This is a genomic window from Sphingomonas sp. R86521 (assembly GCF_042466235.1).
Taxonomy (GTDB): domain Bacteria; phylum Pseudomonadota; class Alphaproteobacteria; order Sphingomonadales; family Sphingomonadaceae; genus Sphingomonas.
The window spans coordinates 1,050,686-1,108,356 of sequence record NZ_JAXHBY010000001.1 but is presented as its reverse complement, the minus strand read 5'-3'; the positions used below and the strand labels follow the sequence as shown (position 1 = coordinate 1,108,356).

Here is a 57,671-nt window from a genome sequence, read left to right as displayed (position 1 = left end):
TGCTGCACGGCCTGACGGACTAGGCCGGATCAGCGAAGCCGCAGCGAACCGGCATCAGCACGGGAAGCGCTTGGCCAGCACCTGCGCATACCCATCCTTGAGCGGACGTTTCTGGACCGAGGCGGGCAGCGCGGCGAGACCGTCGAGCATGTCCATGATCCCGATCTTCTCGCCGTCGGGCACGCAGGCGATCGGCTTCTTGCCCGCGGCTGCACGGGCAGCACCTTCCGACCTGAGCTGGGTCGTCGCCTGCTTGGCTTCGGCCTTGAGGACCGGAAGATCGGGCGACATCAACGCCATCGGACCCTGGTCGCGCAAGGCGTTGGCGCGCGACAGAAACGTCTGCACGGTCATCGCCGCATCGGCAGGAACCGCAACGCCGACCAGAACCAGACTAGCAACAACCGTACGCACAAACGACATGGGCCGACCCTTCCACTGGAAAGGCCGACCCATGAACCGGTCGAGCTTACGCCGCGATGAACCGATCGGGGAACCGATCAGGCGCCCAACGGACTAGGCGTTCCGAACGGGCCGGTAGGGCGCCGCGTCTTGGGGATCGACGTGCCGGCCTTGGGCACCGACGCGATCTTCGCGCCCGGTGCGGGACGATCCATGTCCTCGCCGGCGATCAGCTTCTTGATCTCGTCACCGGTCAACGTCTCGAATTCGAGCAACGCACCGGCGACGGTGTGAAGCTGGTCGATATGCTCACTGAGCACATGCTTGGCACGATCGAGACCGCCTTCGACGATGCGCTTGATCTCGTCGTCGATCAGCTGCGCGGTCGCATTGGACATCCGCGCGGGACGGCTGGATGAATAACCCAGGAACGACTCGCCCTCCGGCTCGCCATATTCGAGCGGACCGACCTTGTCCGACATGCCCCAGCGCGTGACCATGTCGCGCGCCAGACCGGTGGCGTACTGGATGTCGCCCGACGCGCCCGACGAGACCTTGTCATAGCCGAAGATCAGTTCCTCGGCGATGCGCCCGCCCATCGAGACGGCAAGGTTCGCGTACATCTTATCACGGTGATAGCTGTACGAATCGCGCTCCGGCAGCCGCATGACCATGCCCAGCGCACGACCGCGCGGAATGATCGTCGCCTTGTGGATCGGGTCCGACGCCTGCTCGTGCATCGCGACGACGGCATGGCCGGCCTCGTGATACGCGGTCATCCGCTTCTCGTCGTCGGTCATGACCATGCTGCGACGCTCGGCGCCCATCATGACCTTGTCCTTGGCCTCTTCGAACTCGGCCATCGCGACGAGGCGTTTGCCCTTCCGTGCACCGGTCAGCGCCGCCTCGTTGACGAGGTTGGCAAGATCGGCACCCGAGAAGCCCGGCGTGCCGCGGGCGATGACGCGGGCATCGACGTCCGGCGCCAGGGGCACCTTCTTCATGTGCACTTCGAGGATCTTGATGCGACCCTCGATATCCGGGCGAGGCACCACGACCTGGCGATCGAAGCGGCCCGGACGCAGCAGCGCGGGATCGAGCACGTCGGGACGGTTGGTCGCGGCGATAATGATGATGCCTTCGTTCGCTTCGAAGCCGTCCATCTCGACCAGCAGCTGGTTCAGCGTCTGCTCGCGCTCGTCGTTACCGTTGCCGAGACCTGCGCCGCGATGACGACCGACCGCATCGATCTCGTCGATGAAGACGATGCACGGCGCGGACTTCTTGGCCTGCTCGAACATATCGCGGACGCGGCTGGCGCCGACGCCGACGAACATCTCGACGAAGTCCGAACCCGAAATCGTGAAGAACGGTACGCCGGCCTCGCCTGCGATGGCGCGGGCGAGCAGCGTCTTGCCGGTACCAGGCGAGCCCACGAGCAGCGCGCCCTTCGGGATCTTGCCGCCCAGCCGTGCGAACTTGGTCGGGTCCTTGAGGAACTCGACGATCTCCTCCAGTTCCTCTCGCGCCTCGTCGATGCCGGCGACGTCCTGGAAGGTGACCTTACCCTCCTTCTGCGTCAGCATCTTGGCGCGGCTCTTGCCGAACCCCATCGCGCCCGACCCCGAATTCTTCTGCATCTGCTTGAGCACGAAGTACGCGATGCCCAGGAACAGCACGAACGGCAGCGACTGATAGAGCAAAAGCATCAGCACCGACGGGCCCTCTTCGGGCTTGGCGCTGATCGAGACGCCCTTGTCGCGCAGCTTCGGCACCAGCGTCGAATCGGGGATCGGATAGGCGCGGAACTTCTCGCCGCTGGACAGCGTGCCAGAGATCATATCGCGGCTGATGTTGACGTCCTTGACGGTGCCCTCGTCGACCTTGTCGAGGAACGCCGAGTAGGCGATCGTGTTGCCGCCGGTCGTCGTCGCCCGGCTGTCGAACATCGTCACGAACACCGCCAGTGCCAGCAGGATGCCGACCCAGATCAACAGGCTCTTCATCCACGGGTTGCTGCCGCCGCCGTTACCGCCGCCATTGCCGCCGTTGTCGGGGCCCTGGGGCTTGTCGCCGCGATTGTCGTTGTCGCTCATGGGTGCCGGATACCTTTCACGACACAAGATAAGCGCCCGCAGGTTAATGGCAATGGAACAAGCGCCCGAACGGGGGTGCTATCCGTCACGGCGTGGCGGTGCCACGCGGAAACGCCATCCGCCACCGCGCGGCGACACCAGTACCCCCGCCTGGGTTGATCGCTTTCCCGTCATCAGCGCGTCGAGCAGGCGCTCGATATTGGCCGAGTCGCTCCAGTCGGGCTGGGTCACCGCAGCATCCGTGCGAACGGATCCAATGGCGCGACGCGCAAGCCGACGAAGCAGTTCGCGCGGCAGTCCGGCGGTCGCCAGCCGAACCTCGCCGTCGGTGCGTACGGCGCGTTCCGTCCATAGCCATTCGACGATCGCGCGGACGTCCGCATCGGTCTCCGCCAGCGTCGCCGCCGAGCGGGCCAGATGCGGCGGGTCGAGCCATTCATTTTCACCCAGCAGCCGGCGAAAGCGGGTGCGGTCGTGGCGTTCGTCGTGGTTCGACGGATCGTCGACGAACGGCACTTCCGCGCGCCGAACGATCGCGCGCAGTTCGGCGCGCCGCCAGTCGAGCAATGGCCGCAGTATTGTAATTCCGGAAATCTCGGTCCGCGCGCGGATGCCAGCGAGCCCGGCAAGGCCCGATCCCCGCGCGGCCCGCATCAGGAAGGTCTCGGCCTGGTCGTCGACGTGATGCGCGGTGAGGATCGCGCGTGCTCCGCGCTCACGGGCATGATCGGCGAGCAGGGCATAGCGGCTGGTGCGCGCCTGCGCCTGGATGCTGGCGCCGGTGATCGGATTTGCCGGTGCCAGTATTGCATGCGGAATGCCGATGCTGGCGCAATGCGCCGAAACCATCGCCGCCTCGCTCGCGGCCTCGGCGCGCAGGCGATGATCGACGGTCGCCGCCATGACCTGTCCGCCAAACGCGTCCGCTGCCAGGGTGAGCATGGCCATGCTGTCCGGGCCGCCGGACACCGCGACCAGGAATGGCCGATCGATGTCGTGCGCGATCCGATCGAGGTCGGCGCGGAACCGTGGGGCTTCGTCGATCATCAGGAACTTGGAACCGTAAATTGGCACGTACGCAACCGGGCGACCTTACCGGCCACCGCGTTCAGTTGCTGATATCCTCTCCATGCCCGCCTGCCGTCAACTCACGAGCATTTCGCGGTCGACCTCCCCTTTGCGACGTCGGCCTTCATCGCCGCCGACATCTTCGCGCCGTACACGTCTGTCAGCTCGTCATAGACCTTGCAGGCATCGGCTGCCTTGTTGAGCTTGGTCAGCGCGGCGCCGAGGTTCAACAGGCTGTCCGGCGCGCGTTCGCCGTCGGGCATCTTCTTGTAGTTGTCGTAGAACGCCATCGAGGCGAGGCTCGGCTTGCCGTCGTCGAGGTAAGCCCGACCGAGCAGGTTCTGCGCATAGCTTGCGCGCTTGCTCTTGGGATAGTCGGCGACGACCTTCTTCAACTGCACTTCCGCCTCGGGGTAGAGTTTCGCGGACCACAGGCGGTAGCCGTAGAGATAGGCATCCTCGGGGGCGTCGCCGGTCGACGGCTTCTCGACCGCATCGACCAGCCGCGCACGGTCGGGACCGGAGGGCTTCGACGCCGTCTCGGGCTTGGTGGTCGGACGGGACGCGCCGGTGGTGGGCGCGGGAGCGGACAGGCCGGGATCGGTATCGCCGGTCGCGCGCGGGGTCGCCCCGCCCTCGACCGACTTCATCCGCGCGTCGTTGCTGCGCTTATAGGCGTCGAACGCATCCTGGAGCTGGCGCGTCTTGTAGGTGTTCTGCTCGATCTGCCCGGTCAGGCCCGCCATCTGCTGCTCCAGCGAGGCGACACGGCTCGACAGGTCGGCGATCGCGCTGGTCGCGGGCGATCCGGGTCCGGGCCCCGTGGTCGCCTGCGGACCGCTGAGCTCGGGTTGGAGCAACTGCCCCGCGCCGCCCGGAAACACCTTGCGCTGCACCGCGCGCATTTCGCTTTCGAGCTTGCCGACGCGGCCCTCGACCCCCGACTGCGCCATCGCGCCGCCGGGCAACATCATGGCGCAAACGCCGATCAGAACAGATTTACGCATGGCCGACACCCCCCGGTGCAGTGGTTAATGGGGACCGTATAGCTGCAACAGCCATCCTGTCGCCAGCCTTAAGGGGCGGGCGACGTATTGGTGGCCGATTGCAGGTTGGCGCGCTGGGTTTCGGTGAGCGCGCGGCGGGGCCGATTGCGCTGGGTACGGCGTTCGCTGGACGCCGGGGTCGACCGCGTGGCGTCCGCCTGCGGTTCGGGCGTACCGGCCAGCCGCGCGGCGATCGCCGCGGGTCCGACCTTGACGTCCTTGATCGCGCGTTCGCCAGTGCCGAGCGGCGGGACGCTCGATCCGTTCAGCGTCACCGTCAGCTTGTCGGGGCGGCCGACGTTGATCATCGGCTGGTTCGCGCCGGCGGGCACGTCGAACTTCTCGCCGGGCTTCATTGTCCCGAGGTAGAGCGTCTTGTTGTCGGCATCATAGACCCGCATCCAGACCTCGTCGGTCGCGGCCAGCGTCACCTGCCCGCCGGTCGGCGCGGGCTTGGGAACGGCGACCGATACCGCGGGCGCCGGCACGGTGGCGACGGTCGCCGGACCGCTCGCACCGCCGGTGTCGCGGGCGCGGAACCAGTCGGTGCCGTACCACAGCCCGACCAGGATCAGCACCGCGAGCGCCAGCCCGAGCGCGACCACCGTCACCGCACGCGAGGGCACGCGCGCGGGATCGGTCATCGCATAGGGTTCGTATTCGGGGGTGCGCCGACCGAGCTTGGCGACGTCGGTGCGGACCATCTGCGCGATCCGGACTTCGTCGGCGCCGATCGCGCGCGCATACGCCCTGCCGAAACCGACCGCGTAGGTCGGCGATGGCAGCCCGGCATAATCCGATGCGTCGATCGCCTCCAGATGCCGCAGCGGCACCCGCGTCCGCGCCGCCACATCGGCAAGCGTTAGGCCCTGAGCCTCGCGTGCGATACGAAGGACGTCGCCGGCACGTTCGGGTTGCGCCGGTGCCGCAGGGTGCCCGGTGTCGACCTCGTCCATTCTCGTCTCCGCATGCGGCCGTCCGGGTTGGCCTGGCTTGGGCTCCCATGTCACAGAGGCCCCAAGCGCTGTCAACGCGGTCCCTGCGGATCGGGCGACGTGCTCAGGTCAATTCGACGCCGTTTTGCAACGCCCAGTCGGTCAGCGCACCGCGCATGTCGCGCGGCGGGTCGGCGAGCAAGGCTGTCACGAACGCCGTAACGGCGGCGCGATCGAGACTGCGGACCATCGCCTTGATCGGACCGACCGCCGCCGGGGTGATCGACAGCCGTTCGATTCCGAGCCCGATCAGCGCCATCGCCTCCAGCGGACGCCCACCCATCTCGCCGCAGACCGCCAGATCGACCCCCGCCGCCCGCGTCGGACCGACCAGCCGCGCGATGAAGCGCAGGATCGACGGACTTAGCCAGTCATAGCGCTCAGCAAGCTTCGGATTGGCGCGATCGGCAGCGAACAGGAACTGGGTGAGGTCGTTGGTGCCGATCGACAGGAACTGGATACGCGGCAACAGGATGTCCAGCTGTTCGGCAAGCGCCGGCACCTCGAGCATCGCGCCATAGCGAATCGCGATCGGCAACTGCCGGCCGCGCTTGGTCAGCCAGGCGCGCTGATCCTCGAACAACGCCCGCGCCTCGTCGAATTCCCAGGGTTCGCTGACCATCGGGAACATCACGTTGAGCGTCCGCCCCGACGCCGCCTCCAGCAGCGCGCGGGCCTGCACCTTCATCAGGCCGTCGCGTTCGAGCCCGAGCCGCAGCGCGCGCCACCCCATCGCGGGGTTCTCTTCCTCGGCGTCGGTCTTGTGCAGATAGGGCAGCGCCTTGTCGCCGCCGATGTCGACGGTGCGGAAGATCACCGGCCGATCACCCGCGACGTCGAGCACTTCGCGGTACAGCCGCTGCTGGCGTTCGCGCTGCGGCAGCGTCGCGGAGACCAGGAACTGGAACTCGGTGCGGAACAACCCGATGCCGTCGGCGCCGGTGACGTCGAGCGCGGCGACGTCGTCGCGCAAGCCGGCGTTGACCATCAGCGTCAGGCGGTGGCCGTCCTTGGTCACCGGCGGCACGTCGCGCAACGCCGCGAACGCCGCCTTGCGCTTTTGCCGGAGCGCGAGGCGCGCCTCGAACGATTCCTCGATGCCGCTGTTGGGGCGCGCGAACACGGTGCCGTCGGTGACGTCGAGCAGCAACAGGTCGCCCTCTGCGATCAGCCGCCGGACATCGCGGACACGGCCGAGCACCGGCACGCCCATCGCCCGTGCGACGATCGTGACATGCGCGGTCAGCGAGCCCTCCTCCAGCACCACGCCCTTTAGGCGGCGGCGGTCGTATTCGAGCAGTTCGGCGGGCCCGAGATTGCGCGCGATGAGGATGGTATCCTGGCGCAGGCCGACCTGAGCCGCGGTACCCATCTGCCCGGAAACGATGCGGATCAGCCGGTTCGACAGATCCTCCAGGTCGTGCATGCGATCGGCGAGCAGCGGATCGTCGATCTGCCGCATCCGCTGGCGCGTGCGTTGCTGGACGCGCTCGATCGCGGCTTCGGCGGTCAGTCCGGAATCGATCGCCTCGTTGATGCGCCGCGACCAGCCCTCGTCATAGGCGAACATCTTGTAGGTCGCGAGCACCTCTTCATGCTCGCCGCCGCCGCCGAATTCCGCCTCGCGGGTCATGCGGTCGATGCCTTCGCGCATCTTGTCGAACGCGGCATAGACGCGGTGGCGCTCGGCGTCGGTATCTTCGGCGACGGTATGCTCGATATGGATCCGCGGCTGGTGGAACACCGCATAGCCCGCGCCCATGCCGTCGACCAGTTTCTGGCCCGGGATGCGCATTGCCGCGGTCGATTGCGGTCGATCGACGCCGCCGCCGGTGGTGTCGATCAGCCCGGCATTGGCGATCAGCTCGGACAGCACCATCGCAACGGTCTGGAGTGCCTCGATTTCGACATCGGCGTATTTGCGGCGATCGGTATGCTGCACCGCAAGGACGCCAACCGCGCGTTCGCTGCGGATGATCGGGACGCCGGCAAAACTGTGGAAGCGATCCTCGCCGGTCTCGGGCTTGTACGCGAAGTCGGGATGGCTGGCAGCCTCATCGAGGTTCAGCACCTCGACACGCTCGGCGATCGTGCCGACCAGCCCCTCACCCATCGCGAGCTTGGTGACATGCACCGCGCCCTGATCGAGCCCGCGCGTCGCGTACAGCTCGAGCACGCCTTCGCGGAGCAGGTAGATCGAGCAGACTTCGCTATCGATCGTCTCGCCGATGATCGCGACGACCGAGTTCAATTTCATCTGCGCAGTCGTCCGCGCCGCCATCACGTCGTGGAGGCGGGTCAGGATCTCGCGGGCGGAGGCGGCGGCCGAAACGGGCATGGACTTTGGCTAGCAGGTCGAGGGCTTGGGTGCCACGCAACAAAAGCTAGGTCGGTCGGAAGCCGATGCGCTTGCGCGATCGGTCATGCGTCGAACAACCCATCCTGTGCGCCGGCGGGGGGATTAAGGCCGAGATGCTTCCAGCCGCCGGCGTTGAGACAGCGGCCGCGCGCGGTGCGGGCGACGAGGCCGAGCTGGATCAGATAGGGCTCGATCACTTCCTCGATCGTGTCGCGCGGTTCGCTGAGACCGGCGGCGAGGGTTTCGACGCCGACCGGTCCGCCGCGGTAGATGTCGGCGATCATCATCAGGTAACGCCGGTCCATCGCGTCGAGCCCGAGCGAATCGACTTCGAGCCGGGTCAGTGCGGAATCGGCTGCATTGCGGTCGACGATCGCGTGCCCTGCGACATCGGCGAAATCGCGCACCCGTCGCAGCAACCGACCGGCGATCCGCGGCGTACCGCGTGCGCGCCTGGCGATCTCGACCGCGCCGTCTGGAGCAATCGCGAGTCCGAGCAGCCCGGCCGCGCGTGTGACGACGCGGGTCAATTCCTCGACCGTATAGAATTGCAGTCGCACGGGGATACCGAAGCGATCGCGCAATGGCGTCGTCAGCAGCCCCTGCCGGGTGGTCGCGCCGACCAGCGTGAAGCGCGGCAGGTCGATGCGGACGCTGCGCGCGCTGGGGCCCTCGCCGATCATCAGGTCGAGCGCGCGGTCCTCCATCGCGGGGTACAGCACCTCCTCGACCGCGGGCTGCAGGCGGTGGATCTCGTCGATGAACAGCACGTCGCCGTCCTCGAGGTTGGTCAGCAGCGCGGCGAGATCGCCCTGCTTGGCGATCACCGGCCCGGAGGTGGCGCGGAACCCCACCCCCATCTCGCGCGCGACGATCTGCGCGAGCGTGGTCTTGCCGAGACCCGGCGGACCGAAGAACAGCACGTGATCGAGCGCATCGCCGCGGTTCTTCGCCGCCTGGATGAACACCCGCAGATTCTCGCGCGCGGCCTTTTGCCCAACGAAATCGTCGAGCGTCTTGGGACGCAATGCGGCGTCGACATCCTCGGGACGGCGGGCTGCATCGATAATGCGATCGTCGCTCACTTCGAGGCCTTGCGCAGCGCGAGGCGGACCAGCGCGTCTAGGCTGGCGGTCTCGCCCAGTTCCTCTTCGGCCGCGGCCACCGCGCTAGCCGCCTCGGCAGGGCGGAAGCCGAGGTTGAGCAGCGCCGACACCGCATCGGCCGACGCGCCGACCGGTGCCGCCATCGCCACGCCGCCCGGCCCGAGCGGAATGCCGCCGGTCTTGTCCTTCAGCTCCATGACGATCCGCTGCGCCAGTTTCGGCCCGACACCGTTGGCCCGCGCGACCATCGCCTTGTCGCCGCTGGCGATCGCCCGCGACAGGTCGTTCGGCTCGAGCGCCGACAGGATCGCCAGCGCGACGCGCGCGCCGACCCCCTGCACGCCGGTGAGCAAGCGGAACCAGTCGCGCTCCGACCCGCTGGAAAAGCCCATCAGCCGGATCGAATCCTCCGATACCAGCATCTCGGTGAAGACGGTCGCCGCCTCGCCGACCGGCCCCAGCGCCGCCAGCGTCCGCGCCGACGCGCCGACCAGATAGCCGACGCCGCCGACATCGATCACCGCGTGGTCGATGCCGGTGGAATCCAAACGTCCTTTGAGATGCGCGATCATGACGGCGGGGTAGAACAAAGGGAGACTGCAGTCACCCCCTCGGCAGCGTGCGCGCAGAACCTTATTGTCGGGTCCGCTTTACCCGCGCGACGCGGATCACCATATCCGCGCCTCATCACCGACATGCGGCTCGCGCCACAGACGCGCGACCGGTTTTTCAGAGGATATGCCATGACCGCCGACCCGATCATCATCGCCAGCTATGCCCGCACGCCGATGGGCGGGTTCCAGGGGGCGTTGTCCGGCGTCACGGCGGTGGAACTCGGATCGACCGCGGTGCGCGCGGCGGTCGAGCGCGCGGGTGTCGACCCCGCCGCGATCGACCGTATCTACATGGGCTGCGTGCTGCCCGCCGGGCTCGGACAGGCGCCCGCGCGTCAGGCTGCACTCGGTGCCGGGCTGCCGATCTCGGTCGAGGCGACGACGATCAACAAGATGTGCGGATCGGGCATGCAGGCGACGATCATGGCCGCCGAGGCGTTGATGGCGGGTACCGTCGACGTGGTGGTCGCAGGCGGGATGGAGAGCATGACCAACGCGCCGTTCCTGCTCGCCAAGCACCGCGCCGGTGCGCGCATCGGGCACGACGTCGTATCGGATTCGATGATGATGGACGGGCTGGAAGACGCCTATGACAAGGGCAAGCCGATGGGTGCCTTTGCCGAGGATACCGCGGGCGAATACCAGTTCACGCGTGAGGCGCAGGACGCCTTCGCGCTCGAAAGCCTGGCGCGCGCCAGTGCGGCGGTCACCGGCGGCGGTTTCTCGGACGAGGTCGTCCCTGTCACGGTCAAGACCCGCGGCGGCGACGTCATCGTCAGCGAGGACGAGCAGCCCGGCAAGGCCAAGCCGGCGAAGATCCCGGGGTTGAAGCCGGCCTTTGCCAAGGACGGCACGATCACCGCCGCAACCTCCGCATCGATCTCGGATGGCGCGGCCGCATTGGTGCTGACGCGGGCGAGCGTTGCCGAGCGTCTTGGCCTGACGCAGGAAGCGGTGATCGTCGCGACCGCCGCTCACGCGCATGAGCCCGCGAAGTTCACGACCGCGCCGGTCTCCGCGATCCGGAAGGTGCTGGACCGCGCCGGCTGGAGCATCGACGAGGTCGACCTGTTCGAGGTCAACGAGGCGTTTGCCACCGTCGCGATGATCGCGATGCACGAACTCGGCATCCCCCGCGACAAGCTGAACGTAAACGGCGGCGCGACCGCGCTGGGCCATCCGATCGGCGCGAGCGGCGCGCGTATCATCGCGACGATCGTCGCTGCGCTGAAGCTGCGTGGATTGAAGAAGGGTGTCGCAGCGCTCTGCATCGGCGGCGGCGAGGCAACCGCGATCGCGGTCGAGCGGGTGTGACGGGCGGGGAAGCCCCCGATCTTGACAATTCGCGGATGATGCTGCAGGTGCGTCCTCATCGAGGCGTCATGCAGCGTGATTCGGACCTAACCCGTCCAAGCTCCGCCTCGGTCGATTTCAACGGGCTTCCCTTTTCACGCGGGGTGTCAATCACCACCGTCACTCGTGCGTCCTGCGTGGATTCACGAGCCCGGCATCTATTGAGAGACTCTACATGTCATTCGCAAACCTCGGCCTTGCCGAGCCCCTCGTCCGTGCGCTCGAAGCCAAGGGCTATACCGAGCCGACGCCGATCCAGGCACAGTCGATCCCGATCCTGCTCGAAGGCGGCGACCTGCTCGGCATCGCGCAGACCGGCACCGGCAAGACCGCGGCGTTCGTGCTGCCGTCGATCCAGCGCCTGACTGAGAACCAGAAGCGCGTCCTGCCGACGCATTGCCGCATGCTGGTGCTCGCACCGACGCGCGAACTCGCCAGCCAGATCGCCGACAGCGCCCGCGCCTACGGCCAGTTCAGCAAGATGTCGGTGACGACCGTGTTCGGCGGCACCAGCATCAACAAGAACCGCCAGGACCTGAGCCGCGGCGTCGACATCCTGGTCGCGACACCGGGCCGTTTGATCGACCTGATCGAGCAGGGCTTCTGCAACCTGTCGATGATCGAGATCCTGGTGCTCGACGAAGCCGATCAGATGATGGATCTCGGCTTCATCCACGCGCTGAAAAAGATCGTCCGGATGCTGCCGAAGAAGCGCCAGACGCTGTTCTTCTCGGCGACGATGCCGACCGCGATCCGCGAGCTCGCGTCGCAGTTCCTGCTCGACCCGAAGACGGTGTCGGTGAAGCCGGCCGCGACCACCGCCGAGCGCGTCGACCAGTATGTCACCTTCTGCAACCAGTCGGAGAAGCAGGCGCTGCTGACGATCACGCTGGCCGATCCTGCGATCGACCGTGCGCTCGTCTTCACGCGCACCAAGCATGGCGCCGACCGCGTCGTGAAGCTGCTCGCCGGCAACGGCATCGCCAGCAACGCGATCCACGGCAACAAGAGCCAGGGCCAGCGCGAGCGGGCACTGGGCGAGTTCAAGCAGGGCAAGGTCAAGGTTCTGATCGCGACCGACATCGCGGCACGCGGTATCGACGTCTCGGGCGTCAGTCACGTCATCAACTTCGAGCTGCCGAACGTCGCCGAGCAGTATGTTCACCGCATCGGCCGTACCGCACGCGCCGGCGCCAGCGGCATCGCGGTCGCGTTCTGCGCCGATGACGAGAAGACGTACCTGCGCGACATCGAGCGGATCACCCGCCAGAAGGTGACGGTCCAGCCGCTGCCGGAGGACTTCGTCAACCTGTCGAACCAGATCAAGGCGACGCGCGTCAAGACGATGGGTGCCGATCCCGAAGTCCGGATCGAGCGCCAGCGCCAGCCGGCACGGCCGCGCGCGACGCATTCGCCAAGCCCGACGGGCAGCACCGGCCGCAACTACGCCGGCGCGAGCCGTGGCGGTCAGGGCGGCGGCGGTGGCCAGGGCGGCGGCGGTCGTGGTGGTCGTCCGAGCGGTGGCCAGGGCGGTGGACGCCCCAGCGGTGGTCAGAGCGGCGGCGGTCGTGGTGGCCAGGGCGGCGGCCGCGGTACCGGGTCCAGCTCGCCGCGGTAATCGACTTCGGTCTCCTCGCGGTTTAGGCTGAGCCGAAGCCGCGAGGAGATTGCCCATGGACGTATCCACCACACCGGTCGCCGAGCGCATCGCGCGCGTGCTGGCCGGCCAGCGCATCAGCGCGAATGCGGGCGGCGACGAGGAATCGGCGGCAGCGCATATCGACAGCGCCTGGCCCGAATACCTGCCCGATGCGATCGCCGTCCTGAAGACGCTGCGCGAACCCGACCGGGCGATGGCAGCGGCGGGTGATCCGGCGGTATGGGAGGCGATGATCCTGGCCGGGATCAAGGGCGCCAAGCCGAGAACCGTGATTCTATGACGCCCCCTCCCGGATGGGAGGGGGTGGTCGGCTACAGCACGTAGCGGCTGAGGTCGGTGTTCCGCGCGATTTCCTTCAGCTGGCTATCGACATAGGCGCCGTCGATCGTGACGCTCGATCCGCCGCGGTCCTCGGCATGGAAGCTGACGTCTGCGAGCAGCTTCTCCATCACCGTCTGCAACCGCCGCGCGCCGATATTCTCGATCTCGGCATTCACCTCGGCGGCGATCCGCGCGATCGCGGCGATGCCGTCTTCGGTGAAGACGATTTCGACGCCCTCGGTGGCGATCAGCGCCTTGTACTGCAGCGGCAGCGACGCCTTGGTATCGCTGAGGATCGCGACGAAATCGGCTTCGGTCAGCCCCTTCAGCTCGACGCGGATCGGCAACCGGCCCTGCAGCTCGGGCAACAGGTCCGACGGCTTGGCGACGTGGAACGCGCCGCTCGCGATGAACAGGATATGGTCGGTCTTCATCGGCCCGTATTTTGTCGCGACCGTGGTGCCCTCGATCAGCGGGAGCAGGTCGCGCTGGACGCCTTCGCGGCTGATCGAACCACCGCCGCGGCCGTCCGACACCGCGATCTTGTCGATCTCGTCGAGGAAGACGATGCCGTTGGCCTCGGCATCCGCCAGCGCGACGCGGCTGACCTCGTCCTGGTCGAGGCGCTTGTCGGCCTCCTCCTCAACCAGCTTGTCCCACGCTGCGGTCACGGTCAGCTTCCGCCGCTTCAGCTGCTGGCCGCCACCGAACGACTTCATCATCTCGCCGAGGTTGATCATCTGTGGCGCGCCACCGGGGATCTCGAACGGCGTGGTCGGCGCCTGTTCGACCTCGATCTCGATCTCGGCGGTGTTCAGGTGACCGTCGAGGAAGCGCTGCTTGAAGCTCTCGCGCGTCGCCAGGCTGGAGTCCTTGCCGACCAGCGCGTCGAGCAGGCGGCCCATCGCGGCTTCCTCGGCCTTGTCCTTCACCGCGATGCGGCGGCGTTCCTTTTCCAGCCGGATCGCTTCCTCGACGAGGTCGCGGGCGATCTGTTCGACGTCGCGGCCGACATAGCCGACCTCGGTGAACTTGGTCGCCTCGACCTTCACGAACGGTGCGTCGGCCAGCTTCGCCAGGCGGCGGCTGATCTCGGTTTTGCCGCAGCCGGTGGGCCCGATCATCAGGATGTTTTTTGGCGTGACCTCGTCGCGGAGATCCTCGTCGAGCTGCTGGCGACGCCAGCGGTTGCGCATCGCGACCGCGACCGCGCGCTTGGCGGCGGACTGGCCGATGATGTGTGCGTCGAGCGCTGCGACGATGGCCTTCGGGGTGAGCTGGTCGTTCATTTTTCTACTCTGTCCCCCTCCCGCAAGCGGGAGGGGCTAGGGGTGGGCTCGCGCTGTCTTCGGGTGGCAGCGCCGGAGGTGAGCGCGAGCCCACCCCCTGCCCCCTCCCGCTTGCGGGAGGGGAAAGAAGAGTTAGTCGGTCGCGATCGTCTCGATCGTCAGGCGGTCGTTGGTGTACACGCAGAGCTCGGCGGCGATCGCCATTGCCTTGCGGCAGATCGTCTCGGCGTCCTGTTCGTAATCGACCAGCGCGCGGGCGGCGGCGAGCGCGTAGTTGCCGCCCGAGCCGATCGCCGCGACGCCGGCCTCGGGCTCGAGCACGTCGCCGTTGCCGGTCAGGATCAGCGTGACGTCCTTGTCCGCGACGATCATCATCGCTTCCAGGTTGCGCAGGAACTTGTCGGTGCGCCAGTCCTTCGCCAGCTCGACAGCGGCGCGGAGCAGCTGGCCCTGGTGCGCTTCGAGCTTCCGCTCCAGCCGCTCGAACAGCGTGAAGGCGTCGGCGGTGGCGCCGGCGAACCCGCCGATCACGCTGCCGTCGCCCAGCCTCCGCACTTTGCGTGCATTGGGTTTCATCACCGTCTGGCCCATCGAGACCTGACCGTCGCCGATCACCACGACCTTGCCGTTGCGCCTGACCGACAGGATCGTCGTGCCGTGCCAGACCGGCGTTTTGTTTTCGCTCATGGGGCGGATGTAGGGTGTGGGCCGGTTCGTACAACATCCCGTCATCCCGGGCTCGTCCCGGGATCCAGAGCCACGAACGACGACGCCTGTAACCCTGGATCCCGGGACGAGCCCGGGATGACGGCGGTAAGTTACTCCGTCCCGCGCATCTTTCCCCAGCACCGGGCCGCGGTGTAGCCGAGATAGCCGGTGCCGAAGAGCGCGTAGAGCGGTTCGGGGATGCCGTTCAGATAGGCGCTCATCCCGCGGATCATCGCCGCCGCGGTCGCCGGGCTGATCGCCGCGACCACGCCCATCGGGATCGACCAGAGCAACAGCACATACATCACGTAGAGAAAGGCGGGCCGCGCGCGGGCGGGCCAGGGGTCGGGTAGGGGATCGGACATCGTCGGCCTTTCCAGACGGGGTGATCGGGATGGGTGGAGCAGGGCTGGAAGGTCACAAAGGTCACGCCCACGCCCTATGAAATACGGTCGGGCCTCGCTAACCGATGCGGTTCGCCAGCCAGCCGTAGAGGAACGCCTCGTTCGCGGGACGACGTTCGGCGAGCGCGACATAGCGTTCGCCCTGCAGCGCCTCGATCGCCTTGAGCAACACGGCTTCGGCGCCGGGGCCGCGGCGCGCGAGGAAGGCGTCGAGTGCGGCGAGCAGGCGCGGGCCGACGACGCCGTCGAGCACGATGTCGGGATAGTCGGCGGCGCCGCGGTTGAGCGCGTTGAGCGCGCGCTGGAGAAAGCCGGTCGCGACTGCGGGGCCCATGTTGATTCCGGTATCGAACAGCTCTTCGGCGATTTTCGGCGCGCGCGACGCGACGGTGTCGAAAGCGGGTTTGAGCCAGTAGAGCCGCCGGTAGAGGCTTGCCGCGGTCGCCCGCGACAGCATCTGCATCGCGCCGGTATAGCCGTTGGCGCGCGCGACCGCTTCGGTGATGCCCCATCTCGTGGCCCCGCCACGATCCACGGGATGATCGACGAAGCCGCCTTCGCGGTCGATCACAGCATCGATTAGGGGGTCGATCAAGTCGCTGTGCATCGTCACGCTCCCGCCGGTGTTGGAACGAAACGTGAACCATATCGGTTCGCTGTAGGACAGGGGATTCGCGCATGGTTGCGCGTGACCCGCCGCGCCTCCGGTTGCGCCGGGACCAGCGCGCGGCTAGCGCGCGCCGATGCGCTTCCTTCTCGCTTCGCTTATGGCGCTCGCGCCGTCCACTACCCTCGCCCAGCCCCGGCCGGAGCCAATACCCGGCCCGAAACCCGGTATCGTCCGGGTCAAGATCGTGACCTCCGACGGACCGTTGATGCTGGCGATCGACACCCGGCGCGCGCCCAAGACCGCGGCGAACTTCCTCGGCTATGTCGACGACGGCCGATTCGACGGCACCAGCTTCTACCGCGCGTCGCGGAGCAAGGCGGATCCGAAAAAGGGGTTTATCCAGGGCGGCATCCAGACCGACGCGCGGCGCATCCTGCCGCCCTTCCCGCTTGAGACCACGGCGATGACCGGGATCCGCCACCTCGACGCGACGGTGTCGATGGCGCGCGCGCAGAACCCCGATTCGGCGGGCGGCAACTTCGTCATCACGATCGGCCCCGCGCCCCAGATGGACGCGCGCCCGGGCTACCCCGGCTACGCCGCGTTCGGACACCTGGTCGCCGGCCGCGATACCGTGAAACGCATCCTCGCCGAACCGAGCGGCGGCGGCATGGACGCCTTCAAGGGGCAGATGATCATCCACAAGGTGAAACTGATCAGCGCGCGGCGGCTGGACGGCGTGCCGAAGCCGACTGGCGGCCCGAAGGTTTGGTTGCTGACGGGGAATTGAGCCGCTTCGGCGAATTATCGGATGTACTCTAGCTGACCGTCACGCACGCTGCTACTGCCGTCCGAGTATCCGGCGACGGAGAGTGTGACAAAAGCATAGCGCCGCCGCTACGGCACCAAGTCTGCTTTCTACCCCGGTAAGGCATCGCCACGGGGAGAGTACGCATTTGGCACAGTCGGCAGATTTGCGCTCAATTCATGCGTCAGCTGTCGCAGAGCTACCTTGCTGGTCGAGAAACGCACGCATTGCGGCCACTGCCGAGGCGGACAAGACTACGTCGTCTCCGTCATTGCGGGTCTCGACCTGCCCGTCTTGTACAAGGTGATTTAGCCACCGCCGTCCGGTAGCTACGGGCAACCGCGTTCTTTCAAGCAAGTCTTTTTCCGCAACGACCTCGTTCCCTGCGAGACTTACAAACAAAATCAACAATATATTCCAGGCGTGCTCGTCAAATAGCTCGCTAGGAAAATGCCGATTTCGCTGCACCCTCATGTTCAGAAGGTACTTCGCGGCATCACTGCGTTTTTGATCTCCAATCATTGTCGATCACCATCCTTAAAATTTAACTCATGTTATGCGACACGGCGAGAACCTATGTTTACATTAACGTGGTGGACGCTTTAAACTTTTAAGTGCTCCTAGAGAAATGTCAAAAACTGATAATCTAAACGGAGATTCCCTCCGCGCCGCAGTGAGCCGGGCCTTGAACATAGCGGACGAGGTCGGCGAAACGTTAATCGGCGCAAAGCTGTCAGATATTCTTGAGCTTATCGATAGGCTGATGCCCTAGGCTGCCTTCGAACACAGCCCAGCCCTATGAAAGAAGGCTCAAGCGGTATCAACAGTCGCGAAGGAGAACATCGACTGCATCGCCTTCCCTAAGGCTAGCGGTCCGCTGACCACGGCTGTAGACATGCGACGCCTCAACGCTTCGCTAGCTTGGGGCACGAAGCGTTGCAGGCCCCGCCAAGCTACGGTCGTCCGCGCTGCCGACATACAAAAACGGGCAACTCTCGCGACGCGTGCAACGCCCATGATCTATTGATCAAGGCAACAGGATTCAAATTTGCGCGCCCCACACACCCAGTTGAGCGCCAGGACCTTTCGGAATGTCATTCTAGCCGTTTCAGTGGGCTTTCTCCAAGCATGAAGCTCACCATGATTCCCCTCACACGCTCCGAAATAATATTTGGTACCTTGCCTGGTGCTTGCTGAAGATCACGATTGCCTACAGGTAAAATACCAAAGCGATGTCCGTCGCTGCCGGCCGCTTCGTCTCGGGGGCCGGGACGCTGGTCAACATCGGCTTGGCGACGCTGGGATGGATTTGGTGGCGGCTAGGTGAAGCCCCGGGCGCACGGCTTGCCGGCTGGATCCTGGTCGTCATCAACGGGCTCACATCGTTCGGCTATCTGATCTTCTCCGCGGCGTTCGGCATCGGCGGTTGGAACGGGGCCAGTGTTATGGCCGGCGTGGTGGCTGCATCGCTGGCGCGCGGTGTGCTCGCTCTTGTTGATATCGGCGGATATTACGCGATCGTCCGGGCGTCGGCGAGAATGGTGTCGGGTCCGCTGATAATCGCCCGATTTATGAAGCCGTCGATGGCGTTACAGACGCTGGTGAACAAGAAGAACTGTTTCCTTCGCAGCGCGGCGCTCGTTGCCGTTGTAGTATTCGGCATAATCCTGGGACCCGGTTTGCGCCTTCAACGCTCGTTAGCCAGCGACGTTAACGACCGGCCAGCGTCGCCGTGAGCCAGGGCGTAATCAGAAGACGTCGCCGAGGACCATCCGATATCCGCGACCCCCGGCGATCTGCACGTCGAGCACGCCACCCCATTGCGCCGCGGTGGATTGCGTCAGATCAAGCAACGTCACCGAAATGCCCGGGACGAGATGCGCGTTGCCGCCTTGTTTGGTCCGATTGCTGCCTGCGGTGATCGTCAGCGTGTACGTGGCATCGACCGACCGTCGGGCCGATCCTATCAGCCGGACGCGGACGGAATCGCGCGTTCGCTCGATCAGCGCCTGTATCGGTTGCGCATCGGCCGGGACTTCGGCGGCGATCAGGGCGACCGGGATCGGCGGCATCATGGCGTGGGCGCCGCGGGTGGCGTCGGCTTGGCCGCAGGCTGTGGCGCGGCCACCAGCCCAGCCGCGGCGGCGACCTCGGCAACCGTGCGTGCGCCGAGGTCGGGCGTGTTTGCGCGTGCTGCCGATCCGTTCGCCAACAGCGTGGCATAGGCACGTGCTACATCGACTGTGGTGTCGGGCTTGTGCCCAGTCGCCTCGATTAGCACCGGCTGATCGACCGCAACGGCCTGGGGTGGCACTTGCGCGACCTGCGTGGTGTCACTCGCCACGCCGTGCGCGTGTCCGGGCGGCGGACTGCGCGTCGGCTGAATCTGTTCGACGGTCTGGCCGATCAGGGCGCCGGCGACGAGAAGGGCCAAGGTCGGGATCATCGGTTGACCTGACTGACGATGGCCCGGGCGCCGCCATCCTGCGTCATCTTGATTGCCAGATTGGTGCCGGTCTGACTGATCGCCGCCACATTGTCGTTGTGCGTCTGCGTCAGCGCGATCGCATTGCCGCTGCCATATTGGGCGAGCGTTGCGCTGTTGCCGATGCCGCTCTGCGCGAGCGCGACCGCGTTCGCGGCACCGGCGACCCCGCCGGACTGCGCCAGCCAAAGATTGTTGCCCGTGCCCGCGATCGCGACGGTGGCGACCGCGACGCCGTGCTGCGTCACCACCGCGTCGTTGATAAGCCCGCGCATGTCCAGGTCGATCCGCGCGCTGCTGCCGGTGCCAACGACGTGTTGCGTGAGCTGGACCGTCTGGTTGGTGCCCTGCTGCGCGATCCGCGCGACCGCGGCACCGCTCTGCGCCACCGCCACGCTGTTCGCCGCGCCGACCTGGTCGACAAAGGCGTCGCTGTTGACACCGACATTGCCACCCTGCGCGCGGGCGCCGTTCGCGACCACCAGCAGGGGTACGATGATAAGAAGAATGGGCAGACGCGTCATCGTCGATCTTCCGAAAAAGGGTCCGGGCGGCCTGGTGCCGCCCGGATGAAGGCGTGACTTACTGATGCACCACCGCGATCAGTCCGGCCCCGTTCTGCGTGATAGCCGAAGTGTTGCCGTTGGTGGTCTGCGAGACGACGGCATAGTTGTACGTGTTACCGGTCTGGTTGATCGTCGACGCGTTGGCATTTCCCGACTGCGTCACAGTGGCATATTGCAGCTGGCCCGACTGCGTGATGTCCGAGCTGTTGCCCGTTCCCGACTGGGTGGCGTAGGCGAGCTGATACGCGCCGCTCTGGGTAAAGCCGGCGGTGTTGCTGGTGCCAGACTGGTTCAACTCGGCATATTGGTGGTTGCCCGACTGGAAGGCCGACGCGCCACCGCCATGACCGATCTGATCGACCTGCGCGATATTCACCGTGCCGGTCTGGTTCACGTTCGAATTGTTGTCGAAGTTCGACTGGTTGACGTTGGCGGTGTTGAACGAGCCACCCTGCGTGATCGTCGACTGCGAGCCCAGCGTTCCCCCCTGATTGACCTTGGCAACGTTGTCGTTGCCGGTCTGCGTGATGAACGACGACGCGTTGTGCATACCCTCGGCCTGCGTGACGGTGGCGCTGAGGTTGGTGCCGTTCTGGTCGATCGCGCTGTCGTTGCGATAACCAAGCTGCGTCACGGTTGCGGTGTTGGCCGCGCCATATTGCTTGACCGCCGACCCGTTGTACCAGCTGGTGTCGTTCGACTGGGCGCGGCCCTGCGTCACGGTCGCGACCTGCTTGGTGCCGCCCTGTTCGATCGTAGAGACCTGACCATCGTCGCGCTGCACCAGCGTCGCCTTCTGCAGCGAACCGCTCTGCGTGATCTTGCTCGAATTAACGCGGTCGATCGTCTCCGCGATCTGGTCGACCGTGGCGAGGTTGGCGCTGCCGGACTGGGTGATGACGCTCGCATTGGCGGTGAGCTTGCTGTTGACGCGGCCGCCGTCGTCCGACTGGGTCACGACGGCGTTCTGGATGCTCCCCGACTGGGTGATCTCTGACGTGCCGCCGAGCTTCGCGCCGGTCTGCAAGACCTGTGCAGTGTTGTTGAGGTCCTTCTGGGTGATCGTGCTCTTCGAATTATCGGCAAAGGCCGGTGACGTCATGAGTGCGGCCAGGCTGACGGTGAGTAGAAGTTTGCGCATTCTTTCCTCCTGTGGCGGGCGTCGTCGTCGATCCGCTCCGCAGCCCTGATGCGGAGCAGACCGGGCGGCGCGGCGCGGCGTTCATCCTTTCGAAAGCGCGGGTGCCGCAGGATGCGGCCACGCCTTCGATCGGTTCACGCCGGTCACCGCGCCGCACAGGTCGCAGCGTTCGTCCCGGACGACCGACGATCGACGCCCGCCAGTGCGGCGGTAGGCCATCTCATCGGGCGATTTCCGTTCGCGAAATCTGCTCGTGCGATCCGTCGGCAGGTCGGGTTTCTAAGGCACAGGCCCGCCGGCGGATTTCCGTCTGATCCTTCTCGCTAGCGCCGCAGCTAGGAGCCGGGTCGGCCCGGCTGCGGCACGCCCGGCTGCGCTGGTGCGCCTCGGGCGATCGCGACCGAAGAGATCGGGCATGCGGTCGAATAGGTTCGCCCCTGCGCATCGGCGGGAAGCTTCACCTCGATAAGCGTGCGATGGTCGCGCTCGGCGATGTGCTCTCGCACCAGCCGTTCGGCGGTCGGCTGGTCGGCGCGGAAGCACCACAGCCGTTGTTCGGCGCCCTCCATGATCAGCGCATAGACGGACTTCTCGATCGCCTGCTGCAAGGCGAGCTCGACGGGCTCGTTGTACGTGATGCCGCTGTCGATCTCGAGCAGGTCCTTGAACCCGACATAGCGGAACGCGTCGGCGCCGAGTGCGACCGAGACGACCTGCTTGCGCGAATTGACCGAGAGCAGCACTTCGCCGGTCTTGGTGCTGATCGCCCGCAGATAGACGGTGACGGTGTCCTCGCGATATTTGGTGCTGCCACCGATCCCCAGGAAGCGGGCGCCGACGCCGCCGGTCTTGGTGTTCGAATCATACCCGATGATCCCGCCCTCGAGCAGGATCCCGGCGAACAGCAGGGGCGGCAGGGCCTCGCGGTTGAGTTCGGCCTCGCCCAGATACGCCGCGCGCATCTCGCGGATGACCGAGCGCTCCTTCAGCAGATTGTCGAGCCGCTCGCGCTCGATCACCTGGAACCACGAGCGTTGCCCGGCATCCTGCAACGCCTTGACCAGGATCGACGTCGCCCCCTGCGTCACCGCCCGCGACAGCGTCTGGACACTGTCGCTATCCTTGAACTGTCCGGTCTGGTCGGAAAAGCCGTATACCGCGACCGCCACCTTGCGCTCTGCGGGCGGCAGATTTTCGAGCGTCTTCTGCGCCGGCGTCGCCTGCGCGATATGCGGCGGCGACCAGCTCGACGGATGCGACACGCTGCTCCCCGCCGCGCATCCGCCGAGCGCCCCCGTCGCCAGCACGGCCAGGATACCCCCTCGCGTCATCGACTCACCCACCCAGCAACGGGAGCGTGATGGTCGTCTTGGCATTGGTGGTCGTGTTGAAGATCGTCAGAGTCACGCTCTCGGCGCCGCGAACGAAATCGATGACCTGGTCGCCAAAGGTGAAATGGCCCGACTCCGCCGGGTTCGCCCCGAAGATCTTGTCGGCGATCTGCGACGCGACGGTCGACAATAGCCGGCTTTGCAGCTGGTCGACGAACTGCTTCGCCGGGTCGTTGCTCGCCGCGCTTGCCGGATCGGCATATTTGTCGTTCGCATTGGCGATGCCGAGCAGATGGCTGCTGTTGAACGGGCTGCCGCCGAACGACGGATCGGTCGGGACATAGGTGAGCGTCGAGGCCTGTGCCGAACCGGCCGTTGCAAGCGCGACCCCCGCGACCAGAATCCGATGCTTATGCATGACCGCCCCCCCTGCTGCCCGTGTCGAGCCCCGCCCCACCGCCGCACAATGCGGATCGATGGCGCCGCAGACTTCGAGGCGTGGCTTGCTCCGTGGCCAATGGAGCGACAAGCGCGCAGCGCTTATGCTGCGCTGTCAGTCAAGGAATTGCTCGCTCCGTCAAATGTGCCTCTGTTCGCGGGGCCGATACCTGGTGCTCTGCAAGTCGGTCCAATATTCTGGCGACTCGAAGCAAATCTTTAGAAATCGTTACCGACACGCGCGATGCGACATGAATTATTGTGGAGTCATGCGCGGACGGGTACGCGTCTAGTCGGGGTGCAGCCGTTGGGGGGCGTGTGACAGAGGGTCTGAAGCCAAGTCCGAGGCGTGCCGACTGGTTGCCGCACGAGTATCGCGGCCGCCCCCGCGCGCTGTACGACTCGATCCACGAATCGAGCTACGACAATGTCGAGGACTGGCGCACCGGCATCAGCGACACCTTCGTACCGCTGGTCCCCGCAGCGATCGGTGCCGGGCCCTTTCACGGCGCGCTCCAGAGCATGCAACGCGGCCCCCTGACCGTCTGCAGGATCGAGGGATCGTCGCAGGTCGTGCGGCGCGGCCCACGCGAGATCGCGACGACGCGCGGCGACTTCGCCTATTTCAACATCCAGCTGTCGGGGTCCGGCGAGGTCCGCAGCGGCGGCGGCGTCCGCAAGACCGAGCCCGGCAGCGGCGCGATCGTTCTCGCGGACCATCTGTTCGAGCTCAAGTTCGAACAGCCGTTCAGTCAGCTCTGCGTCGCGATGCCGATCGCCTGGTTGCAGGCGCGGTGCGGATTGTCGCTCGGCGTCGCGGTGACGCGCAGCGTCGATCTGCTCAACGGCACCGGGCGCGTGGTCAAGGCCGCGCTGAGCGCGCTGATGGAGGCCACTGACGCCAGCGAGATGGCGCAGTGCAGCGACCTGTTCGCAAGCGCACTCGACATGGCGCTGCGCCCCCACCAGATGCCGGCGCCCGCGATCGACGGCGCCGTCATGCCGAGCTTGATCCGGCTATTGTCGCAACGCGTCGGCGACGACAGCCTGACACCGACGAGCGCGGCGGCCGCTCTCGGCTGTTCGGTCCGGACGCTCCACGCTGCATGCCAGCGCACGGGCCGCAGCTTCGGGCGCATGCTGCTCGACGTTCGGCTCGATGCCGCCGAAGAGGCGCTGCGATCGACTCCGGTCCTATCGCGTCGCGTCGGATCGATCGCCTTCGCCTGCGGCTTCAGCGATCTCTCGCATTTCTCGCGCGTCTTCCGCGCGCGTTTCGGGGTCGCGCCTCGCGATTATCACGGTCCGCGCACGAGCGATCAGATCTCGTAAGCGCGATCGACGTTTTTACCCGCGTGACGTGCTACGCCGCGCCTCCCGGCCTGGGTCCCAGTCGGTGACCCGCGGAACATCTCTATTCGAGCAGCACGACAAATTGACCGTAACTCGGGCGATCACGTCGGTGCGACCGTAGATCGATGAGACCCAATTGCGCACATTAAGGCGGCCTTTCCCTCTTCTCAACTCCGGTCGGGGAGGCAGCCCGGAAAACGATGCACGTGTGCCTCGGACGCCCGGCTAAAGGCGTCGACGATTACGTCTTTCCCAGCCGGAACGATTACATGCGTCATATGAGCACGCGGCAATATGCTCGTTCCACATCTACAAGGCGACCGGTAATCTACGTGCGGTGCAGATCCTGCTCGGCCACGCCAAGATCGACAGTATCGTCCCACACCTTGGCGTCGATGTCGAAGATGCCCTAGAGTTGGCAGAACGCACTGAGGTCTGAAGCAGACTGACCCAGTCCGGGACACCCGCGGCGGGTTTCTTGTTCCCCAACTTCCGAAGTTCATTCACAGTCGGCACGTACGCATTTACGGTGAGCAACTGAATTTGTAACCGTCCTCGATCCACGGCTGTCATCCCGTCGTCTTTCAGTCGAATGCTGCTACGTTCAGCGTACCCGTTGCCCGAAGCAGCGCAGTTTCGCTGGTGAGTAGGTCGCTTCGGCTGCCCGCAAGCGCCAACTGCGCACCGCGCAGGCTTTCGTCCGCGATCAGGATGTCGAGCGTGGAGCGCAAGCCCACCGCATATTCGGCCTTCACGCCGGCGAGCGCACGATCGGCGGCGGTGACCGCTTGCGTATTGGCGTCGACCCGCATCTTGGCGGCGACCACGTTCGCCCAGGCTGTATCGGTGGCACGGATCACCGCCCTGGATACGGCTTCGGTATCGTAACGCGCGGCCTTGGCGTCCGCGGTTGCCTGCCGGACCTGCGACGCGACGAGACCGCCGGTGAGCAGCGGCACGCGGAACGTCGCACCAGCTGCGGCACTGCGAACATAGCCACCACTGTCACTGCCCGTGGTGTAGCCATAGCCATAGCTTGCGCCGATCCCGACGCTAGGCGCTCCGTTGCTCCGCGCGACGCCGATCCGTGCGTCGGCAGCATCGCCCGCCGATCGCGCCTGGCGATATAGCGGGTTCGCATGGATCGCTCGCACCCGTGCCTCGTCAACGGTTGCAGGCAATCCCGCGAGCATCGCTGGCGGCGGTGCGAGAGTACCCGCATCGGTGCCGACGACGGCGCGGTACGCCGCGGCAGCTGCCGCGAGGGCCGCCACTGCGCTGGCCTCGGTAGCGCCGGCCGATGCACGTTGCGCGACAAGGCGAGACACGTCGGTCTGCGTCCCCGTCCCCAGATCGAACCGTGCCTTGGATTCCGCCACCTGGCTCTCGAGCAACTGGATATCGGCGCGAACGATCGCGACGGATTCCTGTTGGAACAGCAGGTCGGCATAGGCGCTCGCGACGTCGCTGAGCACGGCGGCGGACGTGTCGCGGACGCCTTCCTCGCCCGCTGCGACGTCGGCGTCGGCGGCGCGGACCGCGGTGCGGACGCGACCGCCAGTCCAGATCGGCAGCGATGCGGAGACGGTGCCGCCGCCGCTCGTGCCACGGTCGTAGCGGTCATACCCGCCGGTCGCAGCGGCATCCGCGGTCAGCCGCCCCTGAGCCCGCGCCTGCTCGGGTGTCTCGGCAAGCGCATCCTGCCGAGCGGTTGCGGCGGCAAGCGTCGGGTTGCTCGCGATCGCCGCCCATGCTGCATCCGCCAGCGTCTCGGCCGACGCCGGTGCGGCGACGAGCAACGCTGCACCCGTCATCCAGACCCTATTCATGGCGCAGTGCCCAGGCAGGCGTGGCACGCGAGGCACGGATCGACTGTGACAGCACCGTGGCGATCGCGATCACCAGCGCCAGCGCGCTCGCCGCGATGAAGTACAAGGGCGACAACGCGATCCGATCGTCGAACCCGGCGAGCCATGCACGCATCGCGACATAGGCGAGCGGCCACGCAAGCAAGTTGGCGATCAGCACCGGGCGCAGGAACTGCCCGACCAGCAGCGTAACGACGTCGCCGGACGACGCGCCGAGCACCTTGCGGATACCAATCTCGCGTACCCGGCGTGCTGTCGTGAATGACGCGAGGCCCCACAAACCCACACAGCCGATCGCGACCGCCAGCCCGGCACCGATCGCGAACAGGTTCGCCATCCGGTCGTCGGCCTTGTAAAGCTTGTCGAGCGCCTGGATCGTCGTGCGCGCATCGAACGGGATCGCAGGCACTTCGCGCCGCCATGCGTCGCGCGCGGCATCGGTGAACGGTTTGGCCTCGCCGCGGAAGCGGATCACCGCGACGGACGAGTTCGGCGGCCGCAGATCAAACATGTATCCGGTAGGCGAAATCTTGTCGCGCGGCGAGTTGAACCGCATGTCCTCGACGACCCCGATGATCGTCCGGGGCGTTTCCCGGCCGACGGTCTTGCCGATTGCCGCCTGGGGACTGGCAAAGTGAAAGGCGCGGACTGCACTCCGGTTGATAATCATGTTGGCAGGCAGGCGTTCCGATCCGTCCACCCCGGGCTTGTCGGGATTGACGTCGGCGGGACGAGCTGGGTCGAACTGTCTTCCCGCGATCAACTTCGCGCCAAGCACCTCGAAATAGCCGGGCATGACATCGTACCGCTCGATCGAGGGTCCCGAGCCGGACATGCCGGGGATCGGATAGGACGTGGTCGAGGTGAACAGCCCACGCCCCGGAACCGAGGTACCGACGCTGACCCCGCGTGCGTTCGGCAACGCGGCAAAGCGATGAAGCAGCGACTCGCGCTGTGCCGCATCAAGGCTGTCGCTGCCGAACGAGCGCACCAGCAACAGCCGGTCGCGATCATAGCCGACGTCGGTCGCGCGAACGTGGCGGGTCTGCGCGACCAGCACCATCGTACCGACGATCAGCGCGATCGTGACCGCGAACTGGAAGACGACCAGACCCTCACGGATCCGGGCCCCTGCCCGTCCGCCGCCGGGCGAACGCGCGGATGCGAGAACCGCTGCGGCGGGCACACGCGATAGAATCACAGCCGGATAGAGGCCCGATACCACGCCGATGACGACCGCAAGCACGAGAAGCGGCAACAGCACGCCGTCAAGCCCTGCGTAGCGGATCGACAGATCGAGCCCGGTCGCCGCGTTGACCAACGGCACGCCGAGTTCGGCAAGCGCAAGGCCGAACACTGCGGCGATGAGCGTCGTCGCCACCGCTTCGCCGACGAAATGCCGGAGCAGCGTAGCGCGATCCGCACCGAGAACCTTGCGCATACCCACTTCGCGCGCGCGGAGCCCCGCGCGGGCGGTGGCGAGGTTCACGTAGTTCACGATCGCCACGATCAACGTCAGCAGCCCGATGATGCCCAGGGTCGTGACCATCAGAAGCGTGCCGGGCGTCCGAAAATGCGCGCCATCCAGCTTCGCCAAGGACAGCGTCAGCCCGAAATCGTCGTTGCCGGGCGTCTCGGTCTTCACGTGGCGCGCGACAATGCCGGGCAACGCTGCCGCCAGCCGCGTCGCGGACGCCGGGTCGGGCAAGCGCACATAGGTTTCGGGTCCGCCATAATTCCATTGATGATTGTCGACGTAAAACGGATCGGCGCGATCCTGCGAGATGACCAGCGGGGCGATCAGGTCGCTGTCGAGCCGGGTGCTGTCCGGCAGGTCGTCGATCACGGCCACCACGCGGTAGGCATAATGTTTGCCGCCATACGACACCGCCAACGGTGCGCCGATCGGCGAGCCCGACCCGAAATATTTGGTCGCCGTCCGCTTCGTGATGACGATCGCGGTCGGATCGACGAACCGGACTGGCAGAGTGCCGTCGCTCGCCTTCATACGAAACACGTCGAAAACGTTCGGGTCGACCAGCCCGATGCGTTCGCGGATCCCGACCCCGCCCTTCACCACCGCCGCGTCCTTGTCGACGATACGCGTCCCGACGACATCGGGCAGATCGGCATGGATCGCAGTCCACGCAGCGACCGGCGTCGTTTCCCGCGCACGGACGCTGTTCAGATCGTCGTTGGTGTGGCTTTCGATCAGATAGACCTGTTGGTGGCCGGGCAGCCAATGTTCGAAGCTCGTCTCGAACCGGACATAGAGCGCGAGGACGAGGAACACCGCGATGCCGAGCGCGAGCCCGCCGATATTGAGCGCGGCGTAGAGCCGGTGGCGGGTCAGCGACCGCCAGAAACTGATCAGGGCGAAACGGTTCATGAAGTGTCCCTTCAGATTTGGCGCGCGACGGAGGCGACGATGCGCCCGTCGAGCATGTCGATGCGCCGGCCGACGAGGTCGGCGTGCGCGGGGCTGTGCGTGACCATGATGATGGTCGCCCCGGCGGCGTTGAGGCTTTCGAGGATGCCCATCACCTGCGCGCCGTTTTCGGTGTCGAGGTTGCCGGTCGGCTCGTCGGCGAGGATCAGCTTGGGATCGCCGACGATCGCGCGGGCGATCGCCGCGCGCTGCTGCTGGCCGCCCGACAACTGGTGCGGATAGTGACGCGCGCGGTGCGAGATGCCGACGCGGTCCATCGCCGCCTCGATCCGGCCACGCCGGTCGCCCTTCTGGTCCTTGCGGTAGGCCAGCCCGAGTTCGACGTTCTCGGCGATCGTCAGTTCGTCGATCAAGTTGAAGCTCTGGAACACGAAGCCGAGCGTCTGCGCGCGGAACTGGGCCAGCGTCGCCTCGCCCTCGCTCGCCAGATCGCGACCGTCGAACAGATAGCGTCCCCCGGTCGGCCGGTCGACCGTGCCGAGCGTGTTGAGCAAGGTCGACTTGCCGCAACCCGATGGCCCCATGATCGCGACGAACTCGCCGGCCGCGACATGGAGGTTGATATCGGCAAGCGCCGTCGTCTCGACCGCATCGGAGAGATAGCGGCGCTGAATGCCGTCCAGGGTGATCATGATGGCGGACCCTTCACTTGAGGTTGATCGAGGCGGCTTTGTTGAAGCCGCTGGTGTCGGATGTGACGATGCGTTCGCCGGCCGCGACGCCGGACAGGATTTCGACTTGCCCCGCGTTGCGGCGGCCGATCCGGATCGTGCGGCGCATCGCGTGCGTCCCGCCCGCATCGAGGACATAGGCGGCGGCGCCACCATCGCTGTCGAGCCAGCCGCCGAGGGGGGCGACGATGGCCGGACGTGCCGCGCCCAGCGTGATCCGAGCGTCTAGCGCCTGGCCACGGTTGAGGCCTGCTGGCGCGGTCCCTCGAAAGCTGAGCTCGACGCGGAAACGACCGTCCGTCACCGCGGGCAGCACCTTGGTGACGACGAGGCTCGGCGCCCCTTCGCCGCTCGCCCGTTGCCCGATCTGGACGCGACCGAGGAAATACTGGTCGACGTCGGCGATCAGTTTCCACGACCCTTCACTGTCGACCTGTCCGGCCGGATCGCCGGGCTTGAGCGACTGACCGGGCTGAATCGTAAAGTTGGTGAGCCGGCCCGTCGCGGGTGCACGGATCGTCAGCGCGTCCAGGCCGTCGCGTACTGCTGCGAGATTGCTCGACAGACGGCCACGCGTATCCGACAACCGGCTCGCCTGGAGCTTGGCGATCCGCTGCTCGGCACCTTCCGCGGCATGCAATTGCGCGACGCGCTGGCGTTGATACGCAGCTTCCTCCTGATAGCTTTTCAGACCGGCGTCGGACACGAACCCCTTGTCGTGGAGCTGCTGGCGAATGCTCAGGTCGCGGCGCGCCTTGATCAGGTCATAGTCGGCGCCGGCCACCTGCGTATCGCGGTCGCGCGAGCTGCGTTCCAGCGAGAGATCCTCTCCGGACACTTGGCCGAGCTGGCTCGCGATCGCGGCCTCGCGCGTCAGGATATCGAGCTTCAGCTGAGGATTGGCGAGCGTCGCCAGCGGTTGACCGGCGACCACTGCCGCACCGTCCTGCACGATCAGGCGTTCGATCTGGCCGCCCGAGACCACGCCGACCAGCGTCGTCACGCTCGGTGCGACGGTCGCGCGGACTGGGACCGCATCATCGAACGGTGCGCGCGTTACCGCGGCAGTCTCGACGTCGGCCGCGGCGACGTTGGTCGACCCTGCTGACGGAAGGAACCGCCACAGCGCGATCATGCACAGGATCGCAAGCGCCGCCGCAGCCCCGAGGCCGATGCGCCGACGCGAGAGCCGTGGCGTGTCGACGCGACGATCCATGCTCGCGCCACTGGTCGCGGTCGGGCTTGCGGGAAAGTCAGATGTCACGATCGGTGGCCCATACGCGAGTGTCCAGATCCGGACGGCGACTGTCCGGCGTCGGACAGTCCCGGTCCTGCTGCTCAACCATGTACGGAATGGCCATCGAGGCCGGCGGTCCGATGCGCCTGCTTGACGACGGCGCGACGGCACGACAGCTCGGATGCGGACCGCAGGCGGTCGTCCTGCGCGCAAACCAGGTTGGCGGCGCTGGCAACGCGACGGTCGAAAACGAGCCGGCCGGCGGCGTTACCGAGGTCGAGATCGCCATATTTTATCGTGGTTTGCCGAGGAGCGTCGATGCCGACAATGCTGGCGCTGGCAGGGTTGGAGATGGCGACGAGGCTGGCGGCACCGGCGAGGCTCAGGAAGGAGCAGACGATCCGTTGGTTCATAGTCATGGCAGGATCCTTTCGGTCGGCGATGCTGCCGACCCACTTCCTTCAGCATGAGCCGTGCCAAAGTTGCTAAGCGATTGTCTTTACAAAAATTCACCAAGGGTTTTTGATCCTGCTGGCGTCGTTCGTGGTCATGATCGGACACCAGATGTCCACGACTGGACACTGGCACGCATCTTGATTGTAGGCCGGGTATGACCAAAGCTGTGCCGATGTCCTCGACGCCCCCCTTCGATCGCTGCCTCGTCGTCGACGATGACGAGGACATCCTGCTTGCCGCACGCCTGCTGCTCGCGCCGATGTTCCGCGACGTCATCACGACCACGTCCCCGGACGAAGCGGTGGCGGCGATGAAACGCGGGCATTTCGATGCAGTGCTGCTCGATGCGAATTTCGCGCGCGGCGCGACCGATGGCTCGGAGGGGTTTCGCTGGCTGGGGCTGATGCAGGCGGCCGATCCCGCCGCCGCGATCGTGATGATCACGGCGCATGGCAGCGTCGCGGTGGCGGTCGCCGCGATGAAGCAGGGTGCGACCGATTTCGTCTCCAAGCCGTGGAAGAACGATCGGTTGCTGGCGACGGTACGTAACGCCGCTTCGCTCGGCCGGATGCGTCGTACGGATACCGGTGCCGCGACGACGAACGCGACGGGCTCGCCGCTGCTCGGGACATCGCCGGCCATGGCCCGCGTCCAGTCGCTGATCGAGAAGGCCGCACCGACCGATGCGAACGTCCTGATCCTGGGGGAGAACGGCACCGGCAAGGAACTGGTCGCGCGCGAACTCCACCGCCTCTCGCGACGGGCCGCGGGCGATCTGGTGACGGTCGATCTTGGGGCGATTTCAGAGACGTTGTTCGATTCCGAGCTGTTTGGTCATGCCAAGGGCGCATTCACCGACGCGCGTGCGGATCGCATCGGACGGCTCCAGTCGGCCGATGGCGGTACGCTGTTCCTCGACGAGATCGGCAACCTGCCGCTCCATCTCCAGCCCAAATTGCTGACCGCGCTGGAGCAGCGCCGCGTCACGCCGGTCGGGACGAACAGGCCCGTGGCGATCGACATTCGTGTGGTGTCCGCGACGAACATGGCCGTGGCGAACCTTGGCGACGAGCGTCTGTTTCGACAGGATCTGCTGTTCCGGCTCAACACCGTCGAGATCGAGTTGCCGCCGTTGCGCGACCGTCGCGAAGACATCGCGGTGCTGCTGACCACGTTCCTCGATGAATTCCGCACACGCTACGACAAGCCCGAGCGCAAGATTCCCGCCGACGTCCTCGCGGCCCTGATTGCCCATGACTGGCCCGGCAACGTCCGCGCGCTGCGCCACGCTGCTGAGCGCGCAGTCATCCTCGCCGAGGGTGCCGCCTATGCCTTGGCCGACTTTCCACTTGGTCGATCGGCGCCGGTAGCCGAGGCGGCATTGGTTGACGACCTCAATCTCGACCGCGTCGAGCGGCAGGCGATCGAGCAAGCCTTAAAGAAGCACGCCTTCAACATCTCGACCGCGGCAACTGAACTCGGACTATCGCGCGGCACACTGTATCGGCGGATGGAAAAGCATGGCCTTTAGGCGCCGTTTCGCGGTGCGTCTGGCCGCCCGCGTACTGCTGCTGCTCGTCGCGCTTAGCGTCGCAAGCCTGCTCGCCGCCTATCACCGCGCGCCGACCGCGATGCTACTCGCGATTGGCCTCGCGCTCGTCGTCACGATTGGCCTCTGGCGGCTCATCTCCGAGAGCAACGCCGAACTGACCCGGTTCGTCGCCGCGCTCGACCGCGCCGACCTAAGCCAATCCTTCACCTTGAGTGGTCGAGGGGCCGGTTTCGACCGGCTCGGCGCGGCATACGAACGCGCGCTTGCCAGGCTACGCGAAGAAAGGACCCGCGGCGCCGTTGCAGCGACGTTTGCCAGCGCGCTTGCCGATGGGGCGCCAACACCGCTGCTCGTTCTCGGTCCAGGCGATGCTCTCACGCTCGCGAACAAAGCGGCAAGGCGGCAGTTCGGTCGCAATTCGCCGACCGTTGTCGCTGCACTCGACCAGTACGGCGAAGCGTTCGTCGACCTACTTCGCAGCGCAACGCCCGGACCAAGCCGGCTCGGCCAAATCGTCGTGGACGGGCTGTCGCAACGCGTCGTCACCGACACCACGCTGATCGAACTCGACGGCGACGCGCGGCGGATCGTTGCGGTAAAGATAATCCAGGCGGAACTCGACAGTGCCGAACTTGCCGCGCAGATCGATCTTGTTCGCGTCCTGACGCACGAGATCATGAACTCGCTGACCCCGGTGACCTCACTCGCCGCAACGGCAAAGCAGTTGCTCGATGCGCTGGACGCCACCGACCACCAAGCGATCGGCGACGCGCAACTCGCGGTCGGGGCACTGGCACGACGAGCCGGCGAACTCGAACGTTTCGTCGAGACCTACAAGGGTTTCAGCGAGGCCCCGATTCTTCGCCGCGAACCGATCGACATCGCCGACTGGCTGACCAGGACCGCAGCGATCCACGCCGCGACACCGAACATCACCATGCCCATTACGCTGGACATCATGCCCGCCCTGCCGCGGCTGAACGGGGACGTAGCGCTGCTGACACAGGTTCTGCTCAACCTGCTCAAGAACGCTAGCGAGGCGACCGCCGCTACCCAAACTCCAACCATCGCCCTGACTGCAGAACTCAAGCCGCACGATCGTATAAGGATCGCGGTTACCGACAACGGTCCAGGCATCCCCCCGCACCTGTCGCGCGAAGTGTTCCTGCCGTTCTTCACGACCAAGCCCCGCGGCAGTGGGATCGGTCTTAGTTTTGCGCGGCAAATCGTCCTTCTTCACGGGGGGCAGATCGAGGCCGGTAACGGCCTGCCAAGCCGGATCGAAATGGTCCTTCCGACGATAATCGAATAAACACTTTAGTGGCGCACGGATGGTGGCTTGGCGACCAATACCCGGTCATTCACACCCTGCTTCGCTCTTCCCAACTTCAGACGCTCGTTCATCTCGTCAATGGCCGACGCCCCACGACTACGTGAGCAACACAAGGCCGTCCCGTCCGTACCACCCGGCTTAGAGTGCCCCCCCCTGATCGTCGTTTAAGCGACCTCGTTATCAGTCGACCAGCATGCACCGGACCTCGCCGTCGTTCGTTTGTTGGGTATCATTGGCTTAGCCGAGGCAAAGTATGCGAACAGTGGCGTTACCGGGCGGCGAACAGATACCCTCACTAGGTCAAGGCACTTGGATGATGGGGGAGCGATCCGATCGCCGATCGAAAGAGATCGCTGCGCTTCGTCTGGGCGTCGATCTCGGCATGACGTTGGTCGACACGGCAGAGATGTACGGTGACGGCGCTGCCGAGAAGCTGATCGGCGAAGCGTTGGGTGACGTTCGCGACAAGCTCTTCCTCGTCAGCAAGGCCTATCCGCAAAACGCATCCCATGCTCGCCTGCATGCCGCCTGCGAGGCAAGCTTGAAGCGGCTCGGCACCGACCGGCTCGATCTCTACCTGCTTCACTGGCGGGGATCGGTGCCGCTCGGCGAAACGGTCGAGGCGATGGAGGCGCTGCGGACGGCCGGCAAGATCCGCCATTGGGGCGTTAGCAATCTCGACACGGGCGACATGGAAGAACTGCTCGCGGCTTGCGGTGACGGCTGCGCGGTCGACCAGATCCTCTATAATCTTACCCGCCGCGGCCCCGAGCATGATCTGCTGCCGTGGCTGGAAACTCACGGCATTCCGGCCATGGCGTATAGCCCGGTGGAACAGGGCCGCCTCCTGGCCAATCAGACACTCCGTGGAATTGCCGAGACGATCGGCGCTACGCCCGCACAGGTCGCCCTCGCCTGGACGCTGCGGCAGGGCAACGTGATTGCCATACCCAAGGCGGGCAGCGTCGCGCACGTCCGCGACAATCGTGCTGCCGTCGACCTTATACTGTCTGACGACGACGTGGCCGCGCTCGATGCCGCCTTCCCCGTGCCGCGCAGCCGCCGCCCGCTCGAGATGTTGTGACCGGCATGGCGCTGTTCTTCACCGCCGACACCCATTTCGGCGATCACCGGACGCTCAACATTCATCGCCGGCCGTTCGCGACTGTCGGCGAGATGGACGAGGCGCTCCTCAGCGGTTGGAACGCCGTCGTCGGCTGCGAGGACGTCGTCTGGCATCTGGGAGACGTAGCACGGCGACCGGTCGACGTGGCGGCATTGCTCTCTCGCCTCAACGGCACCAAGCACCTGATCCGCGGCAACAACGATCCCATTGCGACCGGCGAGGCGGAAGGATGGGCCAGCGTTGGCGACTATGCCGAATTGACGGAGGGCGATCACCGGCTGATCCTCTGCCATTATCCGTTCAGGAGCTGGAATGGCCAGCACCGCCGCGCCATCAACCTGCACGGGCACAGTCACGGCAAGCTGAAACCCATGCTCCGCCAGTATGACGTGGGCGTCGATGCCAGGGACTTCCGACCGGTCCCGCTGGCCGAACTACTCGTCAGCAAGTTTGCCCCTTTGCTGCCCCCGAGCCATAAAGCCGCATGATCGTGAACGAAGCCTACTGGATTCATATGGCGACGACCGCCGTCGAGATCGTAGGCACGGCCATCATCGTCGTGGGGGCGTTCGGCACGCTGGGAGCCTTCCTGATCGGGATGGGCAAAGGCACGGCAGACCGGACTACGCTGGTTGCGGACTTCCGGTCGGGTCTCGGGCGGTCGATCCTACTTGGCCTGGAATTCCTCGTTGCCGCTGACATTATCAACACGGTAGCTGTCGAGCCGACGATCGAGAGCCTTCTGGTCCTCGCCGGCATCGTCCTCATTAGGACTTTCCTGAGCTTTTCCCTCGAAGTCGAGATCGAAGGGCGCTGGCCCTGGCAGAAGAAGAGACGATCGGACGAGGGAGCTAATGTAAGGCAGATCGGGAACGCTGACGTGGGCTGATATCCTTCTAACTAGCACTCCACACAGAACCAGACGCTGAGCCGCGAGGTGCGCTCGCCAAGTTCGGCCATCCATTCATCTCAGCCGTTCCACCGATGTGAGGTGCCAAGCGGTGCGGCGAACCTGTTCGGCTTGACCCAAATTTAATCCCAGAACGGCATACATTCGATGCGGTTCCGGGGGGAGGCCTGGAAGAGATGTTGATGCCGCATGGTGATGGTGTGTTGCCGCGTTGGGCCGCGCAGAGAGCTTTGACCCAAAGCACGACCTTCAGCAGTCCCAGCTCGCTCCCTGACTCCAGCTGTCGGTTGATGTCACCGAAAAGATCATATTGGCTTGCCGAACAGGATCGCGAATGGATCAAGCTCGTCTTCGCAGTCGCTCGTATATTTGAGTGGAGGAGATAAACATGATCGCTGCGAAGCCGCCTCCGCGATAGATTGGCATAATACTCATGTGGGCGTTTCCGACTACATCCGGGTGGGCCCAACTCGTTCCTTCCTGCCGATTATGAGAACGAAGACCGCAGCTGGGCGTTGCCTTGCCGACCGATCCAGAGGCACACAGTCTGAGTCGCATCTCGGACGAGTCTCAGGCCCGCCTATTTGGGCCAGATCCTGGTCACAGACGTGTTGCGACCGCAGCACACGTCAAAGTCGTCAGCTTGCCGACATCCGCAGCAGCGGCGACCCACAAAGCGACCTTAAAGGCTAGTCTTGCAATTACCGTAGCAGACGGCTGTTTATCTCACCTATTGCGGCATAAACAGCTTCGCCCAGCTGCTTGAAAGGCGAAAGCCGTACTATGATGCAACAAACGTCAAGCGACGTGGACTTTACTCGTTGTCGCGGTTGCGATGCCGGGCACCCCGGCTTCGACCGTAAAGTGCGCAAGGGTTGATACCGGCGATGCCAAGTCGCGCGCGTCAGCCAGCCCGCGAAAGGCGACGTCCGCGCCGGTCTGGCGAAGATCGACCAGCGCGTAGCCACGCACTTCATTCTCCGCGAAGCGGATTCCTGGATTTAGCTTCGCTTCCTCTCGCCAGCCGGGATGATGATTTGTCGAAGTGATCGACCCGCCTACAAATTCGGCCGCCACGGGCGCGCCGTCGGGGTGCGCGGGGTGGCGGATATCGTCGGCGGTAAAGGCGTGGATATCGCCGCTCAGCACGACCGGGTTGGGCGTCTTCGCCTCGACCCAGCGCGTGAAAATCCGATCACGTGCGGCGGTATAGCCCTCCCAGCGGTCGGCGGGATGCAGCGTCGCGCCCCGTTCCGGATGCGCCGGGTCGATCATCGCAAAGGGGGTCATCAGCGTCTGCTGCGCGAGCAGATTCCACGTCGCTTTGGTCGTGCCCAGCGCGTCGAGCAGCCATTGCTCCTGTTGCGCGCCGAGCATCGTGCGCGCTGAATCGTGACGATCCGCGCAGTCCTCGACCGCGACGCGATATTGCAGATGCTTCAGCGCGAGTTCGGGCGGCTGGCAGGCGCGACCCCCACGATACTGGCGATCGTCGATCACCTGAAATTGCGCAAGCCGGCCCCAATCGAGCGTGCGGTACAGGCGTGCCGAAGCACCGTGCGGATGCGCTGCGGCACGCAGCGGCATATGCTCCCAGTAGACCTGATAGGCGGCGGCCCGGCGCTTTAGGAAGGTCGCGGGATCACCGTTCAGCTCATCGCGCGCGTCGGCATAATCATTGGCGACTTCGTGGTCATCCCACGTCGAAATCCACGGCGCGGCGGCATGTGCCGCCTGGAGCAGCGGATCGAGCTTGTAGGTCGCATAGCGCACGCGGTAGCCGGGGACGTCGCGCGGCTCGGGGTTGAGGTGGGGGCGCACCGCGTCGTTGCTGGGGTCGTTTTCGTAGATATAGTCGCCGAGGAAGACGATCAGGTCGGCGTCTTCGGCGACGAGGTGGCGCCATGCGGCATAGTGCCCGGCTTCGTATTTCTGGCACGAGCCGAAGCAGAAGCGCAGGTGATCGACCACGGTGTGGGCAGCGGGCGCAGTGCGTGTGCGACCGACCGGGCTGCCTTCGCCGCCGGCGATGAAACGATAGAAATAAGCGTGTGCCGGTTTCAGCCCCGAGACATCGACATGCACCGAGTGCGCGGCGGCAGGTTCGGCGAAGGCGGTGCCCGAGCGCACGACCCGCCTGAATCCTTCATCTTCCGCGACCTGCCAGGTCACAGGTACGCGTGCGCGGGGCATCCCGCCATCTGCCTGTAGCGGTTGTGGCGCGAGCCGGGTCCACAGCGCAACGCCGTCGGACCACGGATCCCCCGAGGCGACGCCCAGCGTGAAAATCGTCTCCGCCCCGCCCGCGCCGAGCAGCCGCGACGGCATGAGCAGGATCGCCGGCGCGGTGATCGCCGTGGTCTTGAGCAGGTCGCGGCGATTGGGTGCGAACAGGGTCACGGATCAGACTCCGGCGGAAGAAACGAGGCGGCAGGCGGGTCTGCATCGGCGCGATATATGACGCGTTGACGACAGTCGGGCGGGCGGAAATCGGCGCTTTCGACACCGTGCGCGGGAACGGAATTTCGGCATGGCGGTTTTGGCGGCACGAAGCATCGGGCTGGCGAGGCGGCGCTCGGTCGCCAGCCAGGGGGACCGGTCCATGCTTCGTCGTTCAGCCATTTTCTTTCTCTTGTCGAGTACCACGCTGGCGTCGGCCACCACCGCCGCGAAGCCCGTTCCGGCCGTATCGCGCTCGGTTGCGTTCGACATTCCCGCCTCGGATCTCGCCACTGCGCTGAACGAGCTCGGCCGCCAGGCTGGCGTGCAGATCTCCTTTCCGTTCGATAGCGCAACCGGCCACAGCGTCGCGCAGTTAAAGGGGCGGATGGCACCGCTCGACGCTGCGCGCCAGCTGATGTCGGGCACCACACTCACCGTCGCCGAGGCGACTCCCGACCATATCCTTCTGATCGCCGGTTCGCAGGCGATCAGCCAGGCCGGTCTTTCGGACGCGAGCTTCCCGGAAAGCAAGGATATTGTCGTAACCGGCTTTCGTCTTGCGACGCGCCGCGCGATCGAGACCAAGCGGCGTAGCGCGCAGATCATCGATTCAGTGAGCCAGGACGATGTCAGCCAGCTGCCCGACGTCAACGTCGTCGAGGCAGCGCGGCGTATCCCCGGCCTATCGGTCATTTCGGATCGCGACAGCAGCCGCGGGCATGACAATTACCAGTATGTCACGATCCGCGGGCTCGACAGTCGCTACAACCTCGTGACCGTCGACGGCGCGCAGATCGCCAGCGCCGACAGCAGCTATCGCGGCGCGCAGCTCGCATTGCTGCCCTCCTCGCTGGTCGGCGAGATCCAGGCGATCAAGACCGTGACTGCCCAATACGACCCGCATGCGCTCGGCGGTCAGCTCAACCTCGTCACCAAGAGCGCGTTCGACACGGGCAGTATGCTCACCGCCCAAGCGCTCGGCGGCTGGACCTCGCAGAGCGGCAAGGTCGTGCCCGACAAGCATGCCAACATCCGCGCCGACGCCACCGCCGCGATGCTGTTCGGCGCGGACAAGCAGTTCGGCCTCGTCCTGTCGGGCGAGTATCAGCAGCTCCATGCATCGGCGCTGGCGACATTGCCGGGCGACACTGCCGGCGCTGGCTGGACCTATTACACCGCCGCCGGTGCGCAGACCGGCGACATCCCCAATTCGACCGGCCGCGCAGTGCCCGTCCGCGTGCAGGACTATGCGTTCGATGAGAAGCGCGAGCGCTACAGCATCAACGGCAAGTTCGAATATCGCCCGAGCGACCGCTTCGGCCTGTCGATCTTCGGCGGCTATTATCACGAGCTGTCGGACGAGGACCGCTACGAGGCACTCGCCCTCCCCTCGACCAGCTACACGCCGGGCGCGACCGCCGACACAGGCAAACTCAACACCGGCAACTACCAGCTCGGCCTGGTCGCGCAGCCGGAGAAGCGCCGCACCTGGTTGATCAACGGCAACGCGCATTACGATTTCAGCGAGAAGCTCAAGCTGACCGGCGGCATCTCGGACTCCAAGGCGCATTACAACGAAGACCGGTGGATGTACAAATGGAACACTGGGATGGTCATCACGCCCACCTCCGCGGCCACGACGAACCTGGCGCTCTATGGCTACAGCTACCAGAACGCCAACGGCGGAACGACGATCGCGCTCAACGATCCGGCCGCAGCGGCGAACGCCGCGAATTACGGCCCGCGCTACTGGCGCAACATCGTCTACGACATCGACAACACCGTGCGCGGGCTGCACGGCGAGCTGGCGTGGAACTTCGATGCCGACGATCGCGGCTTCGGGCTGCAAGGCGGCGTCACCCAGACGCTGACGCATGTCGAGAGCCTGCTCAACTATCGCGAATGGTTCGCCAAGGATGCTGCGTCTGCGGCGCTGATCGGCAATCTCGACAAATATTCGCAGTCGACCGTGCCCACGCCGATCTCGGCGCCCGGGATCAATTTCGATCTGATCGACGCGGACAAAGCGCAGGCCGTACTGGTCAACCACCCCGAATGGTTCCGCCAGAACACCGGCCGGGTCTCCGATAGCAACAGCGCCTTCTACCAGCTGCGGGAATCAATCACAGCGGGGTATGGCCAAGCGCGCTGGCAGAGCGACGATTTCAACCTGCAGGCCGGGCTGCGCTACGACAGCACCTCGGTCGGCGTGACGACGCGCGTTAATGGCACCAACACGACGCTGTCGCGCGAGCACGGCTACGCATATGCCCTGCCCTCAGGCGTCGCGACATGGAACGTGACCAGCGCGTTCAAGCTGCGCGTCGGCATCAGCGAGACGATCGGTCGCCCGGACTACGGCCAGTATGGCGCGACCACGACGCAGTCGCTCGACATGTCGAACGTCGCGCGCCCGCTGACGATCAACCAGGGCAACCCCGACCTGAAACCGCGTCGCTCGTGGAACTACGATCTTTCAGGCGAACTGTATCTCGGGCGCGGCGGGCTCGTCTCCGCAGCGGTGTTCTACAAGGACATTCACGACGAGATCTTCAACCTGACGACGCAAGAGTCCGGCGTCTACTATGCCGACGGCGCAACTTATAACGCCACGATCAGTCAACCGGTCAATGCGGCCAAGGCGATGGTCAAGGGCGCCGAGCTGCAGATCGTCAAGGACCGGCTAGACTTCCTGCCGGGACCGCTCGCCAATTTCGGCGTGTCGCTCAACGCGACCTGGCTCGACGGGCGTTTCGACTTTGTCGGCACCACTGGCGCTAGCCGCCGGATCGGCGCCTTGTTCAACCAGCCCGACCATATCTACAACGCGACCTTGTTCTATGCGGTTGGCCCAGCAACGATCCGCGCGGCGTTCAATCGGATCGGTGCCGCGCCGGTCTCGGTCGATTCGCAATATGCGTGGCGCGACATCTGGCAGGATTCGCGCGACCAGCTCGATTTGCAGGCGAGCTACAACATCAAGCCCTGGTTGCAGGTGATGAGCCAGGTGCAGAACGTAACTAACACATCGTTCCAAGCGCATCTCGGTCAGAATCGCGAACTGCTGCAGACCCGCTACCCGGTCGGCCGCACAGTGTGGTTCGGCTTCATCCTGAAGCCACGCTTCCGCAAGTGACGCCCTCCCCCGGCGCGCAATTTCTGTGCGTCGGGGACGACACCGCCGCGCGTGTCATTGTCCCGTATCAATGTCGCCATAGGGAGGGTACATCACCCTCGCATCAGGCTACCCAATCGTAATGTCCTGGCTTCGCCCAATCGACGAATGGTTTTCGGAGGCCATTCTCCGGCACGAAGCCGATTTACTGCGGCAGGCGCGCCGCTGGAGCGCGAATGAAGACGAGGTCCGCGATCTGGTACACGAGGCCTATGCCCAACTGCTTCAGCTGACCGCCTGGGACCAGATCCTCAACCCCGCCGCTTATGCTACGCAGATGATCCGTAACATCGCGCTGCAGCGGCTCCGCCGTGCGCGGATCGTGCCCATGCGCCAGTTCGCCGCGCTTGAGGAGACGGAGCATGCCGACCCCGCCCCCGACAGTTTCGCAATCGCCGCGGGCCGCGACGAACTGCGCCGCATGATGCAGGCGATCGAAGCCCTCCCCCCGGCGAGCCGGCGCGTCGTGCTGCTGCGTAAACTGGAGGCGATGGCGCCGCGCGACATCGCCCAACATCTCGGCATCAGCCTGTCGACCGTCGAAAAGCACCTCGCGCGCGGCATGTTGCTGGTGGCGCGCGCGCTGCACGGCGCCGATACCGTACCGTCAGCACGCGCACCAAAGCGCTTGGATGACGTGATCCGCCTTAAGGCCTGAAGATATTCTGGCGATGGCATGGCGGTTTTCCTCGCGCTAGGGAACGATCAGATAGAGCGTAGCGGCACGAATTCGAGAGCAAAACTTTGACCACGAGCGAGCGGCAGGACAGGATCGAGGCGGAAGCCGCCGACTGGCTGGCCGCGCTCGAGACTGGCCAAGCCGATACGGCCGCGTTCGAGGGATGGCGCGCGCGCGATCCGGCGCACGCCATCGCGATGCTCAGGCTAGCGCACGCGTGGCAGAGGCTCGACCGGCTCCGTGATGCCCCGTCCGCAGGGGCAACGGCTCAGCCACAACACCGTGCGGCTTTGCCGCGGCGTCGCGCGCTCGCCGCTGCGGCGGGCGCGGTCGTCGCGCTGGCGGCGGGCGGCGGGTTGTTGGTCGCCACGCAAGCTGCAGCGCAAACCGTCGAGACCACAGTTGGCGAGCGCCGCCGCTTCTATATAACCCCACGCATCTGCCTCGACCTCAACACCGCGAGCGAGTTGCGTTGGTGGCGCATGGGCGACGCGGTCGAGGTGAGTTTGCTACGCGGCGAAGTCTCGCTCGACCTGTCGCCGGGCGCGCCGCGCTGCACGCTCGACGTGGGGCGCGCGCGGCTGCAGATCGACCGTGGGCATTTCATCGCCCGCCTGCGGTCGGCGGAAACGGTCGATGTCGTCGCCATTGCTGGTGCCGTCAGGCTGTTGCCCCGACGCGGCGAGACCGGCGCGACGAAGATCCCAGAACGCGCGAAACTGGTAGTGTCCGCTAGTGGGATCGCGGCGCACCCGGTGTCCGATACCGAAATTCGCGCATTGTCGGCATGGCAGGAGGGTGAATTGCTGTTTGACGGAGAGCCGCTGTCGGTCGCGGTCACCGAATTTAACCGCTATTTGCCTACGCCAATGGTGTTGGAGCGGCCAGCAATCGGCACGGTGCGGCTGGGCGGCCGATTTCTGACCAACGATCCCACCGAATTCCTGAAATCGCTGCGTCTCAACTTTGGTATCCAATCTCGATCGGCACATGGCGGAATTGAACTCTATAGATAAAGCAGCTTTTGGAGCAGCGAAACGGCGAGCTCGACCGACTTCCAGCCCCTCGGGTGGACTGTTCCGCTTCCCAGCTTCGGACGTTCGTTCGTCTCAATGTTGCTGGCCGCCTGCATCTGAGTTCAGCCATCTGAACGTTTCAAATTGGCCATCCATATCGCTCACGTCATCACCGCATCTCCAAAAAGGGGCGTTGGATCACGTACGGTCCACAGACCCCCTCGCCGCTCGCTGCCCCCCAGTAGACGGACACCAAAGTCAAAAAGACGGATAGCAGGTCATACTGCCCGCGCGGCAGTTGACAGAAAACTCTACTTAGGTTGAGTAGGCGCATGGGCCGTAATCGTCGACCATCGAAGCAGATGCTCCTTTTGTTGGAGGCGCTGTCTGCGCGCACTCAGCAGTGGCGTCACGGCTACGATCTGATGAAAGAAACCGGGCTCCTGTCGGGAACGCTGTACCCGCTACTCATCCGCATGACCGACCAAGGGCTCGTCGAGGCCGAGTGGCGCGAGCCTGAACAGCTTGGCCGCCCTGCGCGCCATGCGTACCGTTTAACGAATGCCGGCGTGGCATTTGCGCGGACGGCGATACCTGCCGGTCCGACCATCTTCACCAAGGCTTCCTTCGCATGACAGCAGCTGTGTCGCGGGCTTTGCTGTCATTGGCTAGTCGGACTCTCGGCTCGGATCGCCGAACGTGGGCAATGGCCATGGAAGCGGAGTTCGAAGCCGCGGTCGAAGATCGGCGTCCATTCCTGTTCGCTCTCGGCTGCCTGTTCGCAGCGTGGCGCGAGATGGGGAAGCACAGCGAAGGACGCCTGACCCTCGCGAACTACGCGCTCGCCCTGGGATTACTCATCCCGATGGCGGCTCTGCAGTTCCAGCAGGCGGTCGGCTTCCTGACCTCGGCCGAAGGTCAGGCTTTCGGCACGTCAGGCTTCGGTGCCGGACCGAACCCGTACCTGATCTGGTCTCAGAACAGCGCCATCCCGATATTGCTGATCATTAGGCTTCTGCTTGGCATGGCGCACCTTTGTCTTGCGTGGATGCTCGTGGAGGGAGACTGGTCGCGCGCCCTGAAGTGCGGCACGCTGATCGCGGCGGCAATGATCACGCTGTCGCTGTTCACAGGCGTATTGATGCTCGATTTGTCGCCACTGAGGGTGCAATTCTTGAAGCTGGCGATCGAGTTGGCCGCGGTGGTATCTATCTCGCGGTGGCACATTCGAGTCTTGTCAGACGGTTTGCCCGAACCGCTTGCCCGGTAGCTTGTAGATGCCTTTCAATGATCCAGGCGATCGGCTGGAGCTACGCCTACCCAATTGACTCTTAAGTCTACATATGTTGCTCTCTGCTCACGACAACGGTGCCGAGGTTCAACGCTGAAGGTGCACGAAACGCCGGCTAGGTATGTGCGAGCCGGAAGGGGAGCAAAGATGCGACGTGTTATCAGCATAGGTCTCGTTGCGGCCAGCACTGTCTTGCTCATTGCTCTTCTCGTCTTCCTGCGTAAGCCGGTCGTTGATGCCGGCGAGGCCGGCCTATTCGCCAACGACTGCTGCGGCACGGTAAAGCTCGCCAATGGTGAGATGCTAATCAACGATCAGCAGACCGTATCATACAGCGTCGCTATAGATGCAGATGGGCCCTACATCCTGCCCCGGTTTGATGTCGGCATTGTAGCCGATCAGGGGCTTGACGTGGACGGAACCCGATCGGTGCGCAAGCTGCGGCTAGACAGGCTACCTGCGCCGACCAGAATTACGATATATGAAGGTTCACCCTATGTTTTTACTAGGTCGACACCTCGTCTTCGCAAGTAAACCCAAGTGGCCGATCATCAACTTGAATGATTTAGTAAGACTCAACTTTTCTTAACTCTTAAATCTACATATGTCGTGACGATTTTCCGGAGGAGGCGGCTATGCTTGCAATCAGGGACCTCAGCCATGTCTATACCAACGGCACGCGTGCGCTCGATCACGTGACTCTCTCGATCCCTGCGGGCATGTTTGGCCTGCTGGGCCCCAACGGCGCGGGCAAGTCGACGCTGATGCGGATCGTCTCGACCCTGCAATTGCCCACGTGCGGCAGCGTTGCGTTCGAGGGCACCGATGTCCTCAAGGAACCGGGGGCGCTGCGCCGGACACTGGGCTATCTGCCGCAGGAATTCGGCGTGTACCCGCGCATCTCCGTGTACGACATGCTCGATCATATGGCCGTACTGAAAGGCCTCTCCATTCGCGCCGAACGCAAGGAGACGGTCGAGGCGCTGCTCCACCAAGTCAATTTGTGGGAGGTGCGCAAAAAGGCGTTGGCCGGCTTCTCGGGCGGTATGCGCCAGCGCTTCGGTATCGCGCAGGCGCTGATCGGTAATCCCCGGCTGATCGTCGTGGATGAACCCACCTCCGGTCTCGACCCGGAGGAACGCAATCGCTTCCTCGACCTGCTCGCGGGGATCGGCGACGAGACCGTGGTGATCCTTTCCACCCATATCGTCGAAGACGTCGCGGATCTGTGCCCGCGCATGGCGGTGCTGGCGAACGGCCGCATTGTGCTTGACGGTGCGCCTCAGGACTTCATTGCCGAACTGAGAGGACGTGTCTGGCAGAAGACCATCGATCGCGCCGTGTTGGGCGACCATACCGCCGCGCACCGGGTTATTTCGTCCCGCTTGCTGGCGGGCCGAACCATTATTCACGTCGCATCCGACACCTCGCCCGGCAACGGGTTTATCCCAGCCGCAGGCAGCCTGCAGGACGTCTATTTCTCCACGCTAGACGCTTTGCGCCGCGCAGCCTGAGAGGAACAGAGACGGTGTTTCTCAAAGTTGCCAGATTCGAGGTTCGCTACCAAATCCGCAATCCGATCCTTTGGATCGCCGTGCTGCTGTTCGCGGCACTCGTCTTCGCCGCAACAATCGGTCCTAATTCCATCGGCGTACCCCAGCGCGTTCAAAAGAATACGCCATTTAAGGTCGCTCAACTCTACATGGCGCTATCGGTACTCTACATGTTCGTTTCGGCGGCCTTCGTCGCGAACGCGGTCGTGCGCGACCAGGAGACCGGCTTTGCCCCTATCCTGCGGACTACCCCCATATCGAAAAGTCCGTATCTGCTAGGCCGTTACGCTGGCGCTCTCTTCGCAGCAGCGCTGAGTTTCCTCGCAGTTCCCGTGACGCTGTGGCTCGGGACGCAGATGCCATGGGCAGATCCAGCGCTGTTCGAGCCGAACCGCCTGGCCGCTTATCTCCTGCCATTTCTTCTGTTCGCGCTGCCCAATTTGTTCGTGGCTTCAGCGCTGTTCTTCGCGCTCGCGGTGATGACGCGCTCGATGGTCGCCACCTATGTCGGCGTCATCGCCCTGCTGATGTTCTGGGGAGGGGCGACCGTCGCCTCGCAGAGCGGCGGCCATAAGCTGCTCACCGCCTATATCGACCCATTAGGTCTCGCTGCGCTCGCGCAGGCTACGCGATATTGGTCCCCGGACGAACTCAACACGCTGGGCACGCCGGTTCAAGGCGTGGTGCTGTGGAACCGGATCATCTGGATCGCCATCGGCACGGCCTTCCTCGCGCTCGCCCACGCCCGCTTCCAGTTCACCGAACGCGTTCCGCGCGGAGCGCGTCGCCGTCGCATCGAGGCCAAGCAGGTCGGTACAGCCGCAATCGCCAGCAAGGGCGGTGGCAAGGATATTCCAAGGATCGAGCCGCACTTCGGTCACGCGACCGCCTGGGCTCAACTGCGGGTCCGCACGCAGCTCGACATGGTCCAGATATTTCGCAGCCCGGCCTACCTCGTTTTGTTGGTGCTCGGTCTGATCTTCTCGGTAGCCGGTCTGCGAGACCTCGACCCGGCGTGGGGCACCCCTTCCTTGCCAGTGACGCGGCTGATGATCCAGCTGCTCGACGACAATTTCAAACTCATTCCTCTCGTCATCGCTATCTATTACAGCGGGGAGCTGGTCTGGCACGAGCGCGACCGGAACATTCACGAGATCATCGGCACGACCGCGATACCCGACTGGGCCTATGTCGTGCCCAAGGTCCTCTCGCTGGCGCTAGTGCTGATCTCGACGCTGTTGGTGAGCATGATCGGTGCGGTAACGATCCAGCTTTTCGGGGGCTACACGCAGCTGGAGCTTGATCATTATCTTCTCTGGTACCTGCTGCCCAACGCTGTGGACTATGTACTGATCGCGATCCTCGCAGTGTTCGTGCAGGCGATCAGTCCCCACAAGATCGTCGGCTGGGGGTTCATGCTGATATTTGTGGTCTCGCGATCGGCTCTCCCGGTGCTTGGTCTGCAGGACCATCTCTATACCTATGCGCAGGGACCGGTCGTCCCCCTCTCCGACATGAACGGGCAGGGCCGATTTTGGATCGGTGCTTGGAGCTTTCGCGCTTATTGGGCAGCACTCGCTCTTCTCATTCTGGTGCTAAGCCATGCGCTGTGGCGACGCGGTGCCGAAACGCTGCTGAAGGTCCGGCTGAAGCGCGTGCCACACCGGCTGGCAGGCCCGGCGGGCGGCATATCGGCTGCCGCGATCATTGCCTTTGTCGGGCTCGGCGTCTGGTGCTTCATCAACACACATGTCTGGAACGCGTATCGATCCTCGCGCGATGACGATCGGTACCTAAGCGGGCTTGAACGCCAATTGCTGCCCTATGCGAGAACGCCTCAGCCCACGATCACCATGGTGCGTGTGAACGCCGAACTATGGCCTCACCAGCAGAAGCTGGTGTCGAACGGCACGCTCGATCTCGTCAATCGGCAAACGGTACCGCTGACCGAAGTCCATCTCCGGATGCGCTCGCGCGACACCAACTGGACCGCGCTAGATGTCGCCGGCGCAACGCTCGCCAAGGATTATCCCGCTTTCCAGTATCGCATCTACCGCTTTGCAACGCCTCTGGCCCCGGGCGCGGTGACGCGCGTTACCTTCACGACCGTCCACCATCAGATCGGCTTTCGCAATGAAGGCAACGATGTGGGCGTGGTCGACAATGGCACCTTCGTAGACAATTTTGAGCTTCTGCCCACGATAGGCATGGATCGCCACGGCCTGATCGAGGATCACGATACACGGCGCAGATATGCCCTGCCGGTGCTAAGCCCAGCCGGAGTGGGCGACATTTCGCAAACACGCTACAATCGACTGCGTAGCGACTGGGTCAAGACCGACATCATCCTCACCACCGATGCCGATCAGACCCCGATCGCCCCGGGCACCAAGATTGCAGACGGGATCATCAACGGGCGTCGCACCGCGCGCTTCATAACCGACGTGCCGATATTGAATTTTTTTTCGCTACAGTCTGCCCGGTATAAAGCGCGGCACATCCTGCATAAGGGCGTCGATCTAGCCGTTTATTATGATGCGCGGCACTCCCGCAACATCGACCGGATGCTAACTGGGTCCGCGCATGCCCTTGACTTATACCGCTCCGCGTTCGGGCCCTATCAGTTCCGCCATGCACGCATCGTCGAGTTCCCGGCTTACCGGAGGGGCGCGCAATCCTTCGCCGGGACGTTCCCCTATTCCGAAGGTCTGGGGTTCATCGCCGACTTTCGGGACAAGACCATGCTCGACTATGTCGGGCGGGTGGTCGCGCACGAGTCGGCGCACCAATGGTGGGGGCATCAAGCAATCCCTGCGGACATGCAGGGAGCGTCACTGCTGGACGAGACGCTTGCGCAATATTCCGCGCTGATGGTGATGCAGAGAACCGGTGGCCGCGATCAGGTTCGTCGCTATCTCAGGCATGAGCTCGACACATATCTGTCCACGCGCGGCTTCGAGACCGCAGAAGAGTTGCCGCTCAGCCGAGTTGGAAACCAGCCCTACGTCTATTATCAAAAGGGCGAACTGGCGATGTATCGCCTCCGCAATGTGCTCGGCAACGAACGCGTCAATGCTGCGCTAAGGCGATATCTCTATCGCTTCGGGTCCCACCCCGCGCGGTATCCTCGATCGCTCGACTTGATTGCAGAATTCCGCAAGAATGCCAGCTTGGCGGAGAACGAGTTGATCACCGATCTGTTCGAGAAGATCACGCTGTATGATATCAGGACCACAGCAGCCAAGGTCCGCAAGTTGCCCGACAGTCGCTATGAAACCATTCTGACTGTCGAGGCCCACAAATATCACGCTGATGGAAAGGGAAAGGAGACCGAGACACCCCTGGCGGAACGTATGAATTTCAGCTTGTTGGCGGCGAGGCCCGGAGCAGGCCCCTTCGCCGCGCAGGATGTGCTCTCGACACAGTCTATCGCTATCCGTGTCGGGGTACAGCAGATCAGACTGATTACCTCGGTCAAGCCGAGCTATGCGGGTACGGATCCCTTCGACGTTCTGATCGACCGCAATTCCGACGATAATGTCATTGCGACCACAGGATGACGCCCAAGGCACGCAAGCTATCACGTTGCGGCACACCGGACGCACACTACCGAGATTAGGAGTCGAGCAGTACAAATTGGCGACGAATAAAACGCCACCCCTTCCCCCCGCCTCTTCGTGATCCACTTAAACTATAGCTCTCGATGCGGGCGGCCAGAACCGGACCGCGACCAGACGAGTCGTAATGCTCGTCGCGCTCATCGATTATGGTACCGCGGTGCTTGACCCAAAATGCGACATTCGGGGCCTTTCTGCGAGTTCGTGAAAGCAGGCAGTCCTTCTGGCCGGCCAAACCCAAGCCTGTCATCAAAATGTCGTTCAAGGCGTCTCTTGCGAGGCGGCAAGCCGCCTTGAAGCACCCACTGCGTTCTGCAACGGGGCGGTCGGCATCAACGCTGATTTGCAACTTGAACGCGGCAATGCCGCCGCCATGTATTGCCGCAGCAATCAGGAGACCGTTGGAACCGCTATGACGACCACTGAAACCACGCCCACCGCCCGTTCCTTCGAAGCTGACGTCGCCAAACTCCTGCACCTGATGGTGCATTCGGTGTACTCGGATAAGGATGTGTTCCTGCGCGAACTCATCTCAAATGCGGCGGATGCGTGCGAGAAGTTGCGCTACGAAGGGATCAGCGATCCAGCGCTTCTAGGCGGCGATAGCCAGCCGCGTATTCTCGTCACCCTCGATCCCGACAATCGGCAGCTAACGATCGACGACAATGGCATCGGCATGAGCGAGGCCGAAATGGTGGATGCGCTCGGCACGATCGCGCGGTCCGGCACCAAGGCGTTCATGGACCGGATCGCGGGTGCAAAGGATGCGGGCGAAAGCCAGCTGATCGGGCAGTTCGGCGTTGGCTTCTATTCCGCTTTCATGGTCGCCGACCGTGTCGAAGTAACGTCGCGTCGTGCCGGCTTCGACACCGCGACGGCTTGGTTGTCAGATGGCCTCGGCACGTACACGGTGCAGCCGATCGACGTTGCTGACGCGCCGGAGCGCGGCACGCGCGTGCTGCTCCACCTGAAGGAGGACGCCGCCACGTACACCGACCCCTTTGCGGTCGAGCGCACGATCAAGGCCCAGTCCGGCCACGTGCCGGTTCCGATCTTCCTCAAGGAAAAGCCCGATGCCGAGGAGCAGAAATCGGTATCCGATGGTGCCGCCTTGTGGACCCGCCCCAAGAGCGAGGTCACGGCCGAGGAGTATCGGGATTTCTATCGCACTGTCGCCGGCCAGTATGACGCGCCCTCGCTGACGCTGCACTACCGGGCAGAGGGACTGCACGAGTACAACGTGCTCGCCTTCGTGCCTGAGACGAAGCCGTTCGACCTGTTCGATCCCGATCGCAGCGGGCGCATGAAGCTGTACGTCCGGCGCGTGTTCATCACCGACGATGCGCAGATCCTGCCGCGCTATCTACGCTTCGTGCGCGGCCTGGTGGACTCCGCTGACCTCCCGCTCAATGTTTCGCGCGAGATGATCCAGGAGAGTCCCGTACTCGCTGCCATCCAGAAGGGTGTTGCCAGTCGCGTGCTGAGCGAGCTGGACAAGCTCTCCACTAGCGACCCCGAACGGTACCTATCCTTGTGGGACAACTTCGGCGCGGTCCTGAAGGAAGGTCTCTATGAGGATTACGCCCGGCGCGTGACGTTGCTGGGCTTGGCTCGCTTCAGAAGCACGGCCGTTGATGGGGGATGGCGCTCCCTCAAGGACTACGCAGCTGACCTGCGGGAGAACCAGACAGCGATCTACTATGCGACGGGTCAGGATCTGGAGCGCCTGGCATCGTCGCCGCAACTCGAGGGCTTTCGTGCGCGAGGCATCGAGGTGCTGCTGCTGCCCGATCAGATCGACAGCTTCTGGGTAACTTCCGGTGTCGATTACGAAGGAAAGCCGTTCAAGTCCGTCACGCAAGGATTGGCCGATCTCAGCCTTATCCCGCTGCCGGAAGGCGAACTGCCGGCCGAGCCTCCGTCCGAGGCCATCGGTAGCTTCATCGCTTTCGTAAAGGCGACGCTGGGTGATGCCGTGTCGGATGTGCGCGCGTCAGAGCGCCTTACCGAAAGCGCAGTCTGTCTCGTAGCACCCGACGGCGGCATGGACCTCCAACTGGAGAAGCTGTTGGCCGGTGCTGGGCAGGTCGGCGGCAAGGCGAAGCCGATCCTGGAGATCAATCCGCGCCATCCGTTGGTGGCGCGGCTCAGCACCGCAGGCGAAGCGGATCAGTCACTGCGCGAAGATGCCGCCCATCTGCTGTTCGACGAGGCGCGCATCGCTGATGGAGACCTGCCGCTTGATCTGCGCGCCTTCTCTGTTCGGCTCGGCCGGGTACTCGGACGCGGGCTGAGCTGACAAGGGCTTCATGGCGCTTCTCATCGCTTGATGAGAGGCGCCGGCCGCCCCGAGAGCAAGTAAACCCAAAATCGGACGCTCACGCCCCTTCCCTCGCTTCCCGGCTTCAGACATTCATTCACCTGCACGCCCGTATTTTTTGGCGTCGGACATCCGTCATGGACGCCTTGGTTGAAGTATTGAAGTATTGCGGACCGTTCGCAACTTAGGCTGGAGCATCGAGCGCCGTTTTCTTCGCCTTAGGCGCCACCCGTTTCCGCGCATCCGTCCCTATTGATGCGCCCGGAACGTCACCCCTATCGTACGCGGATCGCTTGGCGTGGCGAGGATTAGCCCGGAATTGCCGGCCTGGATCGTGACGTTCTGAATATAGTCGCGATCGAACAGGTTGCGGGCGAAGACCGCGAGCTCCCAGCCCTTGTCGCTGCGATAGCCGACGCTGCCGTTGACGACCGTATAGCTGCCGATCGTCGTGAAGCGCGAGCCGGTCGGGTCGCCGAACTGCTTGCTGCGATGGTTTGCATCGGCATGCGCGAACACGCTGCCGCCAAGCGCCGCAACCGGGCGGAGATAGTCGCCGCCAACGGTGTACGACCATTTCGGCAGACCCGGCAGGCCCGTTCCGCTCAGGTTGCAGGGGGCCACGGTGTTGCCGATCAGCTCGATCGGGCATGGGCCGGCAGGGTAGCGGGCGTACTTGCCATCGGCATAGGCGACCGAGGCGCGCAAGGACAGTTCGCGCGTGACCGCCGCAGCGGCGTCCGCCTCGACGCCCTTTACCGTCACGCGCGGGATGTTGGCGAGGTAGGTGCGCAGCGCCGCCGCGGCGCGCGTATCGCTGACGTTGGTTTGGAAGTCGGTGACGCGGGTGTAGAAGCCGTCGATGTTGAAGGTCAGCCGGTTGTCGAACAGGCGGGTCTTCACGCCGACCTCATAGGCGGTGTTCTTCTCCGGCCGGACGACGGCGGTGCCGATCGCTGGCAAATTCTGATCGTTCAGCGGCAGGCCGGACATGTTGATGCCACCCGACTTCTCGCCGCGCGCATAGCTCGCATAACCAAGCACGGCGTCGGTCACCTGCCACGCGATGTTGGTGCGACCGGTCAGGGCGCCGTCATCGACCTGCGCGGCATAGGTCTGGCCGCGCAGAATCGAGAGCTGGGCGTTGATCAGCGCGGTGTTGGTGATCGCGGGTCCGCCGAACACGAACGTGTCGTAGGTGCCGGTCTTGTGCTCATAGGTATAGCGCAGACCGCCGGTTAGGGTGAGGCGATCGACCAGGCGCCAGTTGACCTCGCCGAACGCCGCATAGCTGTTCGACTGGAAATCGGTGCGGCCATCGGTGCCATAGCCGTCGAGCAGGTTGGCGGGCACCGGGGTGGCGTTTGCGCCTGTCGTCGTGCCGATCAGGTAGCGCGCGGCGGCCGGACCGTAGATCGAGATCGGCCGTCCGACGACGCGCTGGCGAAAGAAATACAGACCGCCGACATAGCTGATCGCGTGGTCGCCATTGGAGGCGAGCCGGAGTTCCTGGCTATACTGGTCCTGGCGCGACGGGATGTGCTGTTCGATCTGGATCGGGATGCCGGTATAGTCGCGATCGTTGGCCGCATCCCAGTTCCAGAAGCGCCATGCGCTGACCGAGGTCAGCGTGGCGCCGCCGAGGGTCCAGTCCGCGATCGCCGCGACGCCGCCTTCGTTGGTATCGACGCCGAGCGGCGCATCGATATCGGTCACGCGGTCATAGGCGTTGGTGCTGGGCGGCGTGTAGTTGAACTGTGCGGCAAGGCCGGTCGGTCCGGCGAACTGCCGCGTGGCGGTGCGCGCGACATCGCGGGTGGCGACGCGGTAATAGACCTGCGTGCAGCAGTTGCTCTGGAAGTTGGTGAAGTCGGCGCTGAGCTTCACCTGGAACATCTCGGACGGCTTGAACAGCAGCTGCCCGCGGACCGCTTGGTTGCCGATCTGGTTCTGGTCCCGGCCGGTGCGGACATTGTCGATGACGCCGTCGCGGCGTGTCGACACGCCCGATACGCGGAACGCCAGCGTATCGCTGATCGGACCCGATGCGGCCGCCCTGACCTGGACGAAGTTGAAGCTGCCGATCGAAATCTCCTCGCTCGCTTCCGGCGTGAAGGTGGGGGCGCGGGTGGTGATGTTGATCGCGCCAGCCGTGCTGTTCTTGCCGAACAGGGTGCCCTGCGGCCCGCGCAGAACCTCGACCTGGCCGATGTCGCTGAAGTCGAACGCCGCGGTCGCGGGACGGGCGTGGTAGACCTGGTCGACATAGAAGCCGACGCCCGGCTCCAGCCCGTCATTGGCCTGGCTGACCGCGACGACGCTGCTGCCCAGGCCGCGGATCGTGAAGGCGGTATTGCGGGGGTTGGCCGAGCTGTAGTTGAGCGTCGGTACCAGCTGCGACAGTTGCTGCGTGTTGACCGTATAGGACCGGTCGAGCAGCGCGCCGCCAACCACGGACAGCGAGCCCGGAATGCGCTGCGCGTCTTCTGCACGACGGCGAGCCGTGACGGTGATCTCCGGCAGTGCGGCCTTGTCCTCGTCCGCGAAGGCGGCGGTCTCGGCCGACGGAGTAGCCTGGAGCCCCGCCCGATCCTGCGCGAACGCAGGAGTAGCAAGCGCGATAAGGCTGACGGCGCAAAGCAGGTAACGCATCGGAATTCCCCTTGTCGACCGGCACGCGACTATCGCACGTTACGCCGAGTCTATATCCGGCCATATACAGCCATCAACCGATAGGAAAAGACCTTGTTGGCCACCCCGCTGATTTCACTGCTCGCGCTTGCTTCCGGTCCGCAGGCAATGCCCTCGATGGACCATTCAGCGGTCGCATGCCCGTCGACACCGGTCCCGCTGCCCAGCGGCTTGGAAGGATGGGGCCGCCGACAACCGGTTCGCGCAGGCGGCACCGTCAGTACGGCCACCACCGTGGCGCTTGGGTCCGGCGTAACGGCTACGTTGCTGCCGACGCTGCAGGTCACCTACGCCGTCCCGCCGCACAAACCCGGTGAACCGGCGAGCAGCGGCGGGATGTTTGCGTTCTCGGTCCAGACGGCGGGTCGGTACCGTGTTGCACTAGGCTCTTCGGCTTGGATCGACGTTCTGAGCGGTACAACGTCCGTCACGTCGGTGGCGCATGCGCACGGACCGGACTGCACGGGCGTCCGCAAAATGGTCGATTTCGATCTCGCGCCGGGCCGCTACCTGCTGCAAGTCGCGGGCAACGGCGGTGCGACGCTGCCGTTGATGGTCGTCAGGCTGAAGTGACGAGCGGTCACGAGGTCGACCATCGAACGCCCCAGCGATGAACCTTATCCCGGATCGACAATTATATCCGTTGAGATATAGATGGTCTATCGACGGACGGGTAAGGGCATGAAGATCAGGATCGACATGACGGGACTGCGCTATGGTCGCCTGGTCGGCGTCCGTTTCGCGCACAAAAGCCGCAGCGGCCACGCGCATTGGCTTTTCGCCTGCGATTGCGGAAACGAAGTCGTAGCAGCGGGTGGCAATGTCAGGTCGGGCAGCACCGCGAGTTGCGGCTGCCTGCACCGCGAGATCAGCGCCGCGCGCCTGACCGACCATGGTCATCGCGCACGGCAGCGCCACAACGGCACCTATCGCGCATGGCAGCGCATGAAGATCGAGCATGAACCAGGAGCGATCTCGCCGGTTTGGTCAGCACAGTATGTCCGCTTTCTTGCCGACATGGGCGAGCGCCCGGCGGACACGGTGCTAGAGAGGATCGAAAAGTCCAGGCCATTCTGCTCGGCCAACTGCCGGTGGTCATCCGTCGCATCCCGCGCGGAGCGGGCGACGGCGGGGTGGCGGACGCGACGCGGTGACGCCGCGCGTCAGTCTTCCGGCTTGATGGCGGCGATCAACCGGTCGAAATCTGCGCCCGCGGCTGCAGCAACCATGCGCGCCTCGATTCCCCGGTAGCTGGCGAGCACGTCCTCGCCGAACGGCGTCAACTGCGCACCGCCGGTCTTGCCACCGCCGACGCGGGTCTCGACCAGCGGCTCGATCCAGGCTTGGTTAAGGCTATCGACGAGCAGCCAGATGCGCCGATAGCTCATCTTGAGATCCCGACCGGCCGCCGAGATCGAGCCCGTGCGTGCGATCGCGTCGAGGACCAGCGCCTTGCCCGGTCCAATCGCTGGATCGGATCCGCGGAGTAGCTGGACGTTGACCTTCAGCGGGCCATCAATCGCCACGTGGGCGCTCCCGGCCGAAAGCGCGATCCGCGGCTGCTAGCCCCGGTCGATGTCGAGTCGCTTCGTGGATATCCGAACCGACCCGCACATCATTTTCCAATCAGGACGTCGCTTGCCTTGACGAACACGGTCACCTGATCGCCTTCACCCAGTTCCAGGTCGGCTATCGCCTCTTCGGTGATGTTGGCGGTAATGATGACACCGTTGCCGATGTCGACCTTGACCGACCCGTTCACGGCCCCCGGACGGATGCTGGTCACCCGACCGGAAATCTGATTGCGTGCGCTGATTTTCATGCAGCCGCTTTATCGAATGCGGGGATTGGGGGGAAGCGCGTTCGCTACAGGCCCCCATCCGACGTTCTCGAAACCGAACTTAGCGGAGAAAGCGTCGCGCCGGAGGTGTCAAATAAAGTCGAACTCGTCCCTCCCATACAAAGCTATTGCCGCGGAGCGGTTTCAGCTTGCGAGGCATCGCCACTCCGCTAGGGCGGCGGAGCGCCGTTCCTTGTAGCTGGGCTGATCAATGAGGTGGCGTTTCGATGTCGAAGTGGTTGTTGAATCATGCGTGGACAGAGGCGAGCTTTTGCAAGGTCTTCATCTGTCGGAAGCGCGACATGGCACCCTCGTCATCGGAATGGTAGGTGCGAGTTCTCGACCCGTTATTGGCCCAGAGACATACCTCCTGCCGCTCGGCATTGCCCAGCTCGTTCATCGCGGCTTTGTAAATCGTAGGCCATCGGTCGTGATGATCGCAGGGGCTTCCGTGCCGCTTCAGTGCTTGCCGCATGAACGTGAGAGCGGCAACCTGGTTTCGGGTCACGGTGACGAAGGATTGGAGCACTTCGCCCTCGTGATCGACGGCGCGCGACGGGTAGCGCATCTTGCCTCGATCTTCACGTACATCTCGTCCAGGTGCCACTGCCGGTGACGAGATGAATTAGCGAAACGGACGGCAGGTTTGCGCGGGCGGGGCAGATGCGGCCCATACCCACCCTCGCTAATTATCGGTGCACTTTGTCTGACATGCCGGATTAAGGGCGCAGGTCAGGTCGCCGCGGCGAGCGGCTTCTCCGTTGCAGGTTAGAATTTAACCACTTCACGACTTACGTCATGCTACGTTCTACCGGTATGTCAGGGTGAATAAGTACCCAATTCGAGAAACGGCTCACTTATGGAAGCGGAGGTTTCAATCATTGGCTATGCCCGGGCCGGCGCATGGCCGGCCCGATGCTTGTCATAGCCCGACGGTGAGCTTCAGATAGCCGAACTGGCCGGGGACATCGTAGGTCGTTGGATCGAAGTTGTTGAGGCTGCAGGTGATGCAGGCCGGCGGATCGGAGTTGAACACATTGTTGACGCCGGCGGAGATGCCGAAGCGCTTGCCCATGAACAACGGCGTCAGGCGGAGCTGGACATCGCCGTAGAAGCGGCTGTTCAGCCGGTTGTCGGCCCCGCTTTCGACGACGCCGTCGATGTAGCGGCCGGTGAACGAGGCGCCGAACCAGCCCGACTGCCAGTCGATCGTCGCGTTGCCCTTGTACTTCGGGAACGCCTGGTCGGGGCTGCCCCGCTCGGTGCCCTTGCGGTCGAGTACGACGAAGCCG

General features: G+C 64.6%; 51 protein-coding genes and 2 pseudogenes (2 of these 53 running past the window's edge). 24 read left to right on the top strand and 29 right to left on the bottom strand.

The genetic code is table 11. From position 1 onward, the window contains the following. Positions 1–23, top strand: the end of a protein-coding gene (locus tag SJY20_RS05200) for a DUF3667 domain-containing protein (protein ID WP_380785532.1). 1,021 nt of this gene lie to the left of the window's left edge; only the last 23 of its 1,044 coding nucleotides appear in the window; its start codon lies beyond the left edge, outside the window; it ends in the stop codon at positions 21–23. 31 nt (positions 24–54) lie between these two features. Here SJY20_RS05200 and SJY20_RS05195 read toward each other — a convergent pair whose 3' ends face one another. The 8 genes from SJY20_RS05195 to ruvA form a co-directional block, all read right to left on the bottom strand. After that, complete coding sequence (locus SJY20_RS05195) at positions 55–423, bottom strand: hypothetical protein (RefSeq protein ID WP_380785531.1); 369 nt, start codon at positions 421–423, stop codon at positions 55–57. 77 nt (positions 424–500) lie between these two features. Next, entirely contained in the window at positions 501–2,498 is a 1,998-nt protein-coding gene (gene ftsH, locus SJY20_RS05190; protein ID WP_380785530.1) for an ATP-dependent zinc metalloprotease FtsH, read from the bottom strand. A 78-nt stretch (positions 2,499–2,576) separates the two neighbouring features. Then, a complete protein-coding gene (gene tilS, locus SJY20_RS05185; RefSeq protein ID WP_380785529.1) occupies positions 2,577–3,545 on the bottom strand; it encodes a tRNA lysidine(34) synthetase TilS in 969 nt (322 codons plus the stop codon). 101 nt (positions 3,546–3,646) lie between these two features. Beyond that, a complete protein-coding gene (locus tag SJY20_RS05180) occupies positions 3,647–4,573 on the bottom strand; it encodes a hypothetical protein (protein ID WP_380785528.1) in 927 nt (308 codons plus the stop codon). 68 nt (positions 4,574–4,641) lie between these two features. Next, a complete protein-coding gene (locus SJY20_RS05175; protein ID WP_380785526.1) occupies positions 4,642–5,568 on the bottom strand; it encodes a helix-turn-helix domain-containing protein in 927 nt (308 codons plus the stop codon). A gap of 103 nt (positions 5,569–5,671) precedes the next feature. Then, positions 5,672–7,945 carry a phosphoenolpyruvate--protein phosphotransferase gene (gene ptsP / locus SJY20_RS05170; RefSeq protein WP_380785525.1) on the bottom strand — a complete coding sequence of 758 codons (2,274 nt, stop codon included), beginning with the start codon at positions 7,943–7,945 and terminating at the stop codon, positions 5,672–5,674. 83 nt (positions 7,946–8,028) lie between these two features. Continuing rightward, the gene (gene ruvB / locus SJY20_RS05165; protein ID WP_380785524.1) at positions 8,029–9,051 is read right to left on the bottom strand and encodes a Holliday junction branch migration DNA helicase RuvB; all 1,023 of its coding nucleotides are present in this window, start codon (positions 9,049–9,051) and stop codon (positions 8,029–8,031) included. Then, a complete protein-coding gene (gene ruvA, locus SJY20_RS05160) occupies positions 9,048–9,644 on the bottom strand; it encodes a Holliday junction branch migration protein RuvA (protein ID WP_380785523.1) in 597 nt (198 codons plus the stop codon). The genes ruvB and ruvA overlap by 4 nt, the downstream gene beginning before the upstream one ends. A 171-nt stretch (positions 9,645–9,815) precedes the next feature. Here ruvA and SJY20_RS05155 point away from each other — a divergent pair, with 171 nt between their 5' ends. The 3 genes from SJY20_RS05155 (at position 9,816) to SJY20_RS05145 (ending at position 12,979) form a co-directional block, all read left to right on the top strand. Continuing rightward, positions 9,816–11,000: an acetyl-CoA C-acyltransferase gene (locus SJY20_RS05155; RefSeq protein WP_380785522.1), complete on the top strand. Its 1,185-nt coding sequence runs from the start codon at positions 9,816–9,818 to the stop codon at positions 10,998–11,000. A gap of 214 nt (positions 11,001–11,214) precedes the next feature. Then, positions 11,215–12,657, top strand: a complete 1,443-nt coding sequence (locus tag SJY20_RS05150; protein ID WP_380785521.1) for a DEAD/DEAH box helicase — start codon at positions 11,215–11,217, stop codon at positions 12,655–12,657. A 55-nt stretch (positions 12,658–12,712) separates the two neighbouring features. Beyond that, on the top strand, positions 12,713–12,979 hold the full coding sequence (locus SJY20_RS05145; RefSeq protein WP_380785520.1) for a hypothetical protein: 267 nt from the start codon (positions 12,713–12,715) through the stop codon (positions 12,977–12,979). Between the two features lie 31 nt (positions 12,980–13,010). Here SJY20_RS05145 and hslU read toward each other — a convergent pair whose 3' ends face one another. From hslU to SJY20_RS05125, 4 genes and pseudogenes are all read right to left on the bottom strand, one after another. Beyond that, positions 13,011–14,309 (bottom strand): ATP-dependent protease ATPase subunit HslU, encoded by a 1,299-nt coding sequence (hslU, locus tag SJY20_RS05140; RefSeq protein ID WP_380785519.1) that lies wholly within the window; start codon positions 14,307–14,309, stop codon positions 13,011–13,013. Positions 14,310–14,441: 132 nt separating this feature from the next. Further along, positions 14,442–14,996 carry an ATP-dependent protease subunit HslV gene (gene hslV, locus SJY20_RS05135; protein ID WP_380785517.1) on the bottom strand — a complete coding sequence of 185 codons (555 nt, stop codon included), beginning with the start codon at positions 14,994–14,996 and terminating at the stop codon, positions 14,442–14,444. A gap of 131 nt (positions 14,997–15,127) precedes the next feature. Then, a pseudogene (locus SJY20_RS05130) lies at positions 15,128–15,367 on the bottom strand (3TM-type holin); the annotation flags it as partial. 112 nt (positions 15,368–15,479) lie between these two features. Then, the gene (locus SJY20_RS05125) at positions 15,480–16,028 is read right to left on the bottom strand and encodes a glycoside hydrolase family 108 protein (protein ID WP_380785516.1); all 549 of its coding nucleotides are present in this window, start codon (positions 16,026–16,028) and stop codon (positions 15,480–15,482) included. A gap of 136 nt (positions 16,029–16,164) precedes the next feature. Here SJY20_RS05125 and SJY20_RS05120 point away from each other — a divergent pair, with 136 nt between their 5' ends. Continuing rightward, positions 16,165–16,821, top strand: a complete 657-nt coding sequence (locus SJY20_RS05120) for a peptidylprolyl isomerase (RefSeq protein WP_380785515.1) — start codon at positions 16,165–16,167, stop codon at positions 16,819–16,821. A 1,250-nt stretch (positions 16,822–18,071) separates the two neighbouring features. Beyond that, on the top strand, positions 18,072–18,575 hold the full coding sequence (locus tag SJY20_RS05115; RefSeq protein WP_380785514.1) for a hypothetical protein: 504 nt from the start codon (positions 18,072–18,074) through the stop codon (positions 18,573–18,575). A gap of 12 nt (positions 18,576–18,587) precedes the next feature. On the opposite strand, the gene csgH is transcribed toward SJY20_RS05115, so the two are convergent. The 6 genes from csgH to SJY20_RS05085 form a co-directional block, all read right to left on the bottom strand. Next, positions 18,588–18,914, bottom strand: coding sequence for a curli-like amyloid fiber formation chaperone CsgH (csgH, locus tag SJY20_RS05110; protein ID WP_380785513.1), 327 nt, complete (start codon positions 18,912–18,914; stop codon positions 18,588–18,590). Further along, positions 18,911–19,285: a hypothetical protein gene (locus SJY20_RS05105; RefSeq protein ID WP_380785512.1), complete on the bottom strand. Its 375-nt coding sequence runs from the start codon at positions 19,283–19,285 to the stop codon at positions 18,911–18,913. Before SJY20_RS05105 ends, csgH begins: the two co-directional genes overlap by 4 nt. Beyond that, positions 19,282–19,848 (bottom strand): hypothetical protein, encoded by a 567-nt coding sequence (locus SJY20_RS05100; RefSeq protein ID WP_380785511.1) that lies wholly within the window; start codon positions 19,846–19,848, stop codon positions 19,282–19,284. The genes SJY20_RS05105 and SJY20_RS05100 overlap by 4 nt, the downstream gene beginning before the upstream one ends. 58 nt (positions 19,849–19,906) lie before the next feature. Next, entirely contained in the window at positions 19,907–21,031 is a 1,125-nt protein-coding gene (locus SJY20_RS05095; protein ID WP_380785510.1) for a hypothetical protein, read from the bottom strand. A gap of 335 nt (positions 21,032–21,366) precedes the next feature. Further along, a complete protein-coding gene (locus SJY20_RS05090; protein WP_380785509.1) occupies positions 21,367–22,362 on the bottom strand; it encodes a CsgG/HfaB family protein in 996 nt (331 codons plus the stop codon). Positions 22,363–22,366: 4 nt separating this feature from the next. Continuing rightward, positions 22,367–22,780 (bottom strand): curli assembly protein CsgF, encoded by a 414-nt coding sequence (locus tag SJY20_RS05085; protein ID WP_380785508.1) that lies wholly within the window; start codon positions 22,778–22,780, stop codon positions 22,367–22,369. A 338-nt stretch (positions 22,781–23,118) separates the two neighbouring features. Here SJY20_RS05085 and SJY20_RS05080 point away from each other — a divergent pair, with 338 nt between their 5' ends. Then, on the top strand, positions 23,119–24,132 hold the full coding sequence (locus SJY20_RS05080; RefSeq protein ID WP_380785507.1) for a helix-turn-helix domain-containing protein: 1,014 nt from the start codon (positions 23,119–23,121) through the stop codon (positions 24,130–24,132). A gap of 209 nt (positions 24,133–24,341) precedes the next feature. Beyond that, positions 24,342–24,592 (top strand): annotated as a pseudogene (locus SJY20_RS05075) (integrase); the annotation flags it as partial. Positions 24,593–24,737: 145 nt separating this feature from the next. Here SJY20_RS05075 and SJY20_RS05070 read toward each other — a convergent pair. The 5 genes from SJY20_RS05070 to SJY20_RS05050 form a co-directional block, all read right to left on the bottom strand. Then, positions 24,738–25,982 (bottom strand): TolC family outer membrane protein, encoded by a 1,245-nt coding sequence (locus SJY20_RS05070; protein WP_380785506.1) that lies wholly within the window; start codon positions 25,980–25,982, stop codon positions 24,738–24,740. Further along, positions 25,975–28,410, bottom strand: a complete 2,436-nt coding sequence (locus SJY20_RS05065) for an FtsX-like permease family protein (protein WP_380785504.1) — start codon at positions 28,408–28,410, stop codon at positions 25,975–25,977. Before SJY20_RS05065 ends, SJY20_RS05070 begins: the two co-directional genes overlap by 8 nt. Positions 28,411–28,421: 11 nt before the next feature. Further along, a complete protein-coding gene (locus tag SJY20_RS05060; RefSeq protein WP_380785503.1) occupies positions 28,422–29,102 on the bottom strand; it encodes an ABC transporter ATP-binding protein in 681 nt (226 codons plus the stop codon). Positions 29,103–29,115: 13 nt separating this feature from the next. Then, positions 29,116–30,357 carry an efflux RND transporter periplasmic adaptor subunit gene (locus SJY20_RS05055; RefSeq protein ID WP_380785502.1) on the bottom strand — a complete coding sequence of 414 codons (1,242 nt, stop codon included), beginning with the start codon at positions 30,355–30,357 and terminating at the stop codon, positions 29,116–29,118. Between the two features lie 122 nt (positions 30,358–30,479). Then, a complete protein-coding gene (locus SJY20_RS05050) occupies positions 30,480–30,797 on the bottom strand; it encodes a UrcA family protein (protein ID WP_380785501.1) in 318 nt (105 codons plus the stop codon). Positions 30,798–31,006: 209 nt separating this feature from the next. On the opposite strand from SJY20_RS05050, the gene SJY20_RS05045 reads away from it, so the two are divergent. The 5 genes from SJY20_RS05045 (at position 31,007) to SJY20_RS05025 (ending at position 35,734) form a co-directional block, all read left to right on the top strand. After that, positions 31,007–32,365 carry a sigma-54-dependent transcriptional regulator gene (locus SJY20_RS05045; protein ID WP_380785500.1) on the top strand — a complete coding sequence of 453 codons (1,359 nt, stop codon included), beginning with the start codon at positions 31,007–31,009 and terminating at the stop codon, positions 32,363–32,365. A gap of 13 nt (positions 32,366–32,378) precedes the next feature. Continuing rightward, entirely contained in the window at positions 32,379–33,698 is a 1,320-nt protein-coding gene (locus SJY20_RS05040) for a sensor histidine kinase (protein WP_380785499.1), read from the top strand. A gap of 274 nt (positions 33,699–33,972) precedes the next feature. Further along, positions 33,973–34,803 carry an aldo/keto reductase gene (locus SJY20_RS05035; protein ID WP_380785498.1) on the top strand — a complete coding sequence of 277 codons (831 nt, stop codon included), beginning with the start codon at positions 33,973–33,975 and terminating at the stop codon, positions 34,801–34,803. Positions 34,804–34,808: 5 nt separating this feature from the next. Continuing rightward, positions 34,809–35,333 carry a metallophosphoesterase family protein gene (locus SJY20_RS05030; RefSeq protein ID WP_380785497.1) on the top strand — a complete coding sequence of 175 codons (525 nt, stop codon included), beginning with the start codon at positions 34,809–34,811 and terminating at the stop codon, positions 35,331–35,333. Next, positions 35,330–35,734, top strand: a complete 405-nt coding sequence (locus tag SJY20_RS05025) for a DUF1622 domain-containing protein (protein WP_380785496.1) — start codon at positions 35,330–35,332, stop codon at positions 35,732–35,734. The genes SJY20_RS05030 and SJY20_RS05025 overlap by 4 nt, the downstream gene beginning before the upstream one ends. 819 nt (positions 35,735–36,553) lie before the next feature. Here SJY20_RS05025 and SJY20_RS05020 read toward each other — a convergent pair. Then, on the bottom strand, positions 36,554–38,155 hold the full coding sequence (locus SJY20_RS05020; protein ID WP_380785495.1) for an alkaline phosphatase D family protein: 1,602 nt from the start codon (positions 38,153–38,155) through the stop codon (positions 36,554–36,556). Between the two features lie 202 nt (positions 38,156–38,357). On the opposite strand from SJY20_RS05020, the gene SJY20_RS05015 reads away from it, so the two are divergent. The 9 genes from SJY20_RS05015 to htpG all read left to right on the top strand — a co-directional run bounded on the left by SJY20_RS05015 (position 38,358) and on the right by htpG (position 51,827). Next, the gene (locus SJY20_RS05015; protein WP_380785494.1) at positions 38,358–41,333 is read left to right on the top strand and encodes a TonB-dependent receptor; all 2,976 of its coding nucleotides are present in this window, start codon (positions 38,358–38,360) and stop codon (positions 41,331–41,333) included. 121 nt (positions 41,334–41,454) lie between these two features. Continuing rightward, positions 41,455–42,030, top strand: a complete 576-nt coding sequence (locus SJY20_RS05010; protein ID WP_380785493.1) for an RNA polymerase sigma factor — start codon at positions 41,455–41,457, stop codon at positions 42,028–42,030. 86 nt (positions 42,031–42,116) lie between these two features. Beyond that, positions 42,117–43,067, top strand: a complete 951-nt coding sequence (locus SJY20_RS05005) for a FecR domain-containing protein (RefSeq protein WP_380785492.1) — start codon at positions 42,117–42,119, stop codon at positions 43,065–43,067. 332 nt (positions 43,068–43,399) lie between these two features. Beyond that, positions 43,400–43,702, top strand: coding sequence for a PadR family transcriptional regulator (locus tag SJY20_RS05000; protein WP_380785491.1), 303 nt, complete (start codon positions 43,400–43,402; stop codon positions 43,700–43,702). A gap of 71 nt (positions 43,703–43,773) precedes the next feature. Then, positions 43,774–44,337 carry a hypothetical protein gene (locus SJY20_RS04995; protein ID WP_380785490.1) on the top strand — a complete coding sequence of 188 codons (564 nt, stop codon included), beginning with the start codon at positions 43,774–43,776 and terminating at the stop codon, positions 44,335–44,337. Between the two features lie 168 nt (positions 44,338–44,505). Next, the gene (locus tag SJY20_RS04990; protein ID WP_380785489.1) at positions 44,506–44,892 is read left to right on the top strand and encodes a hypothetical protein; all 387 of its coding nucleotides are present in this window, start codon (positions 44,506–44,508) and stop codon (positions 44,890–44,892) included. Between the two features lie 101 nt (positions 44,893–44,993). Then, the gene (locus SJY20_RS04985) at positions 44,994–45,872 is read left to right on the top strand and encodes an ABC transporter ATP-binding protein (protein WP_380785488.1); all 879 of its coding nucleotides are present in this window, start codon (positions 44,994–44,996) and stop codon (positions 45,870–45,872) included. Positions 45,873–45,886: 14 nt separating this feature from the next. After that, positions 45,887–49,471 (top strand): M1 family aminopeptidase, encoded by a 3,585-nt coding sequence (locus tag SJY20_RS04980; protein WP_380785487.1) that lies wholly within the window; start codon positions 45,887–45,889, stop codon positions 49,469–49,471. A 469-nt stretch (positions 49,472–49,940) separates the two neighbouring features. Next, positions 49,941–51,827 (top strand): molecular chaperone HtpG, encoded by a 1,887-nt coding sequence (htpG, locus tag SJY20_RS04975; RefSeq protein ID WP_380785486.1) that lies wholly within the window; start codon positions 49,941–49,943, stop codon positions 51,825–51,827. Positions 51,828–52,097: 270 nt separating this feature from the next. Here htpG and SJY20_RS04970 read toward each other — a convergent pair whose 3' ends face one another. After that, on the bottom strand, positions 52,098–54,500 hold the full coding sequence (locus SJY20_RS04970) for a TonB-dependent receptor (RefSeq protein ID WP_380785485.1): 2,403 nt from the start codon (positions 54,498–54,500) through the stop codon (positions 52,098–52,100). 96 nt (positions 54,501–54,596) lie between these two features. Between SJY20_RS04970 and SJY20_RS04965 the strand changes: the two genes are divergently transcribed. Together SJY20_RS04965 and SJY20_RS04960 are read left to right on the top strand one after the other, a co-directional pair. Further along, on the top strand, positions 54,597–55,112 hold the full coding sequence (locus SJY20_RS04965; protein WP_380785484.1) for a homogentisate 1,2-dioxygenase: 516 nt from the start codon (positions 54,597–54,599) through the stop codon (positions 55,110–55,112). A 108-nt stretch (positions 55,113–55,220) separates the two neighbouring features. Next, positions 55,221–55,790: a hypothetical protein gene (locus tag SJY20_RS04960; RefSeq protein ID WP_380785483.1), complete on the top strand. Its 570-nt coding sequence runs from the start codon at positions 55,221–55,223 to the stop codon at positions 55,788–55,790. Here the strand turns inward: SJY20_RS04960 and SJY20_RS04955 are convergent. From SJY20_RS04955 to SJY20_RS04940, 4 genes are all read right to left on the bottom strand, one after another. Beyond that, on the bottom strand, positions 55,703–56,065 hold the full coding sequence (locus SJY20_RS04955; protein ID WP_380785482.1) for a winged helix-turn-helix domain-containing protein: 363 nt from the start codon (positions 56,063–56,065) through the stop codon (positions 55,703–55,705). The genes SJY20_RS04960 and SJY20_RS04955 overlap by 88 nt on opposite strands. Before the next feature lie 89 nt (positions 56,066–56,154). Further along, positions 56,155–56,361 carry a molybdopterin-binding protein gene (locus SJY20_RS04950; protein ID WP_380785481.1) on the bottom strand — a complete coding sequence of 69 codons (207 nt, stop codon included), beginning with the start codon at positions 56,359–56,361 and terminating at the stop codon, positions 56,155–56,157. 265 nt (positions 56,362–56,626) lie between these two features. Then, positions 56,627–56,947, bottom strand: coding sequence for a DDE-type integrase/transposase/recombinase (locus tag SJY20_RS04945; RefSeq protein ID WP_380785480.1), 321 nt, complete (start codon positions 56,945–56,947; stop codon positions 56,627–56,629). A 354-nt stretch (positions 56,948–57,301) separates the two neighbouring features. Continuing rightward, positions 57,302–57,671, bottom strand: the 3' portion of a protein-coding gene (locus SJY20_RS04940; RefSeq protein ID WP_380785479.1) for a TonB-dependent receptor domain-containing protein. Its footprint extends 2,540 nt past the window's final position; the window shows 370 of its 2,910 coding nt (coding positions 2,541–2,910); its start codon lies off the right edge, out of view — the gene reads right to left on this strand; it ends in the stop codon at positions 57,302–57,304.

Excerpts from the sequence above, each read along its gene's own strand:
- SJY20_RS05195 (WP_380785531.1), bottom strand. The coding sequence starts at position 423 with ATGTCGTTTGTGCGTACGGTTGTTGCTAGTCTGGTTCTGGTCGGCGTT.
- ftsH (WP_380785530.1), bottom strand. The coding sequence starts at position 2,498 with ATGAGCGACAACGACAATCGCGGCGACAAGCCCCAGGGCCCCGACAAC.
- tilS (WP_380785529.1), bottom strand. The coding sequence starts at position 3,545 with ATGATCGACGAAGCCCCACGGTTCCGCGCCGACCTCGATCGGATCGCG.
- SJY20_RS05180 (WP_380785528.1), bottom strand. The coding sequence starts at position 4,573 with ATGCGTAAATCTGTTCTGATCGGCGTTTGCGCCATGATGTTGCCCGGC.
- SJY20_RS05175 (WP_380785526.1), bottom strand. The coding sequence starts at position 5,568 with ATGGACGAGGTCGACACCGGGCACCCTGCGGCACCGGCGCAACCCGAA.
- ptsP (WP_380785525.1), bottom strand. The coding sequence starts at position 7,945 with ATGCCCGTTTCGGCCGCCGCCTCCGCCCGCGAGATCCTGACCCGCCTC.
- ruvA (WP_380785523.1), bottom strand. The coding sequence starts at position 9,644 with ATGATCGCGCATCTCAAAGGACGTTTGGATTCCACCGGCATCGACCAC.
- SJY20_RS05155 (WP_380785522.1), top strand. The coding sequence starts at position 9,816 with ATGACCGCCGACCCGATCATCATCGCCAGCTATGCCCGCACGCCGATG.
- SJY20_RS05150 (WP_380785521.1), top strand. The coding sequence starts at position 11,215 with ATGTCATTCGCAAACCTCGGCCTTGCCGAGCCCCTCGTCCGTGCGCTC.
- SJY20_RS05145 (WP_380785520.1), top strand. The coding sequence starts at position 12,713 with ATGGACGTATCCACCACACCGGTCGCCGAGCGCATCGCGCGCGTGCTG.
- hslU (WP_380785519.1), bottom strand. The coding sequence starts at position 14,309 with ATGAACGACCAGCTCACCCCGAAGGCCATCGTCGCAGCGCTCGACGCA.
- hslV (WP_380785517.1), bottom strand. The coding sequence starts at position 14,996 with ATGAGCGAAAACAAAACGCCGGTCTGGCACGGCACGACGATCCTGTCG.
- SJY20_RS05125 (WP_380785516.1), bottom strand. The coding sequence starts at position 16,028 with ATGCACAGCGACTTGATCGACCCCCTAATCGATGCTGTGATCGACCGC.
- SJY20_RS05120 (WP_380785515.1), top strand. The coding sequence starts at position 16,165 with ATGCGCTTCCTTCTCGCTTCGCTTATGGCGCTCGCGCCGTCCACTACC.
- SJY20_RS05115 (WP_380785514.1), top strand. The coding sequence starts at position 18,072 with ATGTCCGTCGCTGCCGGCCGCTTCGTCTCGGGGGCCGGGACGCTGGTC.
- csgH (WP_380785513.1), bottom strand. The coding sequence starts at position 18,914 with ATGATGCCGCCGATCCCGGTCGCCCTGATCGCCGCCGAAGTCCCGGCC.
- SJY20_RS05105 (WP_380785512.1), bottom strand. The coding sequence starts at position 19,285 with ATGATCCCGACCTTGGCCCTTCTCGTCGCCGGCGCCCTGATCGGCCAG.
- SJY20_RS05100 (WP_380785511.1), bottom strand. The coding sequence starts at position 19,848 with ATGACGCGTCTGCCCATTCTTCTTATCATCGTACCCCTGCTGGTGGTC.
- SJY20_RS05095 (WP_380785510.1), bottom strand. The coding sequence starts at position 21,031 with ATGCGCAAACTTCTACTCACCGTCAGCCTGGCCGCACTCATGACGTCA.
- SJY20_RS05090 (WP_380785509.1), bottom strand. The coding sequence starts at position 22,362 with ATGACGCGAGGGGGTATCCTGGCCGTGCTGGCGACGGGGGCGCTCGGC.
- SJY20_RS05085 (WP_380785508.1), bottom strand. The coding sequence starts at position 22,780 with ATGCATAAGCATCGGATTCTGGTCGCGGGGGTCGCGCTTGCAACGGCC.
- SJY20_RS05070 (WP_380785506.1), bottom strand. The coding sequence starts at position 25,982 with ATGAATAGGGTCTGGATGACGGGTGCAGCGTTGCTCGTCGCCGCACCG.
- SJY20_RS05065 (WP_380785504.1), bottom strand. The coding sequence starts at position 28,410 with ATGAACCGTTTCGCCCTGATCAGTTTCTGGCGGTCGCTGACCCGCCAC.
- SJY20_RS05060 (WP_380785503.1), bottom strand. The coding sequence starts at position 29,102 with ATGATCACCCTGGACGGCATTCAGCGCCGCTATCTCTCCGATGCGGTC.
- SJY20_RS05055 (WP_380785502.1), bottom strand. The coding sequence starts at position 30,357 with ATGGATCGTCGCGTCGACACGCCACGGCTCTCGCGTCGGCGCATCGGC.
- SJY20_RS05050 (WP_380785501.1), bottom strand. The coding sequence starts at position 30,797 with ATGACTATGAACCAACGGATCGTCTGCTCCTTCCTGAGCCTCGCCGGT.
- SJY20_RS05045 (WP_380785500.1), top strand. The coding sequence starts at position 31,007 with ATGTCCTCGACGCCCCCCTTCGATCGCTGCCTCGTCGTCGACGATGAC.
- SJY20_RS05035 (WP_380785498.1), top strand. The coding sequence starts at position 33,973 with ATGCGAACAGTGGCGTTACCGGGCGGCGAACAGATACCCTCACTAGGT.
- SJY20_RS05030 (WP_380785497.1), top strand. The coding sequence starts at position 34,809 with ATGGCGCTGTTCTTCACCGCCGACACCCATTTCGGCGATCACCGGACG.
- SJY20_RS05025 (WP_380785496.1), top strand. The coding sequence starts at position 35,330 with ATGATCGTGAACGAAGCCTACTGGATTCATATGGCGACGACCGCCGTC.
- SJY20_RS05015 (WP_380785494.1), top strand. The coding sequence starts at position 38,358 with ATGCTTCGTCGTTCAGCCATTTTCTTTCTCTTGTCGAGTACCACGCTG.
- SJY20_RS05010 (WP_380785493.1), top strand. The coding sequence starts at position 41,455 with ATGTCCTGGCTTCGCCCAATCGACGAATGGTTTTCGGAGGCCATTCTC.
- SJY20_RS05000 (WP_380785491.1), top strand. The coding sequence starts at position 43,400 with ATGGGCCGTAATCGTCGACCATCGAAGCAGATGCTCCTTTTGTTGGAG.
- SJY20_RS04995 (WP_380785490.1), top strand. The coding sequence starts at position 43,774 with ATGGCCATGGAAGCGGAGTTCGAAGCCGCGGTCGAAGATCGGCGTCCA.
- SJY20_RS04990 (WP_380785489.1), top strand. The coding sequence starts at position 44,506 with ATGCGACGTGTTATCAGCATAGGTCTCGTTGCGGCCAGCACTGTCTTG.
- SJY20_RS04985 (WP_380785488.1), top strand. The coding sequence starts at position 44,994 with ATGCTTGCAATCAGGGACCTCAGCCATGTCTATACCAACGGCACGCGT.
- htpG (WP_380785486.1), top strand. The coding sequence starts at position 49,941 with ATGACGACCACTGAAACCACGCCCACCGCCCGTTCCTTCGAAGCTGAC.
- SJY20_RS04970 (WP_380785485.1), bottom strand. The coding sequence starts at position 54,500 with ATGCGTTACCTGCTTTGCGCCGTCAGCCTTATCGCGCTTGCTACTCCT.
- SJY20_RS04960 (WP_380785483.1), top strand. The coding sequence starts at position 55,221 with ATGAAGATCAGGATCGACATGACGGGACTGCGCTATGGTCGCCTGGTC.
- SJY20_RS04950 (WP_380785481.1), bottom strand. The coding sequence starts at position 56,361 with ATGAAAATCAGCGCACGCAATCAGATTTCCGGTCGGGTGACCAGCATC.
- SJY20_RS04945 (WP_380785480.1), bottom strand. The coding sequence starts at position 56,947 with ATGCGCTACCCGTCGCGCGCCGTCGATCACGAGGGCGAAGTGCTCCAA.